Source organism: Rhodococcus sp. 11-3 (assembly GCF_023704055.1).
GTDB lineage: Bacteria > Actinomycetota > Actinomycetes > Mycobacteriales > Mycobacteriaceae > Rhodococcus > Rhodococcus aetherivorans.
Map to the genome: position 1 here is coordinate 115,344 of NZ_CP080406.1, position 57,671 is coordinate 173,014.

49 protein-coding genes and 5 pseudogenes (2 of these 54 cut by a window edge) are annotated in these 57,671 nt (G+C 67.5%); 25 read left to right on the forward strand and 29 right to left on the reverse strand.

The window, feature by feature from the left end:
- The 5 genes from KZJ41_RS00500 to KZJ41_RS00515 all read right to left on the reverse strand — a co-directional run.
- Positions 1-307, reverse strand: the beginning of a protein-coding gene (locus tag KZJ41_RS00500; protein ID WP_155948050.1) for a hypothetical protein. 1,127 nt of this gene lie to the left of the window's left edge; 307 of the gene's 1,434 nt are visible here — the first part of the coding sequence; it begins with the start codon at positions 305-307; its stop codon lies off the left edge, out of view.
- Between the two features lie 153 nt (positions 308-460).
- Positions 461-619 carry a hypothetical protein gene (locus KZJ41_RS00505; protein ID WP_006931502.1) on the reverse strand — a complete coding sequence of 53 codons (159 nt, stop codon included), beginning with the start codon at positions 617-619 and terminating at the stop codon, positions 461-463.
- A gap of 231 nt (positions 620-850) precedes the next feature.
- On the reverse strand, positions 851-973 hold the full coding sequence (locus tag KZJ41_RS28395; RefSeq protein WP_006931504.1) for a hypothetical protein: 123 nt from the start codon (positions 971-973) through the stop codon (positions 851-853).
- Between the two features lie 651 nt (positions 974-1,624).
- Complete coding sequence (locus tag KZJ41_RS00510; RefSeq protein WP_006931507.1) at positions 1,625-1,978, reverse strand: HPF/RaiA family ribosome-associated protein; 354 nt, start codon at positions 1,976-1,978, stop codon at positions 1,625-1,627.
- A gap of 121 nt (positions 1,979-2,099) precedes the next feature.
- On the reverse strand, positions 2,100-4,172 hold the full coding sequence (locus KZJ41_RS00515) for an MMPL family transporter (protein WP_029546841.1): 2,073 nt from the start codon (positions 4,170-4,172) through the stop codon (positions 2,100-2,102).
- 74 nt (positions 4,173-4,246) lie between these two features.
- Here KZJ41_RS00515 and KZJ41_RS00520 point away from each other — a divergent pair, with 74 nt between their 5' ends.
- A complete protein-coding gene (locus KZJ41_RS00520; RefSeq protein WP_006931511.1) occupies positions 4,247-4,666 on the forward strand; it encodes a MarR family winged helix-turn-helix transcriptional regulator in 420 nt (139 codons plus the stop codon).
- 35 nt (positions 4,667-4,701) lie between these two features.
- Here KZJ41_RS00520 and KZJ41_RS00525 read toward each other — a convergent pair whose 3' ends face one another.
- The 3 genes from KZJ41_RS00525 to KZJ41_RS00535 form a co-directional block, all read right to left on the reverse strand.
- The gene (locus KZJ41_RS00525; protein WP_006931512.1) at positions 4,702-5,454 is read right to left on the reverse strand and encodes an anti-sigma factor; all 753 of its coding nucleotides are present in this window, start codon (positions 5,452-5,454) and stop codon (positions 4,702-4,704) included.
- On the reverse strand, positions 5,444-6,019 hold the full coding sequence (locus tag KZJ41_RS00530; RefSeq protein WP_006931514.1) for a sigma-70 family RNA polymerase sigma factor: 576 nt from the start codon (positions 6,017-6,019) through the stop codon (positions 5,444-5,446). Before KZJ41_RS00530 ends, KZJ41_RS00525 begins: the two co-directional genes overlap by 11 nt.
- 219 nt (positions 6,020-6,238) lie before the next feature.
- Complete coding sequence (locus tag KZJ41_RS00535; protein WP_029546843.1) at positions 6,239-6,868, reverse strand: dienelactone hydrolase family protein; 630 nt, start codon at positions 6,866-6,868, stop codon at positions 6,239-6,241.
- A gap of 147 nt (positions 6,869-7,015) precedes the next feature.
- Here KZJ41_RS00535 and KZJ41_RS00540 point away from each other — a divergent pair, with 147 nt between their 5' ends.
- From KZJ41_RS00540 to KZJ41_RS00550, 3 genes are all read left to right on the forward strand, one after another.
- Positions 7,016-7,687 carry a fasciclin domain-containing protein gene (locus KZJ41_RS00540; protein WP_065923244.1) on the forward strand — a complete coding sequence of 224 codons (672 nt, stop codon included), beginning with the start codon at positions 7,016-7,018 and terminating at the stop codon, positions 7,685-7,687.
- Between the two features lie 29 nt (positions 7,688-7,716).
- Complete coding sequence (locus tag KZJ41_RS00545; RefSeq protein ID WP_043802862.1) at positions 7,717-8,298, forward strand: lipocalin family protein; 582 nt, start codon at positions 7,717-7,719, stop codon at positions 8,296-8,298.
- A gap of 232 nt (positions 8,299-8,530) precedes the next feature.
- Positions 8,531-10,390: a BCCT family transporter gene (locus tag KZJ41_RS00550; RefSeq protein WP_065923577.1), complete on the forward strand. Its 1,860-nt coding sequence runs from the start codon at positions 8,531-8,533 to the stop codon at positions 10,388-10,390.
- A gap of 50 nt (positions 10,391-10,440) precedes the next feature.
- Here the strand turns inward: KZJ41_RS00550 and KZJ41_RS00555 are convergent, their stop codons facing one another.
- The 3 genes from KZJ41_RS00555 to KZJ41_RS00565 form a co-directional block, all read right to left on the reverse strand.
- Positions 10,441-11,946, reverse strand: a complete 1,506-nt coding sequence (locus KZJ41_RS00555) for an SDR family oxidoreductase (protein ID WP_084648694.1) — start codon at positions 11,944-11,946, stop codon at positions 10,441-10,443.
- 11 nt (positions 11,947-11,957) lie between these two features.
- Complete coding sequence (locus KZJ41_RS00560) at positions 11,958-13,322, reverse strand: TIGR01777 family oxidoreductase (protein WP_006931521.1); 1,365 nt, start codon at positions 13,320-13,322, stop codon at positions 11,958-11,960.
- A 241-nt stretch (positions 13,323-13,563) separates the two neighbouring features.
- Positions 13,564-14,928, reverse strand: a complete 1,365-nt coding sequence (locus KZJ41_RS00565) for a deoxyribodipyrimidine photo-lyase (protein ID WP_251549991.1) — start codon at positions 14,926-14,928, stop codon at positions 13,564-13,566.
- A 95-nt stretch (positions 14,929-15,023) separates the two neighbouring features.
- On the opposite strand from KZJ41_RS00565, the gene KZJ41_RS00570 reads away from it, so the two are divergent.
- Complete coding sequence (locus KZJ41_RS00570) at positions 15,024-15,248, forward strand: RNA-binding S4 domain-containing protein (RefSeq protein WP_006931525.1); 225 nt, start codon at positions 15,024-15,026, stop codon at positions 15,246-15,248.
- A 74-nt stretch (positions 15,249-15,322) separates the two neighbouring features.
- On the opposite strand, the gene KZJ41_RS00575 is transcribed toward KZJ41_RS00570, so the two are convergent.
- From KZJ41_RS00575 to rraA, 3 genes are all read right to left on the reverse strand, one after another.
- Positions 15,323-15,529: a hypothetical protein gene (locus tag KZJ41_RS00575; RefSeq protein ID WP_006931527.1), complete on the reverse strand. Its 207-nt coding sequence runs from the start codon at positions 15,527-15,529 to the stop codon at positions 15,323-15,325.
- 131 nt (positions 15,530-15,660) lie between these two features.
- A complete protein-coding gene (locus KZJ41_RS00580; protein WP_050034305.1) occupies positions 15,661-16,065 on the reverse strand; it encodes a hypothetical protein in 405 nt (134 codons plus the stop codon).
- 199 nt (positions 16,066-16,264) lie between these two features.
- A complete protein-coding gene (rraA, locus tag KZJ41_RS00585; RefSeq protein WP_029546851.1) occupies positions 16,265-16,762 on the reverse strand; it encodes a ribonuclease E activity regulator RraA in 498 nt (165 codons plus the stop codon).
- Positions 16,763-16,908: 146 nt separating this feature from the next.
- On the opposite strand from rraA, the gene KZJ41_RS00590 reads away from it, so the two are divergent.
- Positions 16,909-17,661 (forward strand): FadR/GntR family transcriptional regulator, encoded by a 753-nt coding sequence (locus tag KZJ41_RS00590; RefSeq protein ID WP_006931543.1) that lies wholly within the window; start codon positions 16,909-16,911, stop codon positions 17,659-17,661.
- Between the two features lie 121 nt (positions 17,662-17,782).
- On the opposite strand, the gene KZJ41_RS00595 is transcribed toward KZJ41_RS00590, so the two are convergent.
- Together KZJ41_RS00595 and KZJ41_RS00600 are read right to left on the reverse strand one after the other, a co-directional pair.
- Positions 17,783-18,160: a DUF5313 family protein gene (locus KZJ41_RS00595; protein WP_006931544.1), complete on the reverse strand. Its 378-nt coding sequence runs from the start codon at positions 18,158-18,160 to the stop codon at positions 17,783-17,785.
- A gap of 19 nt (positions 18,161-18,179) precedes the next feature.
- Positions 18,180-20,018, reverse strand: coding sequence for a long-chain fatty acid--CoA ligase (locus KZJ41_RS00600; RefSeq protein ID WP_251549993.1), 1,839 nt, complete (start codon positions 20,016-20,018; stop codon positions 18,180-18,182).
- Positions 20,019-20,373: 355 nt separating this feature from the next.
- Between KZJ41_RS00600 and KZJ41_RS00605 the strand changes: the two are divergent.
- The 7 genes and pseudogenes from KZJ41_RS00605 to KZJ41_RS00635 all read left to right on the forward strand — a co-directional run.
- Positions 20,374-20,617: pseudogene (locus tag KZJ41_RS00605) on the forward strand (transposase); the annotation flags it as partial.
- 255 nt (positions 20,618-20,872) lie between these two features.
- On the forward strand, positions 20,873-21,625 hold the full coding sequence (locus KZJ41_RS00610) for a TnsA-like heteromeric transposase endonuclease subunit (protein ID WP_251549995.1): 753 nt from the start codon (positions 20,873-20,875) through the stop codon (positions 21,623-21,625).
- Positions 21,622-23,697: a Mu transposase C-terminal domain-containing protein gene (locus tag KZJ41_RS00615; RefSeq protein WP_251549997.1), complete on the forward strand. Its 2,076-nt coding sequence runs from the start codon at positions 21,622-21,624 to the stop codon at positions 23,695-23,697. The genes KZJ41_RS00610 and KZJ41_RS00615 overlap by 4 nt, the downstream gene beginning before the upstream one ends.
- Positions 23,688-24,716: an ATP-binding protein gene (locus tag KZJ41_RS00620; protein ID WP_251549999.1), complete on the forward strand. Its 1,029-nt coding sequence runs from the start codon at positions 23,688-23,690 to the stop codon at positions 24,714-24,716. Before KZJ41_RS00615 ends, KZJ41_RS00620 begins: the two co-directional genes overlap by 10 nt.
- Positions 24,713-25,624, forward strand: a complete 912-nt coding sequence (locus tag KZJ41_RS00625; protein ID WP_251550001.1) for a TniQ family protein — start codon at positions 24,713-24,715, stop codon at positions 25,622-25,624. Before KZJ41_RS00620 ends, KZJ41_RS00625 begins: the two co-directional genes overlap by 4 nt.
- Before the next feature lie 230 nt (positions 25,625-25,854).
- Positions 25,855-27,021 carry a site-specific integrase gene (locus KZJ41_RS00630; RefSeq protein WP_251550003.1) on the forward strand — a complete coding sequence of 389 codons (1,167 nt, stop codon included), beginning with the start codon at positions 25,855-25,857 and terminating at the stop codon, positions 27,019-27,021.
- Between the two features lie 16 nt (positions 27,022-27,037).
- Positions 27,038-28,027, forward strand: a complete 990-nt coding sequence (locus KZJ41_RS00635) for a hypothetical protein (protein ID WP_251550004.1) — start codon at positions 27,038-27,040, stop codon at positions 28,025-28,027.
- A 120-nt stretch (positions 28,028-28,147) separates the two neighbouring features.
- Here KZJ41_RS00635 and KZJ41_RS00640 read toward each other — a convergent pair whose 3' ends face one another.
- Positions 28,148-28,369, reverse strand: coding sequence for a hypothetical protein (locus KZJ41_RS00640; RefSeq protein ID WP_251550006.1), 222 nt, complete (start codon positions 28,367-28,369; stop codon positions 28,148-28,150).
- 400 nt (positions 28,370-28,769) lie between these two features.
- Here KZJ41_RS00640 and KZJ41_RS00645 point away from each other — a divergent pair, with 400 nt between their 5' ends.
- Positions 28,770-29,474, forward strand: coding sequence for a DUF6338 family protein (locus tag KZJ41_RS00645; protein ID WP_251550008.1), 705 nt, complete (start codon positions 28,770-28,772; stop codon positions 29,472-29,474).
- 448 nt (positions 29,475-29,922) lie between these two features.
- On the opposite strand, the gene KZJ41_RS00650 is transcribed toward KZJ41_RS00645, so the two are convergent.
- The gene (locus KZJ41_RS00650; protein WP_251550009.1) at positions 29,923-31,656 is read right to left on the reverse strand and encodes a hypothetical protein; all 1,734 of its coding nucleotides are present in this window, start codon (positions 31,654-31,656) and stop codon (positions 29,923-29,925) included.
- A 398-nt stretch (positions 31,657-32,054) separates the two neighbouring features.
- Between KZJ41_RS00650 and KZJ41_RS00655 the strand changes: the two genes are divergently transcribed.
- On the forward strand, positions 32,055-32,498 hold the full coding sequence (locus KZJ41_RS00655; protein WP_251550011.1) for a hypothetical protein: 444 nt from the start codon (positions 32,055-32,057) through the stop codon (positions 32,496-32,498).
- A 5-nt stretch (positions 32,499-32,503) separates the two neighbouring features.
- Here the strand turns inward: KZJ41_RS00655 and KZJ41_RS00660 are convergent, their stop codons facing one another.
- Positions 32,504-32,911, reverse strand: a complete 408-nt coding sequence (locus tag KZJ41_RS00660) for a hypothetical protein (RefSeq protein ID WP_251551059.1) — start codon at positions 32,909-32,911, stop codon at positions 32,504-32,506.
- Between KZJ41_RS00660 and KZJ41_RS00665 the strand changes: the two genes are divergently transcribed.
- Complete coding sequence (locus KZJ41_RS00665) at positions 32,831-33,172, forward strand: hypothetical protein (protein ID WP_251551061.1); 342 nt, start codon at positions 32,831-32,833, stop codon at positions 33,170-33,172. The two genes, KZJ41_RS00660 and KZJ41_RS00665, sit on opposite strands and share 81 nt — an antisense overlap.
- Positions 33,173-33,541: 369 nt before the next feature.
- Here the strand turns inward: KZJ41_RS00665 and KZJ41_RS00670 are convergent.
- Positions 33,542-34,813, reverse strand: a pseudogene (locus KZJ41_RS00670) (ISL3 family transposase); the annotation flags it as partial.
- A 308-nt stretch (positions 34,814-35,121) separates the two neighbouring features.
- On the opposite strand from KZJ41_RS00670, the pseudogene KZJ41_RS28545 reads away from it, so the two are divergent.
- A pseudogene (locus KZJ41_RS28545) lies at positions 35,122-35,886 on the forward strand (IS110 family transposase); the annotation flags it as partial.
- A 71-nt stretch (positions 35,887-35,957) separates the two neighbouring features.
- Positions 35,958-36,398, forward strand: coding sequence for a transposase (locus KZJ41_RS28550; protein ID WP_373566491.1), 441 nt, complete (start codon positions 35,958-35,960; stop codon positions 36,396-36,398).
- Between the two features lie 167 nt (positions 36,399-36,565).
- On the opposite strand, the gene KZJ41_RS00680 is transcribed toward KZJ41_RS28550, so the two are convergent.
- The gene (locus KZJ41_RS00680; RefSeq protein WP_251550015.1) at positions 36,566-38,230 is read right to left on the reverse strand and encodes an AIPR family protein; all 1,665 of its coding nucleotides are present in this window, start codon (positions 38,228-38,230) and stop codon (positions 36,566-36,568) included.
- A 270-nt stretch (positions 38,231-38,500) separates the two neighbouring features.
- On the opposite strand from KZJ41_RS00680, the gene KZJ41_RS00685 reads away from it, so the two are divergent.
- Entirely contained in the window at positions 38,501-40,078 is a 1,578-nt protein-coding gene (locus tag KZJ41_RS00685) for an ISL3 family transposase (protein WP_251550017.1), read from the forward strand.
- A 133-nt stretch (positions 40,079-40,211) separates the two neighbouring features.
- Here KZJ41_RS00685 and ltrA read toward each other — a convergent pair whose 3' ends face one another.
- Entirely contained in the window at positions 40,212-41,609 is a 1,398-nt protein-coding gene (ltrA, locus tag KZJ41_RS00690; protein ID WP_251550019.1) for a group II intron reverse transcriptase/maturase, read from the reverse strand.
- A gap of 1,596 nt (positions 41,610-43,205) precedes the next feature.
- Here ltrA and KZJ41_RS00695 point away from each other — a divergent pair.
- Positions 43,206-44,838: pseudogene (locus KZJ41_RS00695) on the forward strand (IS1634 family transposase).
- 415 nt (positions 44,839-45,253) lie between these two features.
- Here KZJ41_RS00695 and KZJ41_RS00700 read toward each other — a convergent pair.
- Both KZJ41_RS00700 and KZJ41_RS00705 read right to left on the reverse strand, forming a co-directional pair.
- Complete coding sequence (locus KZJ41_RS00700) at positions 45,254-46,078, reverse strand: hypothetical protein (protein WP_251550021.1); 825 nt, start codon at positions 46,076-46,078, stop codon at positions 45,254-45,256.
- Positions 46,079-47,061: 983 nt separating this feature from the next.
- The gene (locus KZJ41_RS00705) at positions 47,062-47,583 is read right to left on the reverse strand and encodes a hypothetical protein (RefSeq protein ID WP_251550023.1); all 522 of its coding nucleotides are present in this window, start codon (positions 47,581-47,583) and stop codon (positions 47,062-47,064) included.
- Between the two features lie 464 nt (positions 47,584-48,047).
- On the opposite strand from KZJ41_RS00705, the gene KZJ41_RS28400 reads away from it, so the two are divergent.
- On the forward strand, positions 48,048-48,182 hold the full coding sequence (locus tag KZJ41_RS28400; RefSeq protein WP_006937388.1) for a hypothetical protein: 135 nt from the start codon (positions 48,048-48,050) through the stop codon (positions 48,180-48,182).
- Positions 48,183-49,001: 819 nt separating this feature from the next.
- Here the strand turns inward: KZJ41_RS28400 and KZJ41_RS00710 are convergent.
- Positions 49,002-50,477, reverse strand: a complete 1,476-nt coding sequence (locus KZJ41_RS00710) for a glyceraldehyde-3-phosphate dehydrogenase (protein WP_102799200.1) — start codon at positions 50,475-50,477, stop codon at positions 49,002-49,004.
- A 435-nt stretch (positions 50,478-50,912) separates the two neighbouring features.
- On the opposite strand from KZJ41_RS00710, the gene KZJ41_RS00715 reads away from it, so the two are divergent.
- Positions 50,913-51,191, forward strand: a complete 279-nt coding sequence (locus KZJ41_RS00715; protein WP_251550025.1) for a DUF4192 domain-containing protein — start codon at positions 50,913-50,915, stop codon at positions 51,189-51,191.
- A 485-nt stretch (positions 51,192-51,676) separates the two neighbouring features.
- On the opposite strand, the gene KZJ41_RS00720 is transcribed toward KZJ41_RS00715, so the two are convergent.
- Genes KZJ41_RS00720 through KZJ41_RS28555 form a run of 3 tightly spaced genes read right to left on the reverse strand, consistent with a single transcriptional unit; the run spans position 51,677 to position 54,141 of the window.
- Positions 51,677-53,068, reverse strand: coding sequence for an Hsp70 family protein (locus KZJ41_RS00720; protein ID WP_251550027.1), 1,392 nt, complete (start codon positions 53,066-53,068; stop codon positions 51,677-51,679).
- A 55-nt stretch (positions 53,069-53,123) separates the two neighbouring features.
- Positions 53,124-53,645: a hypothetical protein gene (locus KZJ41_RS00725; RefSeq protein WP_029546913.1), complete on the reverse strand. Its 522-nt coding sequence runs from the start codon at positions 53,643-53,645 to the stop codon at positions 53,124-53,126.
- Complete coding sequence (locus KZJ41_RS28555; protein ID WP_081705112.1) at positions 53,620-54,141, reverse strand: transposase; 522 nt, start codon at positions 54,139-54,141, stop codon at positions 53,620-53,622. The genes KZJ41_RS00725 and KZJ41_RS28555 overlap by 26 nt, the downstream gene beginning before the upstream one ends.
- Between KZJ41_RS28555 and KZJ41_RS00735 the strand changes: the two are divergent.
- Positions 54,046-54,269 (forward strand): annotated as a pseudogene (locus KZJ41_RS00735) (type II toxin-antitoxin system Phd/YefM family antitoxin). The gene KZJ41_RS28555 and the pseudogene KZJ41_RS00735 overlap by 96 nt on opposite strands.
- A gap of 157 nt (positions 54,270-54,426) precedes the next feature.
- Here the strand turns inward: KZJ41_RS00735 and KZJ41_RS00740 are convergent.
- A complete protein-coding gene (locus KZJ41_RS00740; protein WP_065923234.1) occupies positions 54,427-55,911 on the reverse strand; it encodes an adenylate/guanylate cyclase domain-containing protein in 1,485 nt (494 codons plus the stop codon).
- A 112-nt stretch (positions 55,912-56,023) separates the two neighbouring features.
- On the opposite strand from KZJ41_RS00740, the gene KZJ41_RS00745 reads away from it, so the two are divergent.
- Together KZJ41_RS00745 and KZJ41_RS00750 are read left to right on the forward strand one after the other, a co-directional pair.
- Positions 56,024-57,577: a succinic semialdehyde dehydrogenase gene (locus KZJ41_RS00745; protein WP_029546915.1), complete on the forward strand. Its 1,554-nt coding sequence runs from the start codon at positions 56,024-56,026 to the stop codon at positions 57,575-57,577.
- A gap of 57 nt (positions 57,578-57,634) precedes the next feature.
- Positions 57,635-57,671, forward strand: partial view of a diguanylate cyclase domain-containing protein gene (locus KZJ41_RS00750; protein WP_065923233.1) — the 5' portion only. The gene runs 1,295 nt beyond the window's last position; only the first 37 of its 1,332 coding nucleotides appear in the window; the start codon lies at positions 57,635-57,637; its stop codon lies beyond the right edge, outside the window.

Consider the following 57,671-nt stretch of genomic DNA (forward strand, 5'->3'; position numbering starts at 1 on the left):
ACAGGGACGCACACGCGCCGGGCGCGCCGACACGGGTCCGGCCGGGCGCCGACGGTGGAGTGTCCGCCGCCGGACGCCGGACCGGTCCGAAGGCGGCGGGGCCGTCGCCGGGGTCCGTGAGGTGCCGGAACGCCAGCAGGCTCGGTGCCCGCTCGACGTGATCGGCACCGGGCGCGTCGGCTATGCGTGCCGGGAGGAACGGCTCCGTGCCGGCAACGGCGGGAACGGCGGGAGGAAGCCTGCTCGCTGCGACGTCCAGCGGCAGGAACATCACCTTCAGCACCCCGGCCCGAGCCGGGGAGGGCATCGGTTCGGCGTGCGTGGCAACAACATCGGTATACCGGCGCGGCATCTGATTCTTCGCTTTCGGCACGGGGACGAGGTCGGCGCCTCCGGCGCGAAGCGCTCCGCCCCGGCCCGGGGACGCAGCGCCCGGGCCGGGGCGGAGGGATCCGGAGGGTCAGCCCGCGGCGGTGGCGTCCTCGAGTTCCGTCACGCGAGTCAACGCCTCGCGCAGTCCCCGGCGGAACCCGCGGGTGTGCTCGGCGCGGGCGAGTGTCTCCAGATCATTTTCCAGGTTCGCTCGAATTCTCCCGAGCGCGTGCTGTGCCGTGTTCATGGGAGATGCGATTCTCTCGTAGTTTTTCTGATGGTGGCAGGCAGTGCGGAATGGCGAGCCAATTCGTCGAGGACGTACAGTCGCGCGGTCCGAATTCCCCGGTGATATCCCGGAAGGAATTCGTCCCCGGGGTTCGCGAGGGCGATCTCGATTCCGAGCTGCGCGTAGAGTCTTTCGAGAACTGTTGTTGTGAAATCCATTTCGTTCGGATCGGTCGTCGTCGATCCGCGGTCAGCTCTTCCGCTTGCGGAGGAACTGGGTGGACTCGAGCGCCTTGGCTCGTTTTTCCGCGCGCCGCTCCTTCAGGGTGCGGGCGGACTGTTTGGAACTCTTGACGGCGGGCTTGGCGGCCATTGTCAATCCTTTCCGAATCGGCAATCGCAAACTGGCCACGACCATACCCAACAAAAAAATAAAGTCCAGTTCGCCGGAACGGCGCCCGGCGTCGGTACCCGCCCGCGGTGGCGGCGTCGCCGGAGACGCGCCGTTTTCGAGGTGGTGGGGGTTCGGGCCGTAGCCCGCGCCACCGCCCGAGAAGTCCCCTCTGGGGTATTTGCCCGAAATCCTTTGGTGGTGTGACTCTTTCGAGGGTAATACACTGAGGTCGGGTCGGGATCTTCGAGGGTGAAGGAGAGTCCGATGTCTGCCGGATTCGATCTGGGCGTCGCATTCAGCGCGTTCCTCAAGTGGCTGAGCGTGACGTTCGGTCTCGGTGTCGGGTTGAGCTGAACACGCTCGGTCCCGTGGGGTCGTGTCCGCGCCGGTGATACCTGCCGTGCCGGGTCGGCGGCCCCCGGCGTGTCCCGCAATGCCGTCGGGGGCGGTGTTGCGGGACACGTCGTGCCGTCCTGAACGGTCGACGGTACGGAACGAGGAACTGCGGCGCGTGCACCGCGCCGCCGTACCGGAATCCGCTCGCCGCTCCGGAATCCACACGGTTGTTTCCCGGAGCGGATTCCGGAGCGGCGCGGCGATTCTCGTCCCGACGACTCCCGGGAGAGTCGTCTACTCGTCGACCTCCATGTGACGGATGGAGGGGCCGCCCTTGTGGTCGGTCGAGCGGCCGAGCTTGGAATCGAGCAGGCTGCGGAGGCGGTGCACGGCGCCGTCGAAGGCCTCCTTCACCGATCCCGCGTTGTGGGTGACCGCGATCGGTTGCTGGCCGGCGATCCGCGCCTCGAGGAGACAACGCTTGTCCGTGGTGCCGAACTTGTCCGCGTTCTCGTCGCTGAGGTGGATCTCCACCCGGGTGATCCGGTCGGCGAACCGGTTCAGTGCGGACTCCAACTCCTCCTCGAGGCGACGGGCGATGTCGTCGTCGATCTGGATGTGGCTGTCCTTGTTGAGCTGGATCTGCATCGCGAGCTGTCTCCTTCTCGAGCGCGTCGGTACGGCCGGAGGTCGTTCTCCGTGCCTTCGCGCGCTGCGTCGTGTCGATTCCACCCGAACTCGGTACGGGTGAGCAACCAGGCCGGCCGTGTCAGCCCACCTCTTCCGGTTCCCTGCGCGCGAGCGTGCTCGGCCACCAGATCCGCTTTCCGATGTCGATCGTCAGTGCCGGCACGAGCAGCGACCGGACCAGCAGTGCGTCGAGCAGCACGCCGAACGCGACGATGAACGCGATCTGCGCGAGGAACAGCAGCGGGATCACCGCCAGCGCCGAGAACGTCGCGGCCAGGACGATGCCTGCGGAGGTGATCACCCCGCCGGTCACGGTCAGGGCCCGCAGCGTGCCGCGCCGGGTGCCCACCCGGGCGCTCTCCTCCCGCACCCGGGTCATCAGGAAGATGTTGTAGTCGATGCCCAGCGCGACGAGGAAGACGAAGCCGAACAGCGGCACCACCGGGTCGGCGCCGGGGAACCCGAGCAGATGGTCGAAGACCAGCGACGACACGCCGAGGGTCGCCGCGAAGGACACGACGACCGTCAGCATCAGCAGCACCGGCGCGACGAGTGCCCGCAGCAGCAGGATCAGGATCAGCAGCACCACCGCGATGACGACGGGAATGATCACCGTGCGGTCGCGGGTGGCGGTGTTCTTGGTGTCCAGATCGACCGCCGTGGTCCCGCCCACCAGGGCCTCGGCCCCCGGCACTCCGCCGACCGCGTCGCGGATGCGCTCGACGGTGTTCTCGGCGGCCGGCGAGTCGGCGGGATCCGAGAGGGTCGCCTGCAGCGCGACGCGGCCGTCGACGACGGTCGTCGCACCGTCCGGGCCGGTCACCGGCGCCACCTCGGTGACGCCCTCGACGCGGGCGGCGGCGGCGACGTCGCCGGCCGCGGACTCGCGGGTGATGATCACGGTGGGGGAGCCGGTGCCGGCGTCGAAGTGCCTGCCGAGCATCTCCTGGCCGGTCACGTAGTCGGTCTCGAGCAGGAAGATCTCCGACTGGGCGACGCCGTCGGCCTTGAACTGCGGCAGCAGCATCGCGAAGCCGACGAGGACGAGGCTCGACACCACCCAGATCCGCCGCGGATGGGCGCCGACCCGCTGTGCGAGCCCGTTCCAGAACCGGTGCGCCGACGCCAGGTCGTCCCGATCGGCGTCGGGGTCGGCCGTCGGCCGCTTCGGCCAGAACGCGGCCCGGCCGAGGAGCACCAGTGCGGACGGCAGGAACGTCATGGAGGCGACGAACGAGGCGACGATGCCGATCGCGGCGACGGGGCCGAGGCCGCGGTTGGAGTTCAGGTCGGACAGCAACAGGCACAGCACGCCGGCGATGACGGTGCCCGCCGACGCGGCGATCGGTTCCAGCGTGGCCCGCCACGCAGTGCGCATCGCGGCGAACCGGTCCTGTTCGAGGCGCAGTTCCTCGCGGTAGCGGGACACCAGCAGCAGCGCATAGTCGGTCGCGGCGCCGAAGACGAGGATGAACAGGATGCCCTGGCTCTGTCCGTTGAGGGCGATGACGTCGGCGTCGGCCAGCAGGTACACGAGCAGGCTCGCCAGCGCGAGGGCGAACACCGCCGAGAGGATCACCACGAACGGCAGCAGGGGACTGCGGTAGACGACGACGAGGATCAGCAGCACCACCCCACCGGCGACCAGCAGCAGCAGGCCGTCGATGCCCTCGAACGCCGTCGTCAGATCGGCGATCTGCCCGGCGGGACCGGTGACGTAGATCGTCAGCCCCTCGGGCGGATCGGCAAGCTCGGCGCGCAGTTCGTCGACGGCGTCCCCGACCTCTCCGGTGCTGTCGATCGGCACGATCATCCGCGCGGCCTGACCGTCCTGCGACGGGACCGGCGGCGGGCCGGCCGACGCCCCCGCGAGGTAGGCGAGGTCGTCGGGGGTGATGCCGGAGGGGCGTTCGGCGACGACGATCGCGGGCACGTACCGGGTGTCGGTGAAGTCCGCATAGAGTTCGCCCGCCCGGGTGGATTCCGCGGAGGCCGGGAGGAACGAGCTGTTGTCGTTCTGCTGGACTTCGCTGAGCTTGCCGGCGAAGGGACCGCCGGCGCCGGCGATCGCGAGCCACGCGATGAGCAGCAGCGCCGGCAGCAGCCAGCGGATGCGACGAGGTGAACGCGCCGGCGCGGTGACGGTGTTCAATCTTCCTCCAGGAGAATGCGAGTACGCCGAGCCCAGATTACTCAGCTAGCTGAACAATAGTGAAAAGGTATCTCATGACCGACGATCTCGAGAGCTGGCCGACCGGCCGGCTGCTGTCCACGGCCGCCCGGCTGGTGGAGCAGGCCTGGGAATCGACTCTGCGCGCCCACGGTCTCACCCACGCCGGGTTGGTAGCCCTGCACACGATCGCCGACGGTCCGCGCTCCCAGCGGGAGATCGCCCGGGCCTGCCGCGTGACCGACCAGACGATGAGCCGGACCGTCGAGCACCTCGAGCGGTCCGGATTCGCCACGCGCACCGTCGATCCCGCCGACGAGCGGCGCATGCGCGTCCGGATCACCGAATCGGGGTACGAGCTGTACCGGGCGATGATCGAACTCGAGCGCACCGATGCGCAGCCGACCGCGGTGGTGTCCGACCCCGCCACCTTGCGCTCCCTTCTGATCGAACTGGTCCGATCGGCACAGCGCTGAGCCGCCGCGAGGTGCGGGCGATTCCGTCCCCCGGGTCAGCCCAGCGGCAGTTGGGCGAAGATCTGCGTCGGCTGCGCCGACCCGCCCGGCGGTTCGATGCTGAATGCCAGGGCGGTCGAATGCCCGACACCCTCGAGGACGGCCGTGGTGGACGGCGCCACCGCCTCGGCATCCATGATGCCCGCGGACTCCGGGCCCTCGGGGGTGATCAGCCACATCTGGTAGACGCTGCCCTCGGCGGGCGGCGCCACGTTGTTCATCACCAGCACCCCGGCGTCGGCTTCCTTCGAGTACACCACCGTGGCGACTCCGCCGCCCTCGATCTCACCCGACGTGGTGCGCACGTCCTCCGCCGCGAACACCTGCGCCGAGGTGGGTGCGGTGCCCTCCTGCAACTGGGCGACGACGGCGAATCCACCCACGGCGACCAGCAGTGCGGCCGCCGCGGCGAGCAGGAAGTTGCGGCGCCGGCCGCGCCGCTCGTCCAGCGAGATCGGTGCGACGGGCGGCGCCTGCGGGCCGGATTCGGCGGCGATCGCGTCCAGCAGACGCTCGCGCAGTCCGGCCGGCGGCTCGGTGGCCGTCGACGCCGACACCACGGCCATGGTCTCCCGGACGGCCGCCGTCTCCCGGGCGAACGCCGCCGCCACCTCGGGAGCGGCTTCGGCCACCCGGGACTCGATGTCGCGGCGTTCGGCATCGGACACCGCGTCGAGCGCGTACACGACCGCGAGGTCGATCAGTTCGCGGTCCACATCGCCGAAACCGGGTCGGGCCTCACTCGTCATCGCCCTGCACCCCCAGACACTTGCGTAGACGGAGCAGTCCGTCTCGGATTCTCGATTTCACGGTCGGTAGCGTGACCGAAAGTTGTTCGGACACCTCGCGGTACGTCAGCCCACCGAAGTAGGCGAGTTCGACGGACCGACGCTGCAGATCGGTCAGCGTGCCCAGACAGTGGGCGACCTGCTGCCGGTCCTCGCGCCGGGCCGCCTCCTCGCTGACGACGTCGAACGCCGCGTCGACGTTGCTCGCGCCGTAGCGTGCCTCGCGGTCGGCCCCGGACTGCTCGGACCGCACCCGGTCGACGGCCCGGCGGTGCGCCAGGGTGATCAGCCAGGACAGGGCCGAACCCTGGGCGGCGTCGAAACCGGAGGCGGAACGCCAGACCTGCAGGTAGACCTCCTGCGCCGTCTCCTCGCTGTAGCCGGGATCGCGCAGGACGCGCAGGATCATGCCGTACACGCGGGCGCGGGTCAGGTCGTAGAACTCGGCGAATGCAGCCGCGTCCTGCACCGCCACGCGCGCGAGCAGCGCATCGAGTGTGTCGGTACGTCCGCCGACGCCGGTCATCGGCCCTGTCCGCTCATCGAGCGAAAGCCTAGTCGGGCGATTCGGGCGGCTCAAGCCGTCCTCGGCCGGTCCGTTCGGGCGGCCGGGGCCGGCGGGCGAGGCAAGAGTCGAATCGAGCAAGGCGATCACCTCCGGAACGAATTCTCGAGCGCGACGCCGCCGGCCCGTTCCGGCCGGCCGGCGCCACCGCTGCCGATCACTGCGACGTCGCGCGGGGTGTCAGGCATGGTCTCCTCCTGCCCGCCGGCCGGCCGGGGCCAGGGATTCACGGAGGAACTCGGCGGTGACGGCATGCCACCAGCCCGGCTTGGTGAGCAGGAAGTGGCCGGCCCCCGCGAGCGGCCGGAACTGGGCGTCGACGCCGCGTCCGCGGGCCTGGGCCGCCTGAACCGCGCTCAGGCGCGGATCGCACCTCGTGTCGGCGGTACCGTGCACCACCAGCAGCCGTCGCTCGGGTGGGACGAGAGCGCCGTCGTTGTCGGGCCACCACGGTGCCAGCGCGACGACGGCCCCGACGCCGGGCTGTGCCGCGAGGTGGGCCGCCACCCTTCCGCCCATGGAGTGGCCCACGAGCCCGATCCGGACGTCGCCGCGCCGCCGGTGCACCTCGTCGAGGGCCCGCAGGGCGTCGTGGACGGGACTCATCCGGTCCCCGTTCCATCCGCGGTGGGTGTAGCGCACCTGCCCGACGGTGATGTCGTACATGCTCAGCCGGGAGCGCAGGGATTCGGTCAGCAAGGTCATCCGCAGCGCGGACAGGTGCCACGGCCGGGCGGCGGCCGTGCTGGCCGGCTTGCCACCCGGAAGAACCAGCACGTGTGCGCGGGGCCGGTTCGATGCAATCTCCATGCCGGGTGTTCGGAGCGCGGCCGGAATCGGATGGGTCGAAAAAATCTTGCAGATCCACCCATCCGCCCTTCCGTCCGCGCCGAATGGCAGATGACACACCTGACCGACGTGGTCGCAAGGACCACGACACCGAAGGGAATTGGGGCCATGGTTATCAACACGCGAAAGAGCTTGGCGGCAGTCGGAATCGGCGCAATGGCGATGATGGGTGTCGCGGCGTGCTCGTCCGACGACTCGGGTTCGTCGTCGGCTACGTCGGCTACGTCGGCGATGGAGAGCGCCACGTCGGCGATGTCGCCCACCACCGAGGCCATGGCGTCGGCCCCGGTGGGTCCGGGTTGCGCCGCGTACGCCGAGCAGGTTCCCAGCGGGCCGGGTTCGCTGGAGGCCATCGCGCAGCAACCCGTCGGGACTGCCGTCGCCGACATTCCGATTCTGACCCAGTTGAACGCGGCGATCAGCGGGCAGCTCAACCCGCAGGTGAATCTCGTCGAAACGCTCAACGGCGGCGAGTTCACCGTGTTCGCGCCGGTCGACGACGCCTTCGCCAAGGTCGATCCGGCAACCATCGAGAGCCTGAAGACCGATACGGCCACTCTCACCACCATTCTCACCTACCACGTCGTGCCCGGCCAGATCGCGCCGTCGGACATCGAAGGTACCCAGACCACCGTTCAGGGCGGTACCGTCGAGGTGACCGGTGAAGGCGAGGAATGGAAGGTGAACGACGCCAACGTCATCTGTGGCGGCGTGAAGACGGCCAACGCGACCGTCTACCTCGTCGACTCCGTCCTGCTGCCGCCGGCACCGCAGCAGTGACCCGGACCCGGTAGGACCCGAGGAGCGACGTGAAACGAATGATCCGAGGCCTCGCGGCGGCCGTCCTGGCCGCCGCGGGCGCCGCCCTCATGGCGGCACCGGCGCAGGCAGCCCCGCTCACCCCGGTGGCGGAGCTGGACGTGAACCGGTACATGGGCACCTGGTATCAGCTGGCCGCCAATCCCGCGCCGTTCAATCTCGACTGCGTGCGCGACACCACGGCGAACTACACCCTGCTCGACGAGCGCAACGTGCGGGTGGAGAACTCGTGCACCACCGTCACCGGTGAGCGACGGGGGATCGTCGGCAACGCGCGGGTCAACGACACCGCGTCGCTGCATGTGAGCTTCCCCGGTGTGCCGTCCCAGGATTCGCTGGACGGTCCGAGCAACTACATCGTGAGCTACCTCGCGGACGACTACTCGTGGGCGCTCGTGGGGGATCCGACCCGGATCTCCGGGTTCGTACTGTCGCGTTCGCCCGTCGTGGACGACGCTGCGTGGCAGCAGATCCGGACCGTGGTCGAGCAGCAGGGCTACAACAGCTGCCTCATGCTCACCTCGCCCACCACGGAGGGCCTGCAGGAGATCAAACCGCTCTGCACCGTGTGAACCGCCTTCTGCGCGTACCGGACTCGTACCGGTGCCGCTCCGCCCCCGGCCGAATGTCACATTGCATCAGCTCGATCGATCGCATGTGACATTCGGCCCCCGGCGGGGGTGGCGCGGGTGCTCGGTTGCGTTTCCCGCGGGCGCGCGCCGGCTCTGTTAGGTTCGATTCGCGACGTGGGTGAGCCCTCCGAGCGCCGGATCCGGCTCGCCGCGACACGAGGAGCTGGTGAAGATGATTCGCGACGCATGGCGAGGCTTGCGCAAGCCCGTGTTCGTCCCCGCCTCGCTGGTGATCCTGGGGCTGATCGCCTTTGCGGTCGTCTACGCAGGGTCGGCCGAGGGGGCGTTCGATTCGCTCAACCGCGCCGTCACCGACGGCGTCGGCTGGTGGTACATCCTGATCGCCACCGGATTCGTGATCTTCGCGCTGTACTGCGGGATCAGCCGCATCGGCAACATCAAGCTCGGCCGCGACGACGAGCAACCCGAGTTCGGAACCTTCTCGTGGTTCGCGATGCTCTTCAGCGCCGGCATGGGTATCGGACTGGTGTTCTACGGTGTCGCGGAACCTCTGTCGCACTACGTGGATCCCCCGCAGGCGGGACGCATCCCCGGCTCCACGGACGCCGCCGCGAACCAGGCGATGGAGCTGACCCTGTTCCACTGGGGTCTGCACGCGTGGGCGATCTACGTCGTCGTCGGCCTCGGCCTGGCGTACATGACGTACCGCAAGGGCCGTCCGCTGTCCGTGCGCTGGCTCCTCGAACCGCTGCTCGGGCGCGCCCGCGTGGAGGGTCCGATCGGGCACGCGATCGACGCGATCGCCATCGTGGGAACCCTTTTCGGTGTCGCGACGTCGCTGGGCTTCGGCGTCCAGCAGATCTCCGCGGGCCTCGACTACCTGGGCTGGGTGGAGACCGGAAACTGGCTCACCGTCGCGCTGATCGTCGGGGTGACGGGGCTGGCAACCTTCTCGGTGGTGTCCGGCGTCTCGCGCGGCCTCAAGTGGCTGTCCAACATCAACATGGCACTCGCGGCGGGACTCGCGGTGTTCGTCCTGCTGCTCGGGCCGACGCTGTTCCTGTTGCAGTCGTGGGTGCAGAACCTCGGCGGCTACGTGCAGGCCCTGCCCGAACTGATGCTGCGCACCGCGCCGTTCGCCGAGGACGGCTGGTCGGGGGCGTGGACCGTCTTCTACTGGGGCTGGTGGATGAGCTGGGCGCCGTTCGTCGGTATGTTCATCGCCCGCATCTCCCGCGGTCGCACGATCCGCGAGTTCGTCTTCGGTGTCCTGCTCGCCCCCACCCTCGTCGCGTCGCTGTGGTTCACCATCTTCGGCAACGCCGGGATCCTGCGGCAGCGCAACGACGGCGACATGCTCGCCGCCGACGGCACGGTGGACACCAACACGTCGCTGTTCGTGCTGCTCGACGGTCTGCCGCTGTCCGTCCTGACCAGTCTGCTCGCGATCGTCGTCGTCGTGTTCTTCTTCGTCACGTCGTCGGACTCCGGGTCGCTGGTGATCGACATCCTCTCCACCGGCGGTAACCTCGAGACACCGAAGATCACCCGTGTCTACTGGTCGGTGCTCGAGGGTGTGGCCGCAGCGGTGCTGCTGATCGTCGGCGGCAGCGGGTCGCTGACCGCCCTGCAGACGGCGTCGATCGTGACGGCGGTCCCGTTCTCGATCGCCATGGTGCTGGCGTGCGTGTCGATGCTGAAGGCGTTCCGGTACGAGGTCGCCACCGCCCCCCGGTACCTGCAGGTGGCCGTGCGGGAACCGGCCGCCGCCCCGGGTGGGCACAAGGCCGGCCACCGGCCGGGAATCTCCGCCACGTTCGCCGGCCTGGATCCGAGCCGGAACGGAGTCGTGGAGCCCGGTGCGCCCGCCCGCCTCGTCGTCGCCGTGCACGAGGTGCCCGCGAATTCCGTCAGCGTCGACGCGCAGACCGGGCAGGTCGCAATCGCAGACGACGCCCACCCGGAGGATCCGCTGGGCGGCGAGGTGTTCGACACGCCGCACTTCGCCGAGTCCGCCGAGGGTGTGGCCCAGCGCGAGGCCGAACACGGGCGCCAGCCCGCGCCGAACTGACGGCCGCGGCGGCTACTGCCGTCCTTCCGCGGGCCGAATGTCACACCGCATCACTTCACGTGACCGTATGTGACATTCGGCCCCGACGTGCGGTGCGCGGTGCCGGCGATGTTCTCGAGCATGCCCTTGAAGATGATGCCGTGGAACGGCACGAGCGCATACCAGTAGATCCGTCCTGCAAGCCCTTTCGGAAAAAAGATCGCCCGCTGGTGCAGCCGGGCCCGGCCGGGATCGAGCGGCTCGATGCGCCACTCGAGCCACGCCCCGCCCGGCGCCCGCATCTCGGCCCGCAGCCGCAGCAGGGTGGGACGTTCGAGGCGCTCGACGCGCCAGAAGTCGAGCGCGTCCCCGGTGTGCAGGGTGCGCGGGTTCCGGCGGCCCCGGGACAGACCGACGCCGCCGACGAACCGGTCGAGCCACCCGCGGATCGTCCAGGCGAGCGGGAAGGAGTACCAGCCGTTCTCGCCGCCGATGCTCTCGACCACCTCCCACACCGTGCCGGCGTCGGTGTCGCAGTCGATAACGCGCTCGTCGACGAAGACCGCCTCCCCCGCCCAGTGCGGGTCGGACGGCAGCGGTTCGGCGGGGGCGCCGACGGGCGACGCACTCGCCCAGGTGGTTTCGACGTCGCCGCGCTCGATCTTGTGCAGGGCCAGACGGACCGCCTCGCGGTAGCCGGTCAGTCCGCCGGGCGGCGGCGGGATCACCTCGTCGATATCGTGTTCGGCGACCACCGCGTCGTTGCTCAACGACTCGATCAGCGCCCGGCCCAGCGACGGCGGGATCGGGGTGACCAGCCCGATCCACAGGCCCGCGAGCTTCGGGGTGAGAACGGGCAACACCAGGATGCGGCGCCGGCGCAGGCCCGCGACCTCGGCGTACACCTGCATCATCTCGCCGTAGCGCAGCACGTCCGGGCCGCCGATGTCGTAGGTGCGGCTGCGGGGGAGGGGAGCGGTGGCCGCGCCCACCAGGTAATGCAGCACGTCGCGCACCGCGATGGGCTGGATCTTGTTGTTCACCCACTTCGGGGTGGTCATCAGGGGCAGACGGTTGCTCAGGTGCCGGATCATCTCGAACGACGCGGAGCCCGAACCGATCACCACCCCGGCCTGCAGCACCAGGGTGGGCACGCCGGACTCCACGAGGATCCGGCCCACCTGCTCCCGGGAACGCAGATGCGTGGAGAGATCGGCCGTGTCCGGGTGCAGCCCACCGAGATACACGATGCGCTGCACCCCGGCCGCCCGGGCGGCGGCGGCGACGTTCTCGGCCTCGGCGCGTTCGGTGTCGATGAATTCGCCGCGCCCGCCCATCGAATGCACCAGGTAGTACAGGACGTCGATGTCCCGGCAGGCGACGGCCAGGGACTCCGGGTCGGTCAGGTCGCCGCGCACGATCTCGACGTCGCCGGCCCACGGCACGTCCCGCAACTTGTCGGGGGTCCGGGCCAGTACCCGCACCCGGTGCCCCGCGTCGATCAGCAGCGGGGCGAGCCGGCCCCCGATGTAGCCGGTCGCCCCGGTGACGAGGATGCGCAGCGGAGGGGAGCTCATCCGTTCTCCACTCATCCGTTCTCCACGATGTGGCCGAGTTGGTGCCGCAGGCAGGCCTCGAGCTTCGGCCGGCGGAAGCGGTGCCCGTGGTCGACCAGGCACCGCGGGACGACGCACTGGTCGGCCGTGGCGACCTCACGCGCGCCTTCCTCGCCGAGCAGCAGCCGCGGTCCGAACCCGGGCACCGGCAGCAGCGCCGGCCGGTGCAGCACCCGCGCCAGGGTGCGGGTGTATTCGTCGTTGCGAACCGGCTCCGGTGCAACGGCATTGATGGGGCCCGCGATGCGGGGGTCGGCGAGGGCCCGGTGGTAGACGTCGAGCAGGTCGTCGAGGTCGATCCACGACAGCCACTGCCGGCCGGTGCCGAGCCGGCCGCCGAGCCCGGCCTCGAACAGGGGGCGTTGCAACTGCAGCGGCCCGCCGCGCGGTGTCTGCACGATCCCGGTCCGCACCAGTACCACGCGCAGCCCGCCCGCGGCGGCGGGCGCGGTGGCGGCCTCCCAGTCGGCGACGACGTCGGCGAGGAACCCGGTGCCGCGCTGCGCATCCTCGGTGAGCGGCTCGTCGCCGCGGTCGTAGCCGTAGAACCCGATCGCCGACGCGGACACGAACGTCGCGGGTCCGTTCGGAGTGCGTGCCGCGAGATCGGCCAGCAGCCGGGTGGGTTCGATCCTGCTGTCCCGGATCGCGGTCTTGTGAGCGTCGCTGAAGCGCCCGGAGATCGAGGCGCCGGCGAGGTGGACGACGGCGTCGATCCCCTCGAGCAGGTCGGGTGCGGGGTCGTTCGGATCCCAGCGACGTTCGTCGTCGCCGCGCGGTTCGCCGCGTACGAGGCTGACGACGTGATAGCCGCCGGTGCTCAGGTATGCGGTCAGTGCGGTGCCGACCAGGCCCGACGTCCCGGTGACGGCGACCGTGGCGGGCCGCACCCCCTGCTCGTGTGACCATTGGTGGGCGGCGAGGTCGTCGGCGAGCTGACGGTGCCGGTAGAGGAAGGTCTGCTTCAGCAGCTGCTCCGGGACGGGCGTGTCGACCCGGTCGGTGACGCGGGTGCGACGGTCGCCGAGGGCCTCGAAGGTGTGCTCGTGCCGCCACGACACGGCGATCCCCGCGGGCAGCGACGTGAGCCCGTCGCGGCCGACGCTGTCGACGAACCGTGCGGGCGGGTCGTAGGCGTCGGGCTGGTGATCGGCGATCCAGCGCAATCCGCCCGGCAGACCGAGGACGGCCCGGCCCGACTCGAGGGAGTCGGATTCGGTGATCACCCGCAGCGGCTGCCACGGGGGGAGCAGGCGCCTGACCGCACCCGGTCGGCTGTGCCAATCGAAGACGTCGCGGCGTGGCGCGTCGACGACGCTCGAGTACGTGATGCCCATCGTGCCTTCCTCGGCCTGGTCCGGGTGTGCGGGAGCGGCGCCGGGAGAACTCCCGGCGCCGCCGTGGAATCAGCTGGGAATCATGTTGATGAGGATGGTGTATGCGTTCACCAGAGGAGTGTGGATCGCCATGAACGCCGTTTCGACGAGTTCTCGCATTGTCGTGTTCCTCTCGGTTGTCCGTCCGGGACGGGGGTGGTCCGTCCCATCGGCATTCGGAGCGGTGCGCGGCCCGGATGGGTCAGCCTTTTCCGCTGATCCGCCCGTACCGGTCGAGTGCCACCTGCCGTTCGTGGGCGTGGTCGACGATCGGCGCCGGGTACCCGTCCGGCGGACCGTCCGGGAGCCGGTGCACGCGTTTGCCGTTCACGCCCCGCAGCTCGGGTACCCAACGGCGCACATATTCACCCGTCGGATCGAACTTCTCCCCCTGCGTGATCGGGTTGAACACCCGGAAGTAGGGCGCGGCGTCGGTGCCGCTGCCGGCGGTCCACTGCCACCCGTGCTGGTTCGAGGCCAGGTCGCCGTCGACGAGCCGGTCCATGAAATGCCGGGCGCCCCACCACCAGGGCAGGTGCAGATCCTTGGCGAGGAACGACGCGACGATCATGCGGAGCCGGTTGTGCATCCAGCCCTCGGCGAGCAGCTGCCGCATGCCCGCGTCCACGATGGGGAAGCCGGTACGGCCCTCCTTCCATGCGGCGAAGGCACGTTCGGCGTCGGGGCCGCTGTCGTAGGTGATGTCGTCGAAGCGGCGGTTGTAGTTGCGGCGAGCCGTGTCGGGCCGGTGGTACAGCACGTCCGCATAGAAGTCGCGCCAGGCCAGTTCGCTGCGCAGCCGGTTCGCCGCGCCGCCGTGGTCGGATCGCACGTCGTGCAGCAGGGTGCGCGGGTGGATGCACCCGAACTTCAGGTAGGGGGAGAGCCGGCTGGTGCGGTCGAGGTCCGGCCGGTCCCGCTCGGTGTCGTAGTGCGGCAGGTCGTCGTCGCGGAACTCGTGCCAGCGGTGCAGCGCGGCGGCTTCCCCGGCGGCTGGCAGCGTGACCCCGTCGAGGTCGTCGTCGCCGGGGATCGGCACCCGCGCGTCGAGATTGCCGGGGTCGATCCAGTCGACGGTGCCGGCGTCGGTGGCGGCCGGGGCTCGCCAGCCGTGTTCGTGCCACGCCCGCTGGAAGGGGGTGAACACCTTGTAGGGGGTGTCGTCGGGCTTACGGACGCGGCCGGGCGCGACGGCGTAGGGCGAGCCGGTGCGCACCAGCGGGACATCGCCGAGCGCCCGCTCGACGGCCTCGTCGCGGCGGGTGCCGTAGGGGCCGTGGTCGGAACTGATGTGCACCGCGTCGGCGTCGAGTTCCCGGGCGAGTGCCGGGACGACGGTGACGGGGTCGCCGTGGGTGACGAGCAGCCGTCCGCCCAGGTCCTCGTCGAGGGCGCGCAGGCACCGCATCAGGAAGGTGCGGCGCGGGGATCCGGACGGGCGCAGCAGCGACTCGTCGAGCACGAACAGCGCGAGTGCCCGGTCGGAGGTGTCGGCGACGGACAACAGGGTGGGCAGGTCCCGCAGCCGCAGATCACGGCGGAACCAGACGATACCGGGTCGGCTCACTCGTCCAGTGTGCGTGAGAACGGGGCCCGGCGTGGGCCGGGCGGGCGGGTCGAGGTCGGGCGGGTCGAAAGCACTGCGGGTGAGAGACTGGCCTCATGTCCGACGTGTTCGAAGTGCCCATCCGCGACGAGTCCATCCGGCTCGGTCAATTCCTCAAGCTGGCGAGCCTGATCGAATCCGGCGCCGAGGCGAAGGAAGTGATCGCCGAGGGACTCGTCAGCGTCAACGGGGAGGTGGAGGTGCGGCGCGGGCGGCAGCTGCACGTCGGGGACATCGTGGAGATCGGGGCCGCCGCCGCACGCGTGACGGCCGGGGCGTGAGCCTCGAGGTGACGGCCTGCAGCGCCGGTGCGACCACAGCTGCAGCCTCCGAAATCCTCGATCCCCTGCGACGTTCAGGGGAGACGCCGCACCTGTTTGCCGAGGGCGAACAAACGGCGGGCGAGCCTCATGACGGGAATACCCAGCGGAATCAGGATGATCGTTACGCACAGTAGCCCACCGACGAGCCACACCACCGCCGCAAGGATCCCCACCACCGCCCCGAGCACGGCCGTGAGGATCCCCAGCACCGCATTGAGCAGGCCCTTCAGCGCTCGCATGATGACCTCCTGGTTACCAGTTTGCGCGCATACGGGCCGGGGCGCACTCGTTTTCGGTCGACCTCCCCACACCGGCTCGGCCCGCAGGTGATGCCCGGGTGCGGGAGGCGAAGGCTGTCTCGGAGGTGCTGTCAGTCGGTTTCGTCCGGGTCCTTGTCCTCGCGCCGGTCCAGGATGCCGGCGGTGACGCCGTAGGGCAGGAAGCGCACCGACCGGAGCGGGTCGGTGTTGTTCTTGTGGGCGCGCAGCGCCTCGAGTTCGGTGGGGAAAACCTGCTCGACGCGGGCGGTTCCGTCGCCGTCGAGCGTGTAGATCACCCACACGCCGTCGCCGGTCTCGCCGGCGGTGGGCGGTGCCGGGCGGGTGCGCGGCGCGCCGCCGAGGTCGGGGAAGATGCTCGACCACGGAATCCCGGCGTCCGGTTGCTCGACGAACCGGCCGATCTTGGCGGCCAGGTCCCGCAACCCTTCCCCGGCGTCGCGGAAGACGCGGTCGAGGTCTTCCGGGTCGAATCCGAACGGGTTGTTGTCGCCCATGAGGGCCTCCTGACGTCGCGGGCCGCACGTGCGGCCGTGATCCCTCCAGTGTGGGCACTGCCGCCGAACCTCGCCACCATCGGCTGAGAGGACGGCGGCCCGCGACGTCAGGAGGCGTGTTCGTGCGGCCGGACCGGTTCCGCCTTGCGGCACGCAGGGAGGTCCGCGCCGTTCGCAGCGCCACGAGCGTGCCGGTTCCCTATCGGTCCTCGGCGCGGACGACGATCCCGTCGTGGTCGCTGTAGAGCATCTCGCCCGGGTTGAACGTGACGCCGCCGAACTCCACCGGCACGTTCTTCTCGCCGGACCCGGTCTGGGTGCTCTTGCGCGGGTTGGTGCCGAGCGCCTTGATGCCGATCTCGAGGGTGCGCAGGATGGCCGAGTCGCGGACGGCGCCGTTGACGACGACACCGGCCCAGCCGTTGTCGACGCCGCGGCCGGCGATGATGTCGCCGACGAGGGCGGTGTGCACGCTGGCATCGCCGTCGACGACGAGGACGCCGCCGTTGCCGGGCTCGCCCAGGGTCTGCTTGACGAGCAGGTTGTCCTGGAAGCAGCGGATGGTGGTGATCCGGCCGGCGAAGACCTCGCGGCCGCCGAACTGGACGAACTGCGTGTCGCAACTGCGGATGTCGGGGCCGATCTCGTCGGCGAGGTCGGCGGTGGCCGGAACGTCGTTGGTGGAGGGTTCGCTCATACCGCCGAGAGTAGTGGGGTGACGGCGTCCACTCGGCGTGGGACGGATAGAGACAGATCATCTGCCTCTTTAGATTTCAAACCGGTAGATTCTTGTATCCTAAGTGCCATCGGGGCTGGGATGGATGACGCACACAGGACGGTGAAATGCCACTCGACGGAAGCTCGACGGTCGTTCGCGTGCCCAAGGCAGGTGAACTGATCGCCGCGAGCCTGCGCCGCCAGATCATCACCGGGGAACTGCACGCCGGCGAGCCGTTGCCGAACGAGGCCGCACTGATGGAACGCTTCGGCGTTTCCCGGCCCACGTTGCGGGAGGCGTTCCGCATTCTCGAGTCGGAAGGCATCATCACCGTCCTGCGCGGCGCCCACGGCGGTGCCCGCGTGCAGGCGCCGGACGGCTCGACCGCCGCCCGCTACACCGGGCTGCTGCTGCAGTACCGGGGTGTCCCGTTGGCCGACGTCTACCGCGCCCGCACCGAACTCGAGGTGGACGCCGTCGGCCTGCTCGCCGCCGCCCCCGCCGGGCGCATCGACACGCTCGCCGAACTGGTCGAGCGGGGCGAGGAACTCCTCGACGACCCCGCCGCCTTCGCCAAGTACGACACCGAGGTGCACCGGGCGGTGATGGAACTCGCCGGGAACCAGACGATGGCGGCGCTCGCGGGGATGTTGCTCGACATCATGGACGCACACAATGCGCTGTATCTGTCCACGCGCGCCGATTCGGCGGAACGTCCCGGGGCGTCCGCGGCGTTGCGTGCCAACCGCAAGCTCGTCACGTTGCTGCGAGGAGACGATGCCGAGGCGGCGCAAGCGTTCTGGCGCAGGCACCTCGACAGCGTCGAGCGGTACATGACGGGTGACTCGGCGACCACGCTCGTCGAGGTGCTGTCCTAGGACCCCGCGCTTCCAGGGCACCGTGCTCCCAGGGCACCGCGTCGAGGGGGACGTTGCCGCGCCGACATGCGAGAGGGGCGCTACGTAGCAGCCCCCTCGGCGCAGGAAACTCCCGCTCGGCTCAGCGCCCGAATCGCCGCTCGTACTCGTTGCGTTCGCGGTCGGCCCGCACCCGTGCCTTCTCGCCGAGCAGGTTGGGGTCGAGGCCGTGCTGCTCCAGGCGGTGCCGCCGCCAGATCTGCATCAGGGCGATCGCGAAGTACACCAGCGGGATGAAGAGCAGCGCCATCATCGCCAGCGGAATCCACACCGGCCCGGGGATGAGCAGGAACAGCGCCAGGAACGGCACGATCGGCAGGGTGAACCGCACGAGGTAACGCATCGTCGCGCCGGGCCCGACGAGGTCGTTGCGGACCCAGTCCTGGAGCGAGTCGGGGAGCGTGCGGCCGAACAGGTATCCGACGTACTGGGTAAAACTCGGTCGCGCACTACTCGTCATGTATCCGAGGATAGGCCGCCTATCCGTACAGCCCGGTGAGCCGGTCGGAGAAGTTGTCGATGACGATCTTGCGGCGCAGTTTCATGCTCGGCGTGAGGTCCCCGGCCTCGACCGACAGCTCGCGGTCGATGATGGTGAACTTCTTGACCTCCTCCCACCGGTTGAGCTGCTCGTTGAGCTGGTCGATGTACCCGGCGATCAGCTCACGGGTCTTCTCGTCCCGGGCGATCTCCGCGAACGACTTGTCGCCCATGCCGTTCTTCTGGGCCCACTCGTGGATCGCCTCCGGATCGAGGCCCACCAGCGCCACGCAGTACGGCCGGCCCTCGCCGTGGACGATGATCTCGCTCGCGTACGGGCACAGGCCCTTGAAGGTCGCGGCGATGGCGGACGGCGCGACGTACTTGCCCTGCGAGGTCTTGAACATGTCCTTCTTGCGGTCGGTGATCCGCAGGAACCCGTCGGAGTCCACCTCGCCGATGTCGCCGGTGTGGAACCAGCCGTCGTCCTCGAACGCCTCGGCGTCCGCGTCGGGACGATCGTGGTAACCGCTCATCACACCGGGACCCTTGATGAGGATCTCCCCGTCCTCGGCGATCTTGACCTCGGTCTCCGGGAAGGGCCAGCCGACCGTGCCGAAGCGGTAGGCGAGCGGCCGGTTGAGGAACGTCGCGGCGGAGGTCTCCGACAGCCCGTACCCCTCGAGGACGATGATGCCGACGGCATCGAACCACTGTGCGACGTCGCGGTCCAGCGGCGCGGACCCGGAGACGAAGAACCTCAGCCGGCCGCCGAACCGCTCCCGGATCTTGGAGAAGACGAGCTTGTCGGCGACCTTGTACTGCAACCGGTCCAGCAGCGACGGGTTGCGGCCCTCCTGCTTGGCCTTCGAGACCCGCGTTCCGACCCCGACGGCCCAGTCGAAGATCTTCTTCTTGATGCCGCCCTCCTCCGCCATCATCGCCTCGATGCGCGCGTGAGCCTTCTCGAAGACGCGTGGGGCCGCGCCCATGAAGGTCGGCCGCACGACGGCGAGGTTCTCGACGATCTTCTCGACCCGGCCGTCGATGGCGGTGGGCATGCCCACCTGCAGGGGCAGGCTCAGCAGCACCTTGCCGAACACGTGCGACAGGGGCAACCACAGGTACTGCAGATCGTCCGGGCCGAGAATGCCGAGGGCATCGACGGCGGCGGCGGTGTACGTCCACGCCGAGTGCGGCAGCCGCACGCCCTTGGGCTTGCCGGTGGTGCCGGACGTGTAGATGAGGGTGGCGAGGTGCTCCGGCCGGATCTCCCGGACCCGATCCTCGACGACGTTCGGCGACTCCGCGATCAGCTGCCGGCCCCGCTCCTCGAGGTCGGCCAGGGTGATCACCCAGTCGCCGTCCCCGGGGCCGTCGATCACCACCACCTGCTGCACGTGCGGCAGCTGTGCGCGCTGCTCGACGAGCTTGTCGACCTGCGTCCTGTCCTCGGCGACGACCACGCGGCTGCCCGAGTTGGACACGATGAACCCCACGTCGGGAGCCTTGGTGGTGGGGTAGACCGTCGTGGTCGCGGCGCCCGCGCACATCACCGCGAGGTCGATGATCACCCACTCGTACCGGGTCGACGACGCCAGCGCGATACGGTCCTCGGGCTCGACGCCGAGCGCGATCAGCCCGGCCGTGAGCAGGCGGACACGGTCACCGACCTGCTGCCACGTCACGCTCTCCCAGCCGTCGTCCTTCGGGAACCGGAACGCCTCCGTGCCGGGGCTGGCCGCGACACGATCGAGGAAGAGCCGAGCCACCGACGGTGCCCGCTTCTCGATCTTCGAGTGGTCGACGGGTTCGTCGGAGATTCGCAGCGCTGTCATACCCCGAGTCTAGGAAGGCCGCACGAACCGTGGGGAGGGTTTCGCCTGTTCGTTCCGGCGTCCGGTCCACCCTCACCGCGCCTGCCGGTGCTGCCGGGCGTGGGGCGAGCCGCGGCCGCCCGCAGTACCTGCCGCAGTACCTGCGGTGCGCGATCGGGGGCGCGTCCGTGATCGCGTTACTGAGCGCGTACAGCTGCCATCGGCCGGGCACCCCGGCGAGCCGGTGCCGGCTGTGCGACGTCGTCGCGTGACTCCTCGATGGGTCATGCAGTCACGGCCAGTCTCACCTCCTCGGCAGGGTCGGTGACGGTCTCGGCGGGCTTGTCGTTGCGGGGACGAGCCAGAACGTCCAGGCAACGTCAACGGCTACCGCGAGATCCTGGGTTTGGATGCCACTTCCGCCGAGGACGGGGCCGGCTGGCCGACCTCTTCCCGATCCCTGGTCGACCGCGGGCTGACCGGGGTGAAGGGGGTGACCTCCGATGCCCTCGCAGGCTGACGTCGGCGATCGGAGCGACCCTGCCCGGCGACTTGTGGCAGAGGTGCCGTACCTCTGCGCGACGAACTTCGCGGCTGTCACGCCGAGGCCGTCGTGGCCTAGGGGTACCGCCCGCTTGCGGGGACGATGAAGACACTGCTGTATTCGGTCTACGACTAACCGGATGGTGATGAAAATTCCCATTTACGCAGCTATTCCCACGAACCCCCAGCTGAGCGTGTTTTCGGTCGCCGGGACGGTGTCGGCTGTCCTCGCTCAGTGTTTCTGTCGGAATTCCACTTCAGTTGCTGCATTGCCCGCGACACGCTCGAGATAGTTGTCGGGCTTCGGAGCTGCGAGCTTCTACCCTGTGGATGTGCCGGTCCCCTCCGCGCGTGCACGGGTCGGCGGTGAGACGATCACCTATCTCCCCGCCGGAGGGAACGCCGCGCTCGCGGTGTCGACGGACGAGCTGTGGACCATCGAGTTCGAGCATGTCCAGCCGGTCCGCCGGTGTTCCTCGTTCAAGGGGAAGAAGAGTTTCAGCGGGCAATGGTGGTGTGCCACCATGGAGTGTCACGTGACGTTCGAGTCGTGGGTCGAGCGGGACTTCCTCGTCGACGCGGACTTCGATTCCCAGGTCCGGGGGATCGCCGCACAACCGTTCCGGCTCGAGTACCCCGGCGATGGCGAACGGCGCCGAGCACACACACCGGACTTCTTCCTGCGGTCAGCGAACGGTGACGGCATCGTCGTCGATGTGCGCCCGGACGATCGAATCGGACCCGACGACGTGACGGCATTCGAGGCGACCGCCCGGCTGTGCGACAAGGTCGGCTGGACCTACCGCCGGATCGGCGAGCAGCCGCCGGTGCGGGCGGCGAATCTGCGCTGGCTCGCCGGATATCGGCACGATCGGGTCGCCACCGACGACATCGCGAACGCGCTCCTCACCGCCCTGTCCGGCACGACCGGTCTGCCGATCGACACATTGGCCGACGCGGCCGGAGAACGGATCATCGTGCTGCCGAATCTGTTTCATCTCCTGTGGCGCCACCGGCTGCATGCCGACCTCGCCCACGCCCCGCTGACGCTCGATACTGTCGTCGAATCCGGTGACGTGCCGTGACCACGCCGGCCCACCTGCGTCTGGGCGACCTCCTGCGGGTCGGCGACACGCTCTACGAGCTGGTCGGGATCGACGGATCCGCCGCTCTGCTCGCCACCGCCGACGGCCGCATCACGGCCATTAAGGTCGCTACGCTGCTCGGCGATCCGACCTTCGAGATCGTCTCGTCGGCGCCTCGGCGCCGCCGCCTCGTACCCACGTATTTCGACGCGTTGCCCCCGCGGATACGTGAGCGCGCGGTGTGGCTCGAGGCGCACGTCACCGAGGTGCTCGACGGAATCCCGCTCGCCGAGAACGACACCGGAGCGGCTCCGCGCCCCGAATACGACATCACCCGCACCACGCTCCGGCAACGCGAACGCGCGAAGATCGGTGAACTCGCCCGATCGGACCGTCCCATGTCGTTGCAGGTGTTCCAACGCTACCGGCGCCGCTACGCGGCCACCGGACTCGCAGCGCTGATCGACAAACGCCCGGTACGCCGGACCTCGCCGACCGGCCGGGTCGACGAACGCTACGTCGATGCCCTGCATCATGCGCTCGCGGAGAACACCACCGCCTCCACCGGCACGGCCACCCGGTTGAAACGGGCCGTCGACCGGGCTGTGCGCGCCGAACACGGCGACGACACCGTGCCCATCCCTTCCCAGCAGACCTTCAACAGGCTCCTGGGTCGGCTACGGGAAGCCCGCCACGCGACCGGATCGGCCCACACCCGCCGGACCCTCGCCCACCAGCCCGGCACCCCGTTCGGGACGGTGGTGGCCACCCGGCCCGGTGAATGGATGCAGATCGACTCCACGCCGTTCGACGTCGCGCTCCGCCTCGACGAGGAGGTGAGCGGGCGCGTCGAGCTGACCGCACTCGTCGACGCCGCGACCCGCACGATCGCCGCGGCGGTCCTGCGCCCGACGACCAGGGCGGTGGACGCGTCCCTGCTGCTGGCGAAGGCGATGACCCCGGAACCGATGCGCCCCGGCTGGCCACAGGCGGTGTCGATGGCCTGCTCCGCGCTGCCGTACCGGGTGCTGCGCCGGGTCGACGACCGGCTCGAGCATGCCGCGGCACGGCCGGTGATCGTGCCCGAGACCATCGTCTACGACCACGGCAGCGTCTACCTGTCGTCGACGTTCCGCAACGCCTGCCGCACCTTCGGGATCAACGCGCAGCCCGCCCACGAGGACACCCCCACCGACAAACCGATCATCGAACGCACCCTCGAATCGGTGAAAACCCTGTTCGCCCAGTATGTTACCGGCTATCTGGGTGCCTCGGTCGAACACCGCGGCACCCACCCCGACCGGCAGGCGGTGTTCTCCCTGGTCGAGGTGCAGGACCTGCTCGACGAATGGATCGTCACTCATTGGCAGAACCGACCCCACGACGGCCTGCGTGATCCGCTGAACCCACAGCGGGTGCTGACCCCCAACGAGAAGTACGCGGCGCTGCTCGCCGTCGCCGGCTACGTTCCGGTTCAGCTCTCGCCCGAGGACTACATCGCGCTGCTGCCGGCGACACCCCGGGTGATCAACTCCTACGGCATCAAGATCAACCACCGGGTCTACGACAGCGACGAACTCAACCGCTACCGCGGCCAACTTTCGGGACCCACAGCCTTGGGCACGCGGTGGCAGGTGCACTACGACCCCTACGACGTGACCCGCATCTGGGTGCGCAACCACCGTGACGGCGGATTCCTCCTCGCCTACTGGCGGCAACTGCACGCCATGCCGCAGCCGTTCGGCGACGCCGCGTGGGAGCACGCCCGCAGGATCGTCGCCGACCGCGGCGAGAGCACACCGTCGGAGGAGACGATCAAGGCCGCCGTCGACGACCTGCTCGACCGGGCCGGCCCGCCACCGCCACCGCATCCCCGCCGCAAGCGCCGCACGAAGACCGCGCAGGACAGGCGGGTGGCCGCCCGCACCCGTGCGGCCACTGCCGCACCGACGCCGATACCCGAGGCCCCGCCGGCGGCGGCGATGTTCGCGCCCGAAGACGCCGAGGACGTCGCCGACATCGTCCCGTTGCCCGTCTTCGACGCCGACAAGGAGTCCCGCACATGGTGGTGACAGCATCGGCGGACGAGGAGCAACTCGATCCGCGGCAGGTCCCCTCGGTCACCCTGCAGGGGTGGCGCTCCTTCGTCGACGCCACACCCGCCACCTGCACCCTCCTCGACACCCCCGCCCGGGAGGCGTTGTCACCGGCCCAGCGGATGGGATACGACGACCGGCGCATCGCCTACCACTCGGAACTGGTGATCATCGAAACCTCCACCGTCCGCCACCTCACCCACCAGGGCCGGCTGCTGACCCTGCTCAACCAACGCGAATGCGGCGCCCGCCGCGCCCTGATCGTCTCCGGGCCGTGGGCCAGCGGCAAGACGACCGGCATCAAACTGCTCGGCAAGGTCCACGAACAGAACATCCGCCGCAAATACCCCGGCCAGGACCGCATCCCCGTCGTCTACATCACCACCCCACCGAAGGGCTCCCCCCGCAAACTCGCCTCCGAGTTCGCGCACTTCCTGGGCCTGCCCGACAAACCCCGCCACAACACCACCGACATCGCCGACTCGGTCTGCCGGGTGCTCACCGAGGCCCGCACCGACCTGGTGATCGTCGACGAGATCCACAACCTGAACCTGGCCACCAGCGTCGGTGAGGACATGTCCGATCACCTCAAATACTTCACCGAGCACATGCCCGCCACCTTCGTCTACGCCGGCATCAACGTCGAACGCTCCGGCCTGTTCACCGGGATGCGCGGCCAGCAGATCTCCGCCCGCTCGGTGCTGGTGCGCACCGGCCCGTTCGCCTACGACCGCGAATGGAAAGCCCTCGTCGCCTCCCTCGAATCCGCGCTGCGCCTCTACGCCCACACGCCGGGCACGCTCACCCGCAACGCGAAATACCTCCACCAACGCACCGGCGGATCGATCAGCAGCCTCTCGCACCTGATCCGCGTGGCCGCGATCAGCGCGATCCTCTCCGGCGACGAGGCCATCACCCGCAGCACCCTCGACGAGACCATCATCGACCACGCCGCCGAGTCCGCGACCGCCCACCGCGCCGCCTCCGGCCCATGATTCCCCCGGCGACCCGCCACCACGTCCGGCGCCGCCTGCCCCGCCGCGTCGCCCCGTTCCCCAACGAGCATCTCTCCAGCTACCTGCACCGGCTCGCCGAGGCAAACGGACTGCCGGGCAGCGCATTCGGACACCACGTCGCGGACACCGCCCTCCCCGACCGGGAGACCTTCCATGACCTCACCGGCCTGCCGGAACGCACCCTGGTCTTCGCCCTCCCCGAACTGCGCACCCCTGACGACGTCACCACCTACCCGGCACTGCGAGGACGCCCCACGGCGGTCGGCTCCTCGAACTACTGCCCGTACTGCGCCGGTCTGCGCGGGCGCGCCCGGCCCGTGCGTGTGTGGGCAACCCACGAGCAGGTCCTGTGTCGGCGGCACCGGATCTGGACCGGCGGGCCGGTGCTCACGTTCGAAGACCGGTGGTCACGTATCGACATCTCGGTGCTGCCCGACGTCCTTGCGGCGCACCGCCGCCACCAGCGGCTGATCGTGCGGTTCGGCCGCGAACAGGTCCGCCACGCATTCGAGGACGCGTCCTACCTCGTCCACGAGTGGCACAAGCAACTGCCGTGGCCGTTCCGGTCCATCCACGCTCGGTTGGCCGTTCTCGAACCGGACCCCGGACGGTGGTGTCTGTCGTCGGCGATCTGCCGGACCGCCGAATACCCTGTGGCCGTCGCGGTGACTACCTTCCTCGCCGACCCGGTATGGCGAAACCGGTTGCTGCACATGGACGCGACGGACCAAGACGAAACGATCGGCTGTCTCACAGAGACCGTCACAGCCGGCTCCGTCCCGGCCGGCGTGTTCGATGCGCTGCTCACACGATGCATCGAGCACCGTCACCACGCCCGGACAGGACCCGCCGAAACCGTCATCTCACCCGCCGAAACCGTCATCTGACCCGTCGAAGTCCCGAACCGGCCCCGAGGTTCACACCCGGGGTGGCCGAGAGGTGAGCAGCAGACGCCGTCCGCTTTTTTGCAAGTACGATTCGACGATTTGCGACAATTATCTTGGCCGTCTGTCGCCACCGCCGCTCGAGATAGTTGTTGCACCGCAGGTAAACTCCCTGCTCTCCGACAACTATCTCGAGCGAGGACATCGGCGCCCGTCCGGTACCGTTCCCACCCGTGGATACGGACACCGAACCGGCCGACGAAGGCCAGATTGTGGAGTCTCGGGCGATCGCGGGGCCGGCGGCGCCGGACATCACGGCGACGACCGCCTCCCGGATCGCCGAGTCGGTGGCGTCGGCGCGGGCCGCCGGCACCCGCCGCACCTACGCCTCGGCGTGGCGGGCCTTCACCACCTGGTGCACCAATGAGGGTCACACCGCGCTGCCGGCGCATCCGGTCACCGTCGCCGCCTACCTGGTCGCGTGCGCCGACACCGTCACCGAGGCGGGGGAGCGGGCCTTTGCCCCGGCGACCCTGGCGCATCGCCTGGCCGCGATCGCCCACCACCACCGCCAGGCCGGGCACCCGAGCCCGACCGGCGACGACCTGGTGAAAGCGACGATGTCCGGGATCCGGCGCGGCTATGCCACCGCGGGCGGGCGGCCCCGCAGCCCGCGGGAGCCGCTGCTCACCGCCGACATCGTGGCGATCGTCGACAAGGCCCGCGCCGACTGCCGGGGCTGGGCGGACGAGGTGGTCGAACGCCGCGATGCCGCGATCCTGCTGCTCGGGTTCGCCGGGGCCTTCCGCCGCAGCGAACTCGTCGCCCTCACGTGCAGCGACGTGGCGTTGCACCGGCTCGACGGCCTGCACATCCGCCTCCGCAAGTCGAAGACCGACCAGGAGGGCCGCGGCACCGTTCGCGCCCTGCCCTTCACCCACGGCCACACCAGCTGCCCGCCGTGCGCGTGGCTGCGGTGGGCGCAGGTGGTCGCCGCCCACGACGCCGGGGGCCGGCCCGGAGTGATCCGGCTGCTCCGCACCGCGGAACCGTTCGCGGCGCACGTGTGCCGCGGCACCCGCCCCCGCACCGGCAGCGGAACGCCGCTGCTGCGCGCGATCCGAAAAAACGGCCACCTCTCCGAGACGGCACTCTCGGGGGCGGCGGTGCACCACGCGATCCGCCGCCGCGCCCAACAGGCCGGCTACGACCCCGAGATCGTGAAGCAGTTGGGTGGGCATTCGCTGCGGGCCGGGTTCGTCACCCAGGCCTTCCGCAACGGCGCGAGCGCGCACGCGATCATGCGCCAGACCGGGCACACCACCCCCGCCATGCTCGAGGTCTACGCCCGCGAACACGCCCCGCTGCTCGGCAACGCTGTCACCAACCTGGGCTTATAGCGCGATGAGTACCACGATGGAGCACGACGATACTTGCCAGAGTTCCCTGTCCGAGCTGCGGATCCCGGCGCGGTATCGGCACGACTGGGCGCTGTTCGCCGACTGGTGCGCCGCCACCGACCACCGGCCCATCCCCGCCAGCCCAGGCACGCTCGCGCTGTTCCTGCATGAACATCCCGCCGCGGTCGCGACCCAGCGGCGCCGCCTGTCGGCGATCAACACCGTCCACACCCGGCACGGCTATCCTTCACCCGGGCGGACCGAGACGGTGCGCCGCCACCTCGACACCGCTCGTGCGCAGCGACTCGACCGGCTGTCCCGACTGTTGCTGCAACGGGCGGTCGAGCTGCCCACCAACGGCTGGCCGACTGGACTGTTCGGCCGCCGCGACGCGATGCTACTCGTCCTCGCCGCCACCGGGATGAGCTTCATCGACACCACCCGGCTCCGCCGCCGCGACATTCGCATAGGCGGCGACACCCTCCAGATCACCACCCGGGCCGGTGAACGCTTCCGACTCCCACCGGATCCCGAGACCGGGGACAACCCCGCGGTCGGGATCTATCAGCGGTGGGCAGAGATTCAGGCGTTTCTCGACCAGCACCCGGGCACACATCTACTGCGCCATCACCTCACCGAACCGACCGAGGTCATCGCGGATCCGCTCGATGCGGAGCAGGCCCGGCAGCCGTTGCTGTGTCCGATCGACCGCTGGGGACACCTCCCGCACACGCAGCCAATGACTCCGCAGTCGGTGTCGGCGCTGGTGCGAGCGCACCTGTCCGAACGAGCACCGGTACGTAAGCCGTTGCCGGTAAGGCCCCAGGACGACGATGCCTGGATCGAGCCCGAGATCACCCTCGACCCGTCCTACTACGAACGTGGCACCACTGCCCGACGCCACGCACACGAGACTCTCGACGATCTCAGCGATCTCTTCGATGAGATCGAAGCTCGCGCCGATGCGTTGTTCGATGATCTGTGCACGGTGCTGGACGGGCTGTAATTGCGCGACTCGGCACGCCGCTGCAAGGACAAGCGCGGGAACCGATTCCCGCACCCTGGATCGACGACACGAGCACTCACCCCTTCCCGCGCAGCCGGTCAGACCATCGGCGGAGCGGTGTCAAGGCCCTTCGGCGATCGCCTTGACCGCGTTCAAGGTTGCTGGTATCCCGGACAGGGCCGCGTCGCGCCGCACGTCGAGCTGAGCCTGCGCTTCGCTGCCGAACCTCTCGGCGAACATTTCGAAACCGGCTGGTTGGACCGCCCACGATTCAGTCAGCGACGTACCGGTCCCGTCGGGCGCGAGGGTGTAGGACCAGCGGACGGCGTTACCGGCGACCATCCATGCGAACTCGACCGGTTTCTCCGCCGCGATGACCTGCGACTCGGTTTCCCAGGCCCGGTCGCCATCTTATTTCGGCCATGAACCAGGCACCGACTGCGGCCTTTCGCTCGGCGATCATACCGAGCAATGTCCGATACCGATTGCCCGCCCACAAGCTTCGAGTCATCGCGGACAGCAGCGCCGCGTCGTCCCCTGTTCGTCGTGTTGATCGGGAACTCGTGACCCGAGCGGTGACAGGGTTGGAGCGACGAAGTGGTTCGAGTCCTCGGCATCGTCCACCCAATCGAGGATGTACGTTGAGCTCGAAGCCGAGCGCCTGCTGGCTGAGCAGTTCCGTCTGCTCGGATACCTGCAGCTCGTGGTGGGTGGAAGGCGTCGTTGCTGAAGGGGAGTGCTTGTGGAGCTGGTCAGTGGATGGGAGCAAGCGCTCACAGTCCTGCTGGTGGTGATTCCCGGGTTTGTGTACCAGGGTGTGCGTGGGCGACTACAGGGCCCGACGCCTGCTGAACGCGAGGTCAGCGTCAGGTTCTTGCGGGCAGTTTCGGTGTCCGCCGGGCTCGCCTTGGTATACATCGTCGTCCTCGGTGACACCTTGACTCAAGCCGTGACCGAGCCACTGTCCTCCCTCGAACATCCGCGGGTGACTGCACTTGCTGCCGCGGTGATGGTGTTTGTAGTTCCCGCTCTCGTCGCCGTCGTCGAGTTCGCGTTCAAGGTCAAGCGAGTTCTTCCCGACTCGAAGTGGGGTGAGCGATTCCGGTCATATGATCCGACACCTACGGCTTGGGACTACTACTCCTCCCGCATGATCGCCCCGGATGACTTCGTGCGGGTATTGACGAAGGAGGGCGGCTGGATCGGGGGACAAGTGGGGGCGACTGGGTTCTTTACAGGCTACCCCGAGACCCGGGAGGTGTTCCTCGAGACCGCGTATGCGCTCGACGAGAGCGGCACGTTCGGGGAGGCAGTGCATGCATCGGCGGGCATGTGGATCGACTGCAGCGACGCGCAGCTGGTCCAGGTTCTCCGCAACCAGGCCCAGGTAGGGGACTCGAGTGATAATGGGAGAGACGGACCGACTGGAGCGGGTGATGGTCAGTGACTACGAACAGCAAGTCGACCGCTGATGGCGAGGCTAAGGCGCCGAGTAGCTGGCTGCCGCCACGGAAGGGCGGTTACACCCCGAGTGTTCGCGCAAAGACGCTGCGAGAGCCTGGGCGAAAGCCGCCGCCGGCGCCGAGAGGGTCCGCCGGTATCGGACAGCAACATCAGTCCAAGGCTGTTCCTACCGAGACACCCAAGGGTGTGCCGGCCGAGACGAGCGCGACGTGACCGGCGAGGACGGCGCGGCGACCGGGGGAGAAAATCGCCCCACCACGCACAGAATGGATACATCCGAGAACGAGGAGAAGGGCTATCGCCCGACCTCCCGCAAGCCGCCGCCGACGCCGCCGACGCCACCGCCTGCAGGCGGCGGTGGGGTAAGCAAACCCAAGAAGTAGACGTACCTGGCAGTGGGCGTGGCGGTTCGTCGAGGTGGCAACCCGGGTTCAGACCGCTGTGGAGGTGTCGGGATCCTTCTTCGGGTTGAGCTTCGGAACTGGTGGTTCATCTATCCCGAACAGTCCCCACGGGGTTATCTCTGTCACCGTCTTGACGATATTTCCCAGGTAGGCCACGAAGACGGTGTGATCGATACCGGTCGCCTGGAATGGGATGGATCCGTCCGCATTCCGCTTCCCACGGGCCTCGATCGACGTCGACGGGTGGAAGTAGGCGAGAGGGCCCGTGAGTCGGAGAGTCCTGTCGAAGAGCTGGACGGTATTCCCGAACACTGCCAGGGACGCGCACAGCCCCGACTTGACCTCCCCGCCGGGGTGGGTGTGCCCGTCCAGTACTCGGCGGGGGATCGGCGCGATACCGCCGTCGAGAATGATGCGCAGGATGCGGAGCCAGATCCGCTCAAGTCCGCTGATCTCCATGGGCATCGCGAAAATGCTCCCTGTCCGGTCCTGCACCCGGTCCAGGTCGCGGGCGATGTCCGCGGTCGCCGTGAGGTCGGCATCGTCGATCCCGCCGAAGTGCTCATCGACGGTCAGGGTGCTCAGCTTCTGGCCATCCAGGTGGATCTGGATCGTCTCGGCTCGCCGGATCGCGTGTCTGAGATCAATGCCGCGGTACACCTCCCGCGGCTCGCAGCCGGTGGTGTCGAGCGTGATCGTGCTGCGACCCTCGCTGCCGACAGTGAAGGGCACCAGCATGGTGATCTCGAGTGACCGGTGGAACCCTGCGGTGATGGAGCAGCCATCGGACCCGTAGGAGCCGCGGGTGATCAAGCCTTCATGGACTGTCGTTTCGAGGCCGGTATCGTCGTACAGCGATAGCCGCACGGCCTTGCCCTCGAGGGCCTCGACCCCTTCGGCTTCGCCGATCAGAATCTTTGAGAGCTCACCGTCCGGTGACATGAACTCGGGGCCGAACCAGGTGAAGTCCTTGATGACCTCCGCGGGCAGCACGACCTCGCCTGGCGCACCGAAGCCGAGGACATCTCGAATGGTGCCGGCGAGGGTCTCGTCTGCTTCCGCAATGTCAATCCCAAATTTCACACCCAACGGGCTCACTTCCGCCGAACGAGCGTGCTTCGCACGCGGAGTCACGATGGTGGCTCCGCGGTACGAGGAGTAATCCAGGGTCCAGTGCTCGTCCTGTGTGGCGACGACGCGGTCGAGGCCACGGATCCGAGAATCCAAGTCGGCGACGCCGCCGGTGAGCGCGGATTCCTCGGCGCGGTGCAACTTCACGAGCTCGTCGAAGTGGTTGTCCCGCGAGAACATGTCCAGTAGGTCGGGGTTGTCCAGGAGCTTCGCGTCGAGCTTGGGCTGGTCGATCATGTCGAACTTCGGCTTCGGGTCCTCGACCTTGGCGACCAACTTGTCGGTCACGTACGTGACGATCGAGTCCTTGTAATTGCAGGGGACGACGAGGACCCATTCATCAGGCCGAGGCTCCAGTTTCATCGCCTTCTCAAACGAGCCCTTGATCTGTGCCTTGCGGGTGGTCTCGTTGCTGGAGAGCCCGTCGGTGTAGAACTTGAGCTGGTAGACGATCCGTCGGTCCGGATAGTCGACGAGGATGTCGATGCCCTTGTCGCCGCCGCGGTCGTCGGGAATCCGCACGTCAGCTGCTCCGCTGTGTTCGCGAATCAGGAGTTGCTCGACTGCCCACTCGAAGTCTTCGCGTTCCGCGTACTTCCAGTTCGGACCGACGCCCATGCGTCCCTTCAATTGCGCCTCCCACCAGTGAGTTCATGTAACAGTAGCGGAGCGCTATCGCGAGTGAATTGGACGATATGCCAACGTCCCTCCGCCATCGAGAATCGGGTGCGGAGCGCCCGGCGGGCAAATTGAGGATCTGTCGCCCTTTCCGTGAAGCTACTTCCACGCTTCACTATTCGAGGTGGATGACACGTTTCCGGAGCAGGTCGAGGTTGGCTCGCCCGTACATCTGCCGCTCGAGCGTTTTGATCCGGTTCACGTGCCCTTCGACCGGCCCGGAGCTCAAGTTCGAGGGTCAGGCCGGCAATGACGGCATCGAGGTCACGGCGCAGGCCCGCGGTGAAGGACCGCAGGGTCGGTGATCCGGTGGCGTCGACGCTGGTCATCCAACTGAGGAGTTCGAGTCCGTGCCGCTGGACTATGATCTCGGCGAAGCCGCGAACGTGCTCGCGCAGGGCTGTCAGTGCGGGGCTGTGTTCGAGGATTTGGGCGAGTCGGCGACTGTCGGCGTCGGTGAGACGGTCGGGTCGGGAGGTCAACCACCCGGTGACCTGCCGGGCGGATGGCGCCGGCGGTGGTGCCGGCCTCGTCCGGAGCGCAGCACGCAGTGGTGCCGGAAACCGGCGGACGGTCTTGGCGTTGCCTCGGTAACCACGCTCGGTGATCTCTGCGGTCAGGCGGGCGGCGTCGGTGCATCCCGCGGCGAAGCGGTCATGCAGGTAGGTTTCGTGTTCGCTGAGCAAGGTGGGTCCTGCCGTCCGGGTGGTGGTCAGCAGTTCGTCGAGGCTATGGGCACGGGCGAAGCGGCGGACGGTCTTGCGGTCGAGGTCCAGTTTCCTGCTGATCGCTGAGATCGTCATCCCGCTCGAGACGAGTCGTTGCACGGCGGCATGCCGTTCCCTGGTGCGGGGGACCAACCGGCCGTCTGACACATCGTTACCTGTAATGCTTGTACCACAGTCGATCTCACTAGCAGTGGTGTCGGTGACGACCTCGCCGGGGTCGGCGGGTTCGACCGGTGGACGACGGTCGCAACGGTGCCCAACCACGGTGTCCTCGACCGCGCCGACCAGGCCCAGCCACAGGTGCCATCGGTCGGCGACCTGCACCGCATCCGGCGCGCCGATGCGGACGGCTTCGGCGTAGGCACCCGCCCGGTCACGCACACCACCTCGGCGCCCGGATGTTCCTGCAGCCATGCGGCGACGGTGTCGCTGGTGCGGTCCGGCAGCAGATCGATCGGCCGGCTCGTGGTCAGATCCACGATGACGGTGCCATAGTGGTGGCCGCGCCGGACGGCGAAGTCGTCGACCCCCAGAATCGGTGTCTGCTCGACCGGTCGGTCCGGGATTGCGCGCACCGCACGCAGCAGGGTGTCGCGGCCGGCCGCGATCCCGAGCCTGGCTGCCAGGCGGGCGCCGGCGCGTCCGGCCAGCGCCAGCCCGATTGCTTCGAACACCGCGTTGAGCACGGTCGTTCGACGGGCGCACCGTTTCGTCAATCCAGGTATCTGTTCGGCGAATGATTGTCGTGCAATGCGTGTTGATGCAGAAGAATAGGCGCACGGTCAGTTCGAGTTCGACCGGCAGACACCGATCGCTGTGTCGGCTAGTCTGCGCCGGTGCCGGGAATGGACCCGGCTCGACAATGTGTCGCATTCGGGCACTGCGCTTCGTGTGGTGAGGGTGGGCGTGGATTCGGATCGTGGATCCGGCGAGGCGGACGGCGTCGAGGACCACCTCGGTCAAATGCGGCAGTAGGGCTGTTAGGGGCGCGAGGTCACAGCATGATGATCTTGGTCTATACCGAATCGTCCCTGATCAGGGGCATGAGGGGACCTTCACGGAAAGTGCGACAGATCCACCTTCGCTGAGCCTCATCACCGGATTGCGGAACCGAACGCGATCCGTCCGACGTGCTTGACGATCCGGTTATAGCCCTCGCTCCGCGCGTTCGACAGGCCGGTCTCGATCGCCCGAATGATCGGGTCCTGCCAGGTCTCCACGGTACGGGCCAACGCGGTGACCTCAGGTACCGAGCAGGCGGCACAGAACTTGTAGAACCGATACAACGCGGCCCGGATCTCATACCGCAGCCCACCACGGGCGGTGCAGGCCAGCAGGTCTCGTAGTAACTCTTTGGCGATCCAAGCCGCGGCGATCTCCTCGCTCGGGTCGGCGGTGAGCAGCTTGGTGAACAGTTCCCTGCGCTGCTCGATGGTGAGGGTCTCGGCGCCCCGCAGCAACCGACGACGGTTGATCCACTCGACATCGCTCTTGCGGCCGGTCGGCCCCGGTGGGTCTGGGTGACTCGCCGGCGCACCGCATCGACGATCTCGTTGGCCTTCTTGACCAGGTGAAACCGGTCGACGACCAGCTCGGCGTGTGGCAACGCCTCGCGTACCGCCTTGGCGTAGACACCGGACAGGTCGATGGTGACGTGGGTGATCTGCCGCCGCCACTGCTCGTCGCGCTGGTGGAGCCAGTCGAACACCGCCGCCGAGGCGCGGCCGTTGACCTGGGCGAGCAGCCCCTGGTCGCCGGCGATGTCGACCAGGCCAGTGTCCCACCGGTCCACCCAGCGCCGGGCTCCGGTGATCGGATCGGTCTCCCACTTCGCCTTGCCTCGGCGGGTCTCGTCGATGCCGAGGACGGTCACCGGGCCGGGCTCGTCGTCGAGGGCGGTGTCGGCGACGGCGACGACCTTGTCGTGGACGGTGTGCCAGGCGCACCGGTACTCGGCGGTGACCGCGGCCACCGAACGGTCGTCGTCGAGGACACCGGCGGCCATCATCGTCTTCGCCCGTGGGGTGACCCGAGCACGGGCCGCGATGCCCGGAACCGATTCGGTGAACACCGTGCGATCGCAGACCCTATTGGCGCACAACCATTTCCGTTTCTGTCATTCGAGCAGGGGACGGTCGGGTCCGACCTGCACATCGCGGGGACGAGTGGTGACCCAGCCCTTCGATCGGGTCGACTTCTGCCCGCACTGTGGGCACACGCCGACCCATCGAGGGTCGGTGCCGAGCCGGACGACCCGGTTGCCATCGTCGACGCGCCGCACCGACTCGACGACGATGCCGTCGAGATCGAGCAGCAGTGAACTACCGTGGAGCATGCCGCGTTCCTTGTTGTCCTGGATGCCTGAAGAACACCCAGCTCACAAGGGCGCGGGCCCTTTTTCAATCACCGACACGGCACGGGGCCGGACGACATCACACCCCTACCAAGTGCGAAGAGATCCTGGTGGACCCTGGCGGGCCCGTGGGGTGAGAATCTTTGTGCGCCCGTCGCCTTCCGACGCCGATTTGGCTTGGTCTTTCGAGACCGTCGAAGAGATTGGCGCTGGAGCCTCCACCGTCGGGTGTTACCGGTTGCCGCCGTGAGCGCGAGTACCAGCCTCCAATTTGATATGCGGGGCTCCGGAGGCGGCGCGCGTCCCACGAGTGAGCATAGGGAGAGGGCGAGGCAGATGCAGGTTCTCTACCAGCGGTGCGCGGCGATCGACATCGGCAAAGACGTCATCGCGGTAGCGGTCAGGGTGCCGGGCGACGGCCCCGACCATCGGCACACCGTCAAACGCATGTTCACAACGTTCTATGGCGTGCTCGTCCAGGCCGCCGCGTGGTTGACCGAACAGCAGGTCACGCACGTGGCGATGGAGGCCACCGGCATCTACTCGATGCCCGTCTACCATGCGCTGGTCGAGCACGGGGACTTCGAGGAAGTCCTGGTCTGCAACGCCGGGCACGTCCGCAACGTGCCCGGCCGTAAGACCGACCTGTCCGACGCCGAGTGGCTGGCGCATCTGCTCGAATGCGGGCTGGTGCGGGGCAGCTTCATCCCGCCGGCCGAGATCAAAGCGGCACGCGATGTGATCCGGTACCGCCGCAAGCTCACCGAATCCCGTACCAGCGAGCTGCAGCGACTGGGCAACGTGCTCCACGACGCCGGGATCAAGGTCGATTCGGTGGCGTCGACGATCACCACGGCCTCGGTACGGGCAATGGTGGAGGCGCTGATCGATGGCCAGCGCCGACCGGCCATGCTCGCCGATCTGGCCAAGGGAAAGATGCGCGCGAAAATCCCCGATCTGCAACGCGCCCTGGAGGGCCGTTTCGACGATCATCACGCCTCGAGGTGCCGGCTTCATCTCGACCATATCGATCACCTCGAGCAGATGATCCGCAGGCTCGATGAGCAGATCGAGGACATGATGCAACCCTTTCGCGCCGAACGCGAGCTGTTGACCACCATCCCCGGGATCGGCCCCGGCGCGTCGGCGGCGATCATTTTTTCGAATCAGGTGTGGCGGTCGCCGACTGTTTCCCGACGGACGCACATTTCGCCTCCTGGATCGGCCTGTGCCCGGGCAACCACGAGTCGGCCGGCAAGCATCGCTCCGGTGCCCGACGTAAGGGCAACCCGCAGCTGCAGCATGTGCTCGTCGAGTGCAGCTGGGCTGCCGTGCGGACACCGGGCTACCTGCAGAGCCTTTACCGCTGGCACGTCCGCAAGTTCGGCGGCCCGCGAAGTCCCCACGCCAAGAACAAAGCCATCGTCGCGATCGCCCACAAACTGGCGATCATCGTCTGGCATATCCTCGCCACCGGGCGCCCCTACCGGGACCTCGGAACCGACTACCTCGACCGCAGAATCGACCCGGCCAAAGAAACTCGTCGACTCCTGGCCAGGCTTCAAGCACTCGGTCACCAGGTCACCATCGAACCCACACAACCAGCGGCCTGACCACTCGAACGCCGCACCCGGCTGCGCCGGGTGGCTTCGCCCTGCCGGTCACCTCAGATTCACGTACCAGCCATCATGACCCACCACAATTAGAGTGGCACAATGAAATTCAGTTTGAATCGATGCCCGCTGTGGTCGGTAGGAGGGTCGGAAGCATCGCTATTTCATCAAGATACGAGTCCGGCTTCCTGTACGAGTCTGGATACCCTGGCCTGGTTCTTGAACACATTTCCCGGATAAGCGTTGGCAGGAAAGACGTCCACTAGTTTCGTCACGTAGTTTGATACGTCACTCTTGAGGTTTGCAATCTTGACTTGAAGATCACTGCCCGGATCCAGGAGAAACTTGTCCCCAATCGTTCGTAGAACGATATGGGCAATAATGCGACGGCCATGCACGGCAATTCCTGCCTGGATGCCGTCGGATTCGCGTTCCAGATCGTCCAATATTGAATCGACCTGTCCGGTGATGGACACCGCCCTGCTAAGTCGAAGTGGATCCGTCTGGTCATTAAATAGTGCGAGATAGACTGACTGATCCGAGAAGAGTCGCGATACTTCGCGCTTGGCGATCACGGAGTGGCCTAGATTTGGAGATGCACATGCAAGCGCGACGGCAGCCTGACGTACGTCGATCACCTTACTTGAGTCCTTCGTCTTAGGCACTTCGGCTGAGCGAAGGATGTATTCAAAGCCCAGAACCTGCAGTTCCCTTACCAGTCGATGTTGCTGCTGGTCGAGGAACGCAAAATCCTGGCTTGATACTTCGTTCTGCGTGTTTGCGAATCGCGTAATTCTGCGGCCGAGCTCGTCCTCATCCTTCGGCACTTCGACGCACCTGACCAGGACAAAGGCATTGCCCAAGTTAGGCTCGCCGTCTGTGCCAAGAACTGATCCCAAGGTAGAGACTGTTTGCGCACCGTTGACAATGCTTGCGCCTGCAAGCTTGAAATATCCCACATCCTTAGTAAGTGCGCCGCTTGGGCCGATGTCAATCGAATCAGCAAGTACGGTAATCCCATTATTGTAGTAGGTGAACCGTTCGGGCTCGTTCCGTATTGTATGAAGAATTCCTTCATTAATGTCTGATCGCGGAATAACGACTCGGATATTCTCAGCAAATAGGTCCACGCCATGCTTAGAGAACCATGCCGCGATCTCGGCGGCACTTACGCGACCGTAGTACATCTTCTGAGGGTCGGATGCACGACCCCAGTCCAGCATTTGGAGGTCAATATCGACGGCGGGCCGCGCATGGTCGGAGATAGAGCTGAACAGATCTTTCTGCGCGATGTGCTGATGGAGCGCAAGGGGTTCGATTCCGTCGAGATCGTTCAACTGCTCAAGAAGGCCGACGACAGGTGCTTCAACAGCCTGAGTCAGCGGGTCGCTCGCGGTCGTTACGGTCACTAGGCGAATCCGAGCGCCTGGCGTTCTAAGAAGATCACTTACGGCGGTCTTCGTAGCTGCCGACGCGTGCGCGGGTTCATTACCGGACTTCATGCCGAGAAGAGACTTGACGCCGTCGAGGAACTTGAGGACATCGCCGAGAGCCATCGACCCGGTTCCATCCCGCCTCCACTTCGATTGCACAAAGACTACAAGTTTGGCGTCCGGATCGACGCCTACGGCATCAATTCCTCGATCGTAGGTCCCATCGGTAATTTCGATCGTCCGCTGGCTGCTGCTCTCGGGTCCAATGACGAGGTGTACGGCATGAAGTGCAAGTAGTCGAGACAAGTTACTGACGTCGTCAAGACCGGCTTCCCAGTAGGTAGATCGGTAGAGGGACTGAACGTGAGTCTCAATCTGACTGACGTGGAACTTGCTCAAAATGCCTCCTAGTTTGCTGGTTGCAACATTAGCGACTGCTCACGTAGCAGGGGCAGGAGGTTGTATTAACGATTGACCAAATTGCTGCGCATGAACGGCGTCACTACCGACCGCTGAGATCTCAGACGGTGGCCGTGCCACTGGCCTTGGCCTATGTCAATGGACATCTGGATCTGGATCTGGCGCACTTTCCGTGAAGCCTCTGGCGTGTCGCTGACCTGCACCGACATCGGTGGTTGAGGATCGTCCGGGTGCGCTGAAGACGGCGGGATGGACTTGTTCCCGCATTTGGACAGTGTCGATGTTCTCGACGTCCGGCGGGTGGGCGCGACCATCCGTATCGAGGCTCGGCCGCGGGGTGAGCGGGCGTCGTGCCCACGTTGTGCCGGCGAAGCGCGTCGAGTGCATTCTCGGTATCGCCGCCAGCTTGCCGATACCGCAATCGGTGGGTATCCGGTCCTGATCGACATTCGGGTCCGCCGATTCTTCTGCGACACGACCGACTGCGCCGCAAAGACCTTCACCGAGCAAATTTCGGGTTTGACGCTTCCGTGGAGCCGGCGCACGCCCGCAGCGGCGGCCATGATCGAGGCGATCGGATTGGCGGTGGCCGGGCGTGCCGGTGCCCGGCTCGCGGACCGGCTCGGAGTCGCGGTCGGCCGCGACACCGTGTTGCGAACCGTTCGGGCGATCCCCGATCGGCCCGTCGAGGAGGTGCCTGTTCTGGGTATCGACGACTTCGCGCTCCGGCGGGGGCACGTGTACGGCACCGTCGTCATCGACATGATCACCCGCACTCCCATCGAGCTGTTGCCCGACCGCACCTCGGACACGGTCGCGACGTGGCTGCGGAGCCGTCCCGGGGTCGAAATCGTGTGTCGGGACCGGGCCGGTGCCTACGCCGACGGCATCGGCACCGGCGCTCCTGAGGCCACCCAGGTTGCCGATCGTTGGCACCTGTGGCACAACCTGGTCGGCGCTGTCGAGAAGACCGTCATCCGCCACCGCGCCGACCTGAACCCGCCTCTCGACACCACCGCCCCAGGACCCGACGAGGCGATGCCGCGACCGGACACTGCGCGAGCCGCAGGCTCGGTCGAGGGCCGCATCGTCACCCGCACCACCGAACGTCACGCGGCCGTGCACGAGCTGCTCACCCAGGGGCGGACGATCTCCGACGTCTCGCGCATACTGGGACTCGATCGCAAAACGGTCCGCCGCTTCGCCCGCGCCACGAATGCCCGCGATCTGATCTCCACTGCGCGAACCCGCCGCGGCATCCTCGACGAGTACGCGCCTTACCTGCGTGAACGCATCGATGGCGGGTGTCTCGACGCCGCACTGCTCACCCGCGAGATCACCGCACTCGGATATCGGGGCAGCGCCAAGACCGTCGCACGATTCGTCTATCCGCTGCGCGCTGCGGCCACCCCACCGCCGCCGGGCCCCACCGCGCCGAGTGTCCGACAGGTCACCGGATGGCTCACTCGCCATCCCGATCACCTCACCGACGAGGACCGCACCGGGCGCAAAGCACTGCTCATGCGCAGCCCGGCGTTGGCCACCACCTGCCGGCTCGTGCGGGACTTCGCCGAGATCATGGTCGGCCGACGCGGTCACAAGGTGCAGGAGTGGATCGCCCGCGCCCGCCGCGACGGCGCGCCCGCGTTGCGGTCCTTCGCGGCAGGCTTGCTCCGTGACCTCGATGCCGTCACCGCCGGACTGACGCTGGAGTACAGTTCGGGCCCGGTCGAGGGACATGTGAACCGGATCAAGATGCTCAAACGACAGATGTACGGGAGGGCTCACTTCGACCTGCTCCGCAAGCGCGTCATCCACTACGTATGAACAAGTGCGCCAAACGAATCGCTGAGTAGGCCCGGGGCGCGGTGACGGGATTGCTCCCGTCCCGTTTCCCCGGACCTCTCGCCGAACCCGCCGTGCGCCTCTCGACGCAACGGGCTCTCCACGGTCTCTGCCGTCACGCTGTTCGCAGGGCCGTCCATCGGTTGGGGATCGTGTTGCCGCGCCATCGGTAACGGGTGACCGTCACGCTGGCCATGTCGAACAACACGGTCCCGTCCGCCGTCGAGATAGGTAACCACCGCCCAGTGCGGGTAGTGTATCGGCGGCGAATATCGTTCCACCCCCAGCGATGCCGGGTTTGCAGCATCCGGATCACCCGCTGCAACACGTAGTGTTGCAAAGCAGTGAAGCGGTCTTTTGCCACGGCATGCTTGAAGTAGGTGGACCAGCCGCGCAGAATCTGGTTGAGCCGCACGATCACGTACTCCAGACTCAGCTGCGACTGCCGATGGGTCAGGGCACGGACTTTCGCCTTCAACGACCGGATGGGCCGGTCGCCGATGAAGGTGTAGACGAACCACTTGTCCGAGCCTCGCTTGCGACGCCACCGGATGTGGAATCCCAAGAAGTCGACCCCGTCGCTGAGGTGTCGCACGCGGGTTTTCTCCGGCGAGAGCCGCAGACCCATCGGTGCGAGAACCTCGCCGACCTGTTCGCGCATCGCCTCGGTGTCGTCCTCGGTTCCGTGGACGAGGACGACGAAGTCGTCGGCGTAGCGGACCAGCCGCCACGTCGGTGACCCTGTGCGGCGACGGTATGCCCGCTTGCCCTCGGTGGACATCGTGCCGCCCGGCTTCCACGGCGCCATCACGTGCTCGTCGAGCACACTCAACGCGATGTTGGCCAACAACGGCGAGAGGATGCCACCCTGGGGCGTGCCGGTCGTGGTGTCCCGCCGATCGCCGAGTTCGGTGAGAACCCCGGCCTTGAGGAACGCCTTGACCAGCGCCAGGACCCGCTTGTCCTTGATCCGCAACCGGACACGATCCATCAATGCGACGTGCTCGATCCGATCGAAGCACGCCTCGATGTCCGCATCCAGCACCCAGCGGTAACCGCGGGTGCCGTAGTAGTGGATCTCGGCTATCGCGTCCTGCGCCCGCCGGTGGGGCCGGAACCCGAACGAGACCGGCTCGAAGTCGGCCTCGAAGATCGGTTCCAGCACCAACTTGAGCGCGGCCTGAACGACTCGGTCCGCCACCGTCGGTATTCCGAGGCGGCGCACCTTCCCCGACCCGCCCGGCTTGGGAATGATCCTCTCCCGCACCGGCAACGGTCGAAACGAACCATCTTTCAGGCTGGCGCGTAGGTCGTTCAGAAACCCCGGAGTCCCGACGTATTCCTCGACGTCGGCGATGGTCCTGCCGTCGACGCCGGGAGTCTTCGCTCCGCGGTTGCCCGCGACCCGGTCGAACGCCGCGATCAGCGTCGCTGGGTCGTGCACCAGGTTGAACAGGTCGTCGAACCGGCGGCCGGGATCGGCCACCGCCCAACGGTGAAGCTTGGCCTGCATCTCCGATACCCGCCGAGTCGGTCCCGTCGGGACCGACTCGGGCACGGCGTCACCGTTCGGTGGCGCATCTTTCGGCATTACAGTCTCCGCCCTTCTCGAAACCGCTGCCGCCCTTCGCCATGTGACCGGCTTTCCCGGCCTCGGACTACTACGGCGGCTCCGCCCCACCCGACACGTTCGACGGTCGATGCGTCTATCCCGGCCCGGTGAGCCGGCTGCTCACCAGACCGGGAGCCGTGACGGGCGGTTCCCGTGTTCACTGTGATTCGCTCGACGAAGTAGGAGCCCAACTGTGTCCCTGCGGCATCGCCACGAGTACGCCGTAGACATTCCTCGTGGCCTCCCGGCCGGCTTCCATAAACCAACCCAGGAGTTCCCCACCGACCTCGGTGGGTGCGCACCGCGTCCTGCCCAGATCCGCCAGGTTCGAGCAGGTGGCGCATTGAGGGACGTAACAACGCTGGTTCCTCGCGTACTCCTCTTCGTCTCGCTTGCCGGACCCGCACCATCTGGCAGTACTGGCCACGTCCCGGCGTTGTCAGGGCTGCTCCCACCCTCCCCGGCACCACCCGGAGCAGGCTGCCCTCAGCTCCACCGACCTGCTACGACAGGCCAGCGGTGAAGGTCTCTCACCTCCACTCGAATCACAGCGCCTCACGGCGCAAACGGAAAGTGCGCCAGATCCAGGTTCTCATGTCCGTCGACAGGCCTAACGCAAGGGCACCATCGGCCCACTCATCTGTCGCTACCTCGACACCGCCCGAACCGTCCTGCGCAGCAAGAAGCTGCTCGATACCTCGTCCGAACGTGACGAGCTGTGGCCAGTACATCGACACGATCTGAAGCGAGTCTGCATCGTGCTCCGTGTCGATCGGCCGGAGGGGCGTCGATCACGGCACAACTTCACGGCCATGCCGGATCCGAGGGCGACCGGATCGGTCATCGGATGCAATACTGGGCGTTCTTGACATAATCGCGCTTATCGGCAAACTGAGATGCACTGTCTATCAGTATTTTTGGGTGACATTGCCCATATTATGTTTTGGTCATTATTTTGAGTAGTCGACAACCAATACTTGTCCAATCCCTTCGGATGCGCTGGTATCGGGGATCGCCCGCTGGCCGCGCACCAGTTGGTGGAGCGGGCCCAGCCCGAGGCAAAGCGGCGGGTGTCTCCGCCTGGGATCGCTGCATGGCGCCGGCGATCCGCCCTGGCACGTCAGTGCCTCTGTCACCCGTTCTATCGTCACCGGGCGCAGGACATCCATGTGCACCCGCACTCTGCAGAGCCCATTGGGATGGATCCTCGATCAGTTCTTCGGGGGGACCAGCCGCTCGGCCATGTCGCTCGCTATACCCGCCATGGTTGCGCTTTCCAGGCCGTCGTCGCTGTCGGTGTCGAACAGGTGGTCGCAGGCCAGCCGGTGCGCTGTACCTGATGTTGTAGGTACGGCACCCGGGGCCACCAACGCCACCAGGTTGCATCAGGCCTGAGTTAGGACATTACTGGCGGGTAGAACACCTGCCGAGGCTTCCACCTGCGCATTCACGACGTCGACGAAGCGGATGGGGACACTAAGCAGGTAGGTTCGGGCCGTGGCATTCGTGCGGAAAGTGCGCACCGCATCCGGGGCGGTAGCGGTGCAGGTCGTGCGCAAACACCGCGGCCGGCACGAGATCCTCGCTCACGTCGGGTCCGCGCATACCGACGTCGAGCTGGGCATTCTGCTCGAACGAGCCCGACACCTGCTGCACGGCGATCAAGGCGTGCTGGAGCTGGATGTGCCGACGCCCGTCGAGCAGATCGCCGATGTTGCCGACTGGCGAACCGGCCAACTGCCCGGCCCGACGACGAGCAAGGGTGGCGAGCTCGCCGGGGCGGGACGAACCGTACGCACCAGCGCCCGGTTGCTCTACGACGTGCTCACCTTCGTCCACGACGGGCTCGGCTTCGACATCATCGACGACGCGGTGTTCAAAGACCTGGTCATCGCCCGGATCGTCGAACCGACCTCGAAGATCGATGCCCTGCGCGTCCTCGACGATCTCGGCGCTGATCCGGTGTCGTACAAAACGATTCAACGCCACCTCGCGCAGATCATCACCGGCGACTACCGCGACCGGATCGCCCGCCGCTGCTTCGAGTACGCGGCCAGCACCGGCGGATTGGGATTGCTGCTGTTCGACGTGACCACCTTGTACTTCGAGGCCGAGAAGGAAGACGACCTGCGCAAGGTCGGCTACTCCAAAGAGCGCCGGGTCGATCCACAAATCGTGGTCGGGTTGCTCGTCGACCGCACCGGGTTCCCACTGGAGATCGCCTGTTTCGAAGGCAACAAGGCCGAAACCCACACCCTGGTCCCCATGGTGCGTCAGTTCCAAGCCCGGCACGACCTCGAGGGCGTGGAGATGGTCATCGCCGCCGACGCCGGCATGCTGTCGGCGGCGAATCTCACCGCTCTCGACGAGGCCGGCCTGAAGTTCATCGTCGGCTCCCGGGTGACGAAGGCGCCCGCTGATCTGACGTCCCATTTCCATTGGCACGGTGATGTGTTCACCGATGGGCAGATCATCGACACCGTCACCCCCCGGCACGCCCGCAGCGTGGTCAACACCGTGAAAAGGCGGGCCGAACCGGTCTGGGATCCGGTTCGGCATCCCACCTCGTGGCGGGCGATCTGGCAGTACACCCGCAAACGTGCCGTGCGCGACAACCAGACTCTCAATGCCCAGGAGGCGAGGGCGCGGGCGGTGGTCGAGGGCACCCAGAAGTCGAAGGCGACGCGCTTCGTCAAGACCACCACCGCAGGTCAGCGACTCGATGATGCCGCGCTGGCACGAGCTCGATCGCTGGTCGGCTTGAAGGGATACACCCGCCAATATCCCGGTCACGCTCATGGAACCGGGCGAGGTGATCGGCAAGTACCACGACCTGTGGCATGTCGAGCAGTCGTTTCGCATGTCGAAGACCGATCTGCGGGCACGGCCGATGTTCCACCGCACCCGCGACGCCATCGAGGCGCACCTGACCATCGTGTTCGCCGCTCTGGCCGTCGCCCGCTGCGCCCAGGACCACACCGGTGTCGCGATCGCGAGGCTGGTCAAGCAACTGCGGCCGCTACGAACCTCGACCATCGCCATCAACGGCGCCGTCCAGGACTTTCCGCCGCAGATCCCTGCTGCTGAACTGGAGATTCTCACCCGTCTCAGCTTCGAATCGGGACACTAAGCCAAATGTCCTAACTCAGGTGGTTGCGCTTTCCAGGCCGTCGTCGCTGTCGGTGTCGAACAGGTGGTCGCAGGCCAGCCGGTGCGCTGTACCTGATGTTGTAGGTACGGCACCCGGGGCCACCAACGCCACCAGGTTGCATCAGGGTCCTGCAAGACGCGGCCGAGTACCACTTCGGCGCGAGGGTGGGTCAGCGACTCCACCCAGCTGTTGCCGTGATGAAGAGGCCAGGTCTGCGTGAGCACTTTTCTTCCGTCACAGGGCTCGCCGGTGCCTGGCGGTTCTCCCATGTCATCGACTCCGGCGACACGAACTGAACACCGTCCCCGGTCCAGATCCGCAAGACCAGCCGGTCCGTTGTACCAAACAAATTTCACCCTCGAACGTCACACCTCGTGCGGCTCTCTGTCAGGATTCATCCCTTCAAGTCGTGTAGTGGCCAGCCGTCTATCAGCCGACTAACGCCACGGGCAAGCCAAGCGTCAATCGGAGCGGCAATTACAGAAAAACCTTCCGAATCAATTATGAATACCGGGTGTCCGTCCGGCAGAACGCCGAAGGCCCATTTTCTGTATCCCCCCTGCATACGTCCCAAGTTTGCAAGAAATTCCGAGATCTGCCAGATCCACGGCCCCTTGGCGATGACACTTACTTGCTGATCGTCGCTGCCGACGGGAATCAGATCGCCGAATCCACATTGCTCTCGGACAGCATTGATACGACCCTTGTCCAAAAAGACAGCGTCTGACACGCCCAGCTGGCGGAGTGCGCGTTTTTGTTGTTCGCGAACTCGGTTGTTCATTTTGCTCATGTCGAGCTGCCCCGTACTGTAATAATCGGGCAGGCCGCTATCGCCAGTAAAAAGCACCCCATTGTTGGAGAGCCAGAGGTGGCGTTCGCGATCGAGTGGCCATGCGTATCCAATTATCCGCGAGTGACGGTAAGCATTCGGTGGACGGTTATCATCTACCGTTTGATAACGGAATATAAATTTCGTGATCCCGGTAACCGCATACTTGATTTTTTGGTCAAAGATGACGACGGTATGTGGCGGCACTCCGGCCGCCGCAAGCTTGTCGGCCGCAGTCTTGAGAGATTGGGCTATCCAATTGATCGCCGCTGGACCCATGCGTTGGTGCTGAGCCTGCTGTTCGGCTGCTTTCCTCGCCTCGGCCTCTGATCGCTGGCGGGAGGCCCTGTGCAATGCCTCATACTTCCGGTACTCGTCCTCGAAGCTCACCTTTCCATTCTGCTGCGCGGAAGGGATGCACCGTGGCCAATTGAGAGCCACTGAGCAGTGGGTAAGACCCGAGTTAGGACATTACTGACGGGTAGGTGGCATGGCGACTCTGTGAGCTGCAGGTTCGCGACTGAGGTGGAGCGGATCGGGACACTAAGCGGGTAGGTTCGGGCGGTGGCATTCGTGCGGAAAGTGCGCACCGCGTCCGGGGCGGTGGCGGTGCAGGTCGTGCGCAAACACCGCGGCCGGCAGGAGATCCTCGCTCATGTCGGGTCCGCGCATACCGACGTCGGTCACCCGAGCTCGAGAAATACTAGGCGGACGGTAAATGATGCAACATGCAGTGGCCGAGACGGAAAGTTGCCCGTCCCTGCTCGTCGGCAACGTCAAGAATCCGAGCGCGCTCGGCCACGTAGCACGAGCGATTCGACGCGAGCCGCGGCGCTGGCGGCCCATTTGGCGCGGGAGTCGGCCATCTTCTGTCCGACTTAGGCCCAATACCGTTTTGATGAGCGTGTCGGTTTCGACGCGTAGTCAACTCTGATATGCGCGGGTTGGTTACCGCTGGAAGGTTGTTCGGCTGGAGTGGGACATCGCCGACCGGGGAGGGGTGTCGCCCGCAAGCCTCAAACGAATTTGATGGATAACCGGAATTATCCATCATGGACAATCACGAGTTGCAGAAGACGCGAACCCGTGACGTCCACCATCTTTGGACGCTATGACACGTCCCTGTCGATCGCTCACAAGCGTGCTGAACTGCGGCTTCGGTGCCCGGCTGGTGCGCCCCGAATCCTCACTGGGGCCGATGCCGCATCCTCGAGGGGCGTACTCGCCGCCCAGCGGCCCCCATCTGTACCCTCCTGACCTGGTGCGTGCACGAAGCTTGTCTGTCTGGCACTGTGATGAGTGCACGGGGCATTAGCTCCGGTGAAGTGGACCCGGCAGCCTTCCGGACGGTTGGTGAGCCGGGTTTCGCGTTTCTACCGCACTGCCACGGTCTTGGTGATCAACGGCCGGACCCGGGCGGGCCATTCGCCGCCCTTGGCCAGGCACCAGGCGACCGCGTCGGGAATCCACAGCATCGGTTCCTGCTTGGCGCGCAGGTGGTGATACGTCAGCCGATCCCGGATCCCGTGTTTGCCGGTGGCGTCGAACAACGTGCGGCGATCGGACTTGACGGTGGAGTCGTCCTGCTCGAGCACCAGACGCGAGACCGACAGCTCGGCAAGGTCGCCGGCCAGCGCCTCGACGCATCGTGGGCGCCCCACCTTGGGTGTCAGCCCGGTCGCGTCGTAGACGTGCACCTGCACGTCCAATGTCTCCAGGGCCGAGCAGATCGTGCGTCGGCGGGCATCGCGCTCGGACTTGAAGTGGACCCGTTCCTGACCCTTCATTCTCAGCGCCGTCAACGTTCTGCGCGCCTGATCGAGCGCCGACGGATCCGCCACTGCGGCCACCACCAGGATGCCGCGGACGGTGTTCTCATCGACGAAAGCGCGCACGAGAGGTCAGCCTCGAGCGACGCCACTTTCCCCTTCCGGATCCCCTTCGATACGCACCAGAGACAGGTGCGCACCTCGAGGGCCCGCATCTCTCCACCCGCGTACTTTCGATGCGCCCACTGTCGACACGGCCGCAGGAGGTCGACCGTCCTCGGGCCTGCCGACTGTCACCGGTCCGGGGGTGCAGCGGCCGGGCGCACCGCTCGGGCCTTCGCGCCGGCATCCCGGGACGCCCCGGATTGATTTTCTGCACCGAGTGCCGTAAATGTGGTTGAAGGTTGCACGACCGTCGCCGTCGACTCGGCGAGGCCCGCTGCCGCGACCCGCCACCCCCTGCCGGCGGTGCGCGCGCACCTCGGGCCGACGAGTCGTCCCTCCCGGACGCCCCGCCTTCCCCTGGGGCGGGGTGTCCGGGCCCTCCCCGTCGCCACGCGGCCACTCGCAGAAGGAAGAGGCACGTTTTGATGATCTCCACCCTGGTCCTCCGCCCGGTGGCCCGCACCCTTGCCGTCGCGCTGATCTTCGCCGATACCGTCCTGGCCACCCGGGTGCCGCCGCTGCCCGACTGGGACGACGCCGGCCATCCCGCCCGCTACTGAACACCCACGGCCGTTCCGAGTACCGCATCCTGCTCCGAACAGACCTGCATCGCACCGACGCCGCCGTGGTATACCCCGCACTCCGATCGATGACACGCGCTGGCGGACACATGCGTGCGCTGCATCCATGCCACGAATGCAGCATTCGCATCGCAGCGGACCGGGCCTACGGCTCGACACCGCCGCCCCGGGTCTTCGCACTCGGTGGGCGCTTGTGTCGCCTGCGGGCCGAGGCGCTCGCCCCGGCCCGCAGCGCAGCCGCGTTCGTACTCGCTCGCAGCCCTGCTGGGCGTGCTTGCCCGGCATGGTTGACCGGAGCTCACGGGCGGCATTCCTGCTCCCCCGGCTCGATGCTGCGTCGCAGGCAGGGCCCTCAGTCCTGATCGTCCGACGATGCGAAACGAACGTCCCGCCAGAATTCGCACCGCAGAGCCAATGACCGGTGCTGATCCCACTCCCGCAGCGCCGCCACATACCGGGCATGTGGGGCGGTGTCCCGTTCGACGCTGAGCTCGAGAACGGGAAATCCAGCCGCCGCATCGCTTCGGCGACCCTCACCCGGACCGCTCGGCCGTTGAAGTCCTCGAACGGATGCACGTGCAGCGCGGCTCGACCGTGGCGTGGGAGTCCTTCGGCGGTTCGCCTTCCGGAACCGTGAATCGCCAGTACGTGACAGGCGACAGTTCGTCCGTCAGGACGTGCCTGCCCGATTCAGCCCGGTAGACGCTCGTGGTGCCGTAGAAGAACTCTCCACGATTCGGTCCCATACCGCTGCTGCCACGGCATTCACCCCGTAGACGACCCCTCGCAGGTGCGATGTCACTGGGCAGTGGCAGGCGAACCGACCGGCTCCACGGCAGCGCTGCCCGTGACGGGGTAGACGGCGTACTCCACGCCCGAGAGGTACTGGACGGTACGCACCACCTGGCATGAGTAACCGAACTCGTTGTCGTACCAGACGTAGAGAATGGCGGTGTCACCGTCGACGATTGCCGCGTTGGCGTCAATGATGCATGCCGCGCGTGAACCGATGAAGTCGCTGGACACGGCGTCGGTTGCCGCGGTGTAGTCGAGATTCCGACTCAGTGCGCCTGTCAGCGATTCCTGACGAAGATGTTCGAGCACTTCATCTTTGGTGGTCTCACGCCCCAGCTGAAGGTGGAGGATGGCGACGGAGACGTCCGGGGTGGGTACGCGGATCGAGTTACCGGTGATCCTTGCCTGAAGGCCGGGAAGCGCCTTCGCCACGGCCGACGCGGCACCTGTTTCGGTGAGCACGAGGTTGAAGGGCGCCGATCGGCCGCGCCGATCGGCCTTGTGGTAGTTGTCCAGCAGGTTTTGGTCATTGGTGAAGGAGTGCACGGTCTCGACGTGGCCTCGCGCGACACCGAACTCGTCGTCCATGGCCTTCAGTGGCGGGACAATGGCATTGGTGGTGCACGATGCGCACGAGACGATGTTCTCGGTCGGGTCGAGGTCGCGGTGATTGACGCCGTGCACAATGTTGGGCACGTCGCCCTTGCCGGGCGCGGTGAGCACCACCTTGGCCACCCCCGGGCGGAGGTGCTGCGACAGCCCGTCGCGGTCGCGCCAGATCCCGGTGTTGTCGATCAGGATGGCGTTGTCGATGCCGTACTCGGTGTAGTCGACGCTCGTCGGATCGTTGCTGTAGATGAACTTGATGACGTTGCCGTTGGCGATCAGGGTGTTGTTCTCTGGGTCGACCTTGATCGTGCCGTTGAACTGCCCGTGGACCGAGTCGCGACGCAGCAGCGAGGCGCGCTTGGTCAGGTCGTCACTACCTCCCTTTCGGACCACCACGGCGCGCAAGTTCAACCCATTTCCCGAGCCGGCCTTTTCGATCAGGAGTCGAGCCACCAGTCGACCGATGCGCCCGAATCCGTACAGGATCACATCCTGCGGCTGCGGAGACGTCGGAGCGGTACCGGCCAGTTCGGCAAGACTGCGTGCAACGAACTCAGGGATCGACACTCCGTCGCCGTTCGCCCGGTAGTTCATCACCAGCAGTCCGAGATCGATCTTGGAGGGCCGGAGGTCGAGATGCGTCAGTGCCTCGAGGAAAGGGAACGTCTCTTCGACGGACAGCTCGTCGCCGCTGATCTGTCGGGCGAAACGATGGGTTCGCAGGATGCTGATGACCGACTTGTTCACCAGGGAGCGGCTGTGAAGCAGAATGGTCACCGAGCGCGTGCGGTGTAAGCCACCGATGATCGGGATCATCGCTTCCGCAAGAGCCTCCTCGGAGTTCCACTGTGCCAATTCTGCTGTGCTCACTGTGCTCCTCTGCCTTTCCGGCTCGTGGGACACGTCCGGTGGTTGGATGCCGGCCCGGACGAGACGCACGTCACTCGCCGGTCAGCGTTCCGGATCGGTGGAACAGTTCACGACCGACGCCGATCAGGACGTGCGCAACACCAAGCATATGGAAGCGCTCCCTCGGATCGACAAGCCGGTCGCCGAAACCGTCCCGGGGGCGTGGACCTGCCGCCTCACGCGAAGAATGCCACGGACAACCTGCTGTCCTATCCATCAGTAGCAGCAGGAGGAGGCTTCTTGTGAGTGAGCGGCGGCGGCGCACAGCAGCAAGCAAGCAGAGGCCGATACTCCCCCTCGCTGCGGTGCGGACGCAGGTCACATCCTGGTGGATCGGATTCGGTCACGTTCCAGCGGGCGCACGCGGGAAGGCGCATGTGCGCACCCTCCGCGACCATGGCGAAGAAGAGCGGGGCGAGTGGCAGCGTTGACGGTTGCCGGGTCTTCGCCTACGTCGACGTCCAGGGACCGGACGCAGGGTGCGCGTTCGACGCCGCCCGCGAGGAAGCGGCGTTGCATCCGCTGTCCGACACGCGCCTGCTCGGCCTTGTCGAGCAGGCACTCGAGGTCGGCTTGCACCCGACGAAGCTGCGCACCCTGTCCGGCACGGGAGTCGGGATCATGCGACGCGACTTCGGGGTCGAGTTGCCCGCGCCCGGCAACGACTGCCTCTGACAGCGCAACACAGGCGAGGCTCCCGGAATCCCTGGTTCCGGGGGCCTCGCCCGTGGCGTAGGAACGTCGTTCCGGCACGAGCCGGAATGACGTGGGCGCCACCACTACCGCGTCCAGCACAACCGGGCGCGTACGGTCGCCACGTCTCGCACCTCCAGCACGAACACCACCTCGATCCGATCGCCGGTCGGTCGCCGGACGGCACCAGCAAAGATGCCGTCGTGGCGCTGTTCGCTGCCGCCGATCCGGCCGGATTGATCGGCTGGGACGGTCCCGGTCCCGAACCCGTGTTCCCACGCCAAGCGGGCACAGGCACCATGGCACCTTCCTCGCCCGTCGTTCCGTCCAACTCTGCTGCACCGCAACATGAGTGGTGGGTAATCGTGCTTATCCACCACACCTGGTGGGGGCTCACCGGCCTGCCGTCGAGCAAGGACCAAGCGTCACGCCTCAGAACATGTCGATGGTGTGTGGGCTCGAGGGGTTCAGAGTCCGGGTATCGGGGGCAGTTCCGGTAGGGGGAGCGGCGGGGGTGGGGGAAGTGTGGGCAGTTGGTACTGCGGGAGACCGGGAATGAGGGGGGCTGGTTCCGGTGGGGGTGGCGGAGCCGATGTGTCGGCCGGCGCACTGTTCTGCGTCCGGGGGGTGGCGGGGGGCTGGGGCGGATTGTGTGTCTGCGGCGGGTTCGTGGTGCGCGCTTCGGTCTGTGCGGGGATCGTCGGCTGCGTGTCGACCACCGGCGGGGCGGCTTCCGGGGGCGGGGCCACGTCCGCGGTCGTAGTGGGCGGTGGCGGGGCGGTGGGCTGTGCGTCCCGCTCGGAACCCTGCAGCAGGTCGGTGCCGAGGCCGGTGCCGAGGCCGATCGCCGCGACGACGGTGACGACGCTGCCGGCGAGGAGGAGGCGTCGAGGTGTCCGCGGCGGTGCGGTCGTCTCGACGGTGTGCCGGGTGTCGACGGTGTTGCTCGTCTGGTGGGGCGCGGATGCCGTTGTCGGGGACATCACCGTGCCGCCCGCCTCGCCGGTGGCGGGGCGGGCCAGCAGCGCCGCACCCTCGGCCGCGACGAGTTCGGGTTGTGCGGGCACGATCACCGGGAGGTCGAGCCGGGACTGCATCACGGAGGTGACCAGCGGGATGTGCGCACCGCCGCCGAGGAGCACCGCGGCGTCGGGGGTGCGGCCGGAGCGGCGGATGACCTCCCGGGTGAGGTGGGCCGAGGCTTTTACGGGGCCGTCGATGAGCGAATCGAAGCTGTCCTGGGAGAGCAGCAGCAGACCGCCCTCCCCGGGCATGCACACCGCGCCGTGGGTGGACAGCTGCTCCTTCGCGTCGCGGCACCGGGCGGTGAGGGCGAGCTGTGCTGCCGGGTCGGCCGGCGGGGTGAAGCGGTGCAGTTCCAGGTGATGGTGGTAGATCAGCCGGTCGAGGAGGTCGCCGCTGATCCGGTCCGAGCGTGCGGTGCTCAGCACGAGCCCGGTGGGACGGTCGACGACGGTGACGGTGAGGCCGGAACTGCCGAGGTCGTAGAACACGAGCGTCTCGTGGTCGCCGAGATCCCCGGACGTCTCCAGCCTCTCGAGCGCGGCCGTCACTTCGGGGACCAAGTGGAAGTGGCCGATCTCGAGTCGGGTCATCGCGGCCTGGACGGCACCGGCCTGCGCCTGGTTCCGGTACGCGACGCCGATGGCCTGGGCCTCGTCGATCTCGTCGGTTTCGGCGAGCACCGTGTCGAGGGATGCGGCGGCCGGGTCTCCCGGCCGTTCGAGGGTCGCGGTCACCGACCGTGACCGGAAGAGCGGACCGTGGGGGCTCTCGGTGTCGCGGCACGCGAAGCGCACAGCGCTGGCCCCGACCGACACACCGAGAACCGACGTCATGACGCCGACTATAACGGTTCGGTCACGGGTCGTGCGAGGTGCCGACTCGGCCGGATCAGCCCGCGACGTCGTGCAGATGGTGCTCGACATCGTGCAGCAGATACTGGCACAACTGCGCGATGGTGAACCGGCGGCCGTCGCTGCGCAGGCCGTCGCGCCGCCAGTCCTCAACGCCCTCGACGATCTTGACGGTCTCGTCGGTGCGTGAAGCGATCTGCTGGGCGACGGCGGCGGGATCTGCCGCCCAGAACCGCCGGCGGATCGCCTCGGCCTCGCCGTCGTAATCGGCGAACGTCGGGGTGTCCTCGGTGATCATTGCCCGCACTCGTTGTCCGAGGACGGCGATGAGGTCGCGCGCGTGGGAGGCGTACTCGAGCGTCGACCACACCCTCGGAGCGGGACGCTCGGCGACGTTCGGCCGTCGCAGCACGGCCTGCCAGCGTGGCACGCCGGCGCGCAAGCGTTGACCGGTCGTGGCCGGATCGTGCAGCGTGTACCCGCACTCGGGGCACCCTCCGTCGAGCACGAAGGTCCAGTCGCGAGTGTCGGGTTCAGCGGGTTCCGGCGCGGTGTCCATGGCCCCATGGTGCCGCTGTACGGGCTCTTCCGGTCCTGGAGTGCCTCGATCGCGCGGGTGAGGTTGCCGCAGTGCGGCAGTGACGGGATCCGGTGGGGGTCGGGTTGCCGAATCGGAGGGCGTGACGGGGCAGTGCTTCGAGTCGGGCGTTGATCGCCGCGGTGGGTCCGTTCGAGGCGCGGTGGTCGACGCAGGCGAGCACGTCGGCTCTGCGTCGGTGCAGGGTGCGTCCGAGTGAGGCGAGGTCGTCGAGACCATCCGGAACTGACCGATGGTCTTCGTTGAATAACGCACGACAACGGCTCCGTACGGTTCGGCGTTCGGGGACCAGCCGTTTGGGCGGCGGCGGGGCGCGGTGTCGCCGACATCCTGCTACCGGGTGCGCATGAGGGCAATATTCGTGCACGAGGTGCCGCTCGGCGAAGCCGAGGACAAGCTCTCGGCGCTGGTCGACAGCGACGAAGCCACGCACGACATCATCACGATCACCCGGCACGGCAAACCGGCCGCGGTCCTGATGTCGGTCGACGATCTGGAATCACTGCAGGAAACGATCTACTGGCTGTCTCGCCCGGCACCGCCGAGTCGCTCGCGGCCGCCGACGGCGATCCTGCTCAGTGCTGACTCGCAGGGCCGGATCTTGGGGAACCGGATCGGTAGCGCCGTCCCGGTTCCGGCCTCATCACAACCGAAGCCTGGCAGGCCGAGCCCGCCACCGAGACCTCGCCTGCTGATTCACACGAGGGTCACGCACGGGTGATCGTGGTCTTCCGGTCCACGCTCACCGCGCCTGCCGGTGCTGCCGGGCGTGGGCGAGAGCCGCGACCGCCCGCAGCACCTGCGGTGCGCGCCGGGCGGTGCGGAGCACGGCCCGGTCGAGCACGGACAGGTCGAGGGACCGGTGCGCGATCGGGGGCGGGTCCGTGATCGCGTCGGTGAGCGCGTACAGCTGCCATCGGCCGGGCACCCCGGCGAGCCGGTGCCGGCCCCGGTCGGCGAACCTCAGGCCCGAGCCGGTGCCGAGGTCGCGGGCGGTGCGGGAGACCAGGATCTCGCCGGGACCGGCGGTCGCGCCGATGCGCGCCCCGATGTGCACGGACAATCCGGTCAGCTCGGGTCCGGCGTGCTCGACGGTGCCGGTGTGGATGCCGGCCCGGATCTCGATGCCGAGGCCGCGGGCGTCGTCGCGGATCCGCGCGGCACAGCGCACGGCCGCGGCCGGGCCGTCGAAGAGGCTCAACGTCCCGTCCCCCGTGACCTTCACGAGCCGGCCGCCGGCCTGCTCCACCTCGGCCCGGACCCGTCGTTCGTGGGCGGCGCGCAGGTCGCGGTAGGCGCCGTCGCCGATACGGGCGAGCAGTTTCGTCGAGCCGACAATGTCGGTGAACAGCAGCGACGCGAGGCTGCGGTCGGCGTCGACGGGATGCTGCATCCCGGTGGCGAGTTCCTCGACGTGGTCGAGGATCGGCCGCCACGCCTCCCCGAGCGAGGCGCCGGGCAGGGCGTTCGGCAACAGGTGGAACGAACCGCGGGGGATCTGCCGCGCGACGAACTCGGCGGCGGCGCGGGGCACGGGGCTGGCGGCCGGGAGCAGCACCCGGGCCGGGCACTGGATCGACGGCAGGACGCTGGAGTAGTCGAGCCGGAAGATCCACTCGAGGTGCGCCTGCGTCGTGGTCGGTGTCGCGGAGCAGCGTTCGAGCATCGCCATCAGCCGCCGGTTGTAGGGGTTGTCGGCGTGGTGCTCCCACATCCGGACCGAGGCCCCGGAACCCCACTCCCGGCCCACGGTCCGCCAGTTGTCGACGAACTCCGCCCGCCGCACCGGCGTCCATCCGTGCGGCTCACCGTCGCCGCCGAGGAGACGCTCGGCAAACGGCTGGACGAGGACCAGGCCGGCGACGCGGTCCGGGGCGCGGGCGGCGACGAGGCACTGCGGTCCACAGGTGCTGGCGACGCCGACGAGGGTGGCCCGGCGCATCCCCACCTCGTCCATCACGGCCAGCACGTCGTCGGCCTGCTCCTCGAGGCTGGGCACCCGGTCCAGCGGATCGGACAGCCCGATCCCGCGGCGCTGGAAGTACACCGAGCGGCCGAAGGTGCCGTTGCGTTCGATCAGGTAGTGCAGGTGGGGGTCGGTCCACATCAGGTCCAGGTGGGTCTGGATCTCGAGGAACCACACGACGTCCACCGGGCCTTCACCCACCACCTGGTACGCGAGGCCGTGGCCGTCGCGCGGAAGATACCGGGTGACCGGTGGGTCCATCTCCTCAGGCTAGCGGGGCTGCCGGGCGGCGAACAGCCCGCTCTGTGACAAGCACCACGCTGCGCGGTAGGTTGGTGTAACTGCAAGAACTACTCACCAGTAGGGGTATGACATGCCTGCTCCCAGCGCCGCCACCTTCGCACGGTTGGCCGAGCTCATCGCCATCCCGGACGCAGCGAGCCGTCCCACCCGCTCGGTCGTGGAGGCTTTCACCGGTCGTGAACTCGCGACGGTTCCCATCGGCACCGCCGACGACGCCAGGGCCGCCCTCGAGCGGGCCCGCGTCGCGCAGGTCGACTGGGCACGCCGCTCCGTCGAGCAACGCGCCGAGATCTTCCACCGCTACCACGACCTGGTGCTGGCCCACCGCGAAGAACTGATGGACATGGCCCAGGCCGAGACCGGCAAGGCCCGCGCGTCGGCGCAGGAGGAGGTCCTCGACATCGCCCTCACCGCGCGCTACTACGCGCGCACCGCGCCCCGGCTGCTGCGTCCCCGCCGCGCCACGGGCATGCTTCCCGGCCTGACGAAGACCACCGTGCGCTACCACCCGAAGGGCGTCGTCGGGGTCATCGCACCGTGGAACTACCCGATGACCCTCGCCGTCTCCGACGCGATCGCCGCCCTGCTCGCCGGTAACGCCGTCGTCCTCAAGCCCGACAGCCAGACCCCCTACTGCGCGCTGGCCGTCGTCGAACTGCTCTATCGGGCCGGCCTGCCGCGCGACCTGTTCGCCGTGGTGCCCGGGCCCGGCTCCGTCGTGGGCACCGCCCTCGTCGAGAACGCCGACTACCTCATGTTCACCGGCTCCTCGCAGACCGGCAGCCTCCTCGCCGAGCAGGCGGGCCGCCGCCTCATCGGCTTCTCCGCCGAACTCGGCGGCAAGAACCCGATGATCGTCACCGCCGGCGCGAACCTGCGTGAGGTCACCGACGCGGCCGTGCGGGCGTGCTTCTCCAACTCCGGGCAGCTGTGCATCTCCATCGAACGGATCTACGTGGAGAAGTCCGTCGCCCCCGAGTTCCTCCGCATGCTCGGCGAGCGGGTGCGGAACATGACCCTCGGGCCGGGTTACGAGTACGGCGTCGAAATGGGCAGCATGGTCAACGAGACCCAGGTCAAGGCCGTCTCCGGGCACGTCGACGACGCCGTCGCCAAGGGCGCCACCGTCGTTGCCGGCGGCCGGGCCCGGCCCGATCTCGGCCCCCTGTTCTACGAGCCGACGGTGCTCACCGACGTCCCCGAGGACGCCGAGTGCTACCGGGAGGAGACGTTCGGTCCGCTCGTGTCGGTGTACCCGGTGGACAACGTCGAGGAGGCGATCCGTCGCGCCAACGACACCGAGTACGGGCTCAATGCCAGCGTGTGGGCGGGCACCAAGGCGCAGGGCGAGGCCATCGCGGCGCGGGTGCGGGCGGGCACCGTCAACGTCGACGAGGGCTACGCGCCGGCGTGGGGCAGCACCGACGCGCCGATGGGCGGCATGGGCATCTCGGGTATGGGCCGCCGGCACGGCGCCGAGGGCCTGATCAAGTACACCGAGCCGCAGACGATCGCGACGACCCGGGTGATGAATCTCGGTGGGCCCCGTGGGGTTCCGCCGAAGCTGTGGTCGAAGGTGATGCCGCCCTTCGTCAAGGCGATGCAGTGGCTGCCGGGCCGGTGACGGCCGGCATTTCGCAGAGCCGGAAACACGCGGTGCGACGAACGCGATAATCCGGCTGTGGGCGATCGCCAGGTGCTGCACGGTGCGACGGAGA

Bases quoted from the DNA above. Each gene is read 5' to 3' on its own strand.
- KZJ41_RS00505 (WP_006931502.1), bottom strand. From the start codon at position 619: ATGAACACGGCACAGCACGCGCTCGGGAGAATTCGAGCGAACCTGGAA.
- KZJ41_RS28395 (WP_006931504.1), bottom strand. From the start codon at position 973: ATGGCCGCCAAGCCCGCCGTCAAGAGTTCCAAACAGTCCGCCCGCACC.
- KZJ41_RS00510 (WP_006931507.1), bottom strand. From the start codon at position 1,978: ATGCAGATCCAGCTCAACAAGGACAGCCACATCCAGATCGACGACGAC.
- KZJ41_RS00520 (WP_006931511.1), top strand. From the start codon at position 4,247: ATGACCGACGATCTCGAGAGCTGGCCGACCGGCCGGCTGCTGTCCACG.
- KZJ41_RS00525 (WP_006931512.1), bottom strand. From the start codon at position 5,454: ATGACGAGTGAGGCCCGACCCGGTTTCGGCGATGTGGACCGCGAACTG.
- KZJ41_RS00530 (WP_006931514.1), bottom strand. From the start codon at position 6,019: ATGACCGGCGTCGGCGGACGTACCGACACACTCGATGCGCTGCTCGCG.
- KZJ41_RS00535 (WP_029546843.1), bottom strand. From the start codon at position 6,868: ATGGAGATTGCATCGAACCGGCCCCGCGCACACGTGCTGGTTCTTCCG.
- KZJ41_RS00540 (WP_065923244.1), top strand. From the start codon at position 7,016: ATGGTTATCAACACGCGAAAGAGCTTGGCGGCAGTCGGAATCGGCGCA.
- KZJ41_RS00550 (WP_065923577.1), top strand. From the start codon at position 8,531: ATGATTCGCGACGCATGGCGAGGCTTGCGCAAGCCCGTGTTCGTCCCC.
- KZJ41_RS00555 (WP_084648694.1), bottom strand. From the start codon at position 11,946: ATGAGCTCCCCTCCGCTGCGCATCCTCGTCACCGGGGCGACCGGCTAC.
- KZJ41_RS00560 (WP_006931521.1), bottom strand. From the start codon at position 13,322: ATGGGCATCACGTACTCGAGCGTCGTCGACGCGCCACGCCGCGACGTC.
- KZJ41_RS00570 (WP_006931525.1), top strand. From the start codon at position 15,024: ATGTCCGACGTGTTCGAAGTGCCCATCCGCGACGAGTCCATCCGGCTC.
- KZJ41_RS00575 (WP_006931527.1), bottom strand. From the start codon at position 15,529: ATGCGAGCGCTGAAGGGCCTGCTCAATGCGGTGCTGGGGATCCTCACG.
- KZJ41_RS00580 (WP_050034305.1), bottom strand. From the start codon at position 16,065: ATGGGCGACAACAACCCGTTCGGATTCGACCCGGAAGACCTCGACCGC.
- rraA (WP_029546851.1), bottom strand. From the start codon at position 16,762: ATGAGCGAACCCTCCACCAACGACGTTCCGGCCACCGCCGACCTCGCC.
- KZJ41_RS00590 (WP_006931543.1), top strand. From the start codon at position 16,909: ATGCCACTCGACGGAAGCTCGACGGTCGTTCGCGTGCCCAAGGCAGGT.
- KZJ41_RS00595 (WP_006931544.1), bottom strand. From the start codon at position 18,160: ATGACGAGTAGTGCGCGACCGAGTTTTACCCAGTACGTCGGATACCTG.
- KZJ41_RS00600 (WP_251549993.1), bottom strand. From the start codon at position 20,018: ATGACAGCGCTGCGAATCTCCGACGAACCCGTCGACCACTCGAAGATC.
- KZJ41_RS00620 (WP_251549999.1), top strand. From the start codon at position 23,688: ATGGTGGTGACAGCATCGGCGGACGAGGAGCAACTCGATCCGCGGCAG.
- KZJ41_RS00625 (WP_251550001.1), top strand. From the start codon at position 24,713: ATGATTCCCCCGGCGACCCGCCACCACGTCCGGCGCCGCCTGCCCCGC.
- KZJ41_RS00635 (WP_251550004.1), top strand. From the start codon at position 27,038: ATGGAGCACGACGATACTTGCCAGAGTTCCCTGTCCGAGCTGCGGATC.
- KZJ41_RS00640 (WP_251550006.1), bottom strand. From the start codon at position 28,369: ATGGTCGCCGGTAACGCCGTCCGCTGGTCCTACACCCTCGCGCCCGAC.
- KZJ41_RS00665 (WP_251551061.1), top strand. From the start codon at position 32,831: ATGTTCCTGCAGCCATGCGGCGACGGTGTCGCTGGTGCGGTCCGGCAG.
- KZJ41_RS00685 (WP_251550017.1), top strand. From the start codon at position 38,501: ATGGACTTGTTCCCGCATTTGGACAGTGTCGATGTTCTCGACGTCCGG.
- ltrA (WP_251550019.1), bottom strand. From the start codon at position 41,609: ATGCAGGCCAAGCTTCACCGTTGGGCGGTGGCCGATCCCGGCCGCCGG.
- KZJ41_RS28400 (WP_006937388.1), top strand. From the start codon at position 48,048: ATGATCTCCACCCTGGTCCTCCGCCCGGTGGCCCGCACCCTTGCCGTC.
- KZJ41_RS00715 (WP_251550025.1), top strand. From the start codon at position 50,913: ATGGCGAAGAAGAGCGGGGCGAGTGGCAGCGTTGACGGTTGCCGGGTC.
- KZJ41_RS00720 (WP_251550027.1), bottom strand. From the start codon at position 53,068: ATGACGTCGGTTCTCGGTGTGTCGGTCGGGGCCAGCGCTGTGCGCTTC.
- KZJ41_RS00725 (WP_029546913.1), bottom strand. From the start codon at position 53,645: ATGGACACCGCGCCGGAACCCGCTGAACCCGACACTCGCGACTGGACC.
- KZJ41_RS00740 (WP_065923234.1), bottom strand. From the start codon at position 55,911: ATGGACCCACCGGTCACCCGGTATCTTCCGCGCGACGGCCACGGCCTC.
- KZJ41_RS00745 (WP_029546915.1), top strand. From the start codon at position 56,024: ATGCCTGCTCCCAGCGCCGCCACCTTCGCACGGTTGGCCGAGCTCATC.